The organism is Dehalococcoides sp. UCH007, assembly GCF_001010485.1.
GTDB classification, from domain to species: Bacteria; Chloroflexota; Dehalococcoidia; order Dehalococcoidales; family Dehalococcoidaceae; genus Dehalococcoides; species Dehalococcoides mccartyi_A.
On sequence record NZ_AP014722.1, the window covers coordinates 1,027,544 to 1,082,326 of the forward strand.

Annotated in this window: 69 protein-coding genes and 1 tRNA gene (1 of these 70 running past the window's edge); 36 read left to right on the forward strand and 34 right to left on the reverse strand. The window is 47.0% G+C overall.

The genetic code is table 11. The annotated features are described in order from the left end of the window. On the reverse strand, positions 1-849 hold the full coding sequence (locus tag UCH007_RS05400) for a S1C family serine protease (protein WP_023652602.1): 849 nt from the start codon (positions 847-849) through the stop codon (positions 1-3). Positions 850-1,035: 186 nt separating this feature from the next. Continuing rightward, on the reverse strand, positions 1,036-1,806 hold the full coding sequence (locus tag UCH007_RS05405; RefSeq protein WP_052753402.1) for a MerR family transcriptional regulator: 771 nt from the start codon (positions 1,804-1,806) through the stop codon (positions 1,036-1,038). A gap of 105 nt (positions 1,807-1,911) precedes the next feature. Between UCH007_RS05405 and UCH007_RS05410 the strand changes: the two genes are divergently transcribed. Continuing rightward, positions 1,912-3,186, forward strand: coding sequence for a glutamate-5-semialdehyde dehydrogenase (locus UCH007_RS05410; RefSeq protein WP_046961266.1), 1,275 nt, complete (start codon positions 1,912-1,914; stop codon positions 3,184-3,186). Positions 3,187-3,271: 85 nt separating this feature from the next. Here the strand turns inward: UCH007_RS05410 and rph are convergent, their stop codons facing one another. The 3 genes from rph to UCH007_RS05425 all read right to left on the reverse strand — a co-directional run bounded on the left by rph (position 3,272) and on the right by UCH007_RS05425 (position 4,984). Continuing rightward, complete coding sequence (gene rph, locus UCH007_RS05415) at positions 3,272-3,991, reverse strand: ribonuclease PH (protein WP_046961267.1); 720 nt, start codon at positions 3,989-3,991, stop codon at positions 3,272-3,274. A gap of 77 nt (positions 3,992-4,068) precedes the next feature. Beyond that, positions 4,069-4,482, reverse strand: coding sequence for an NUDIX domain-containing protein (locus UCH007_RS05420; protein ID WP_046961268.1), 414 nt, complete (start codon positions 4,480-4,482; stop codon positions 4,069-4,071). Next, positions 4,475-4,984: a CinA family protein gene (locus tag UCH007_RS05425; RefSeq protein ID WP_046961269.1), complete on the reverse strand. Its 510-nt coding sequence runs from the start codon at positions 4,982-4,984 to the stop codon at positions 4,475-4,477. Before UCH007_RS05425 ends, UCH007_RS05420 begins: the two co-directional genes overlap by 8 nt. 32 nt (positions 4,985-5,016) lie before the next feature. Here UCH007_RS05425 and UCH007_RS05430 point away from each other — a divergent pair, with 32 nt between their 5' ends. After that, entirely contained in the window at positions 5,017-5,310 is a 294-nt protein-coding gene (locus UCH007_RS05430; protein ID WP_023652608.1) for a DUF167 domain-containing protein, read from the forward strand. Here UCH007_RS05430 and UCH007_RS05435 read toward each other — a convergent pair. The 3 genes from UCH007_RS05435 to UCH007_RS05445 all read right to left on the reverse strand — a co-directional run bounded on the left by UCH007_RS05435 (position 5,258) and on the right by UCH007_RS05445 (position 7,536). After that, positions 5,258-6,445: a two-component system sensor histidine kinase NtrB gene (locus UCH007_RS05435; protein WP_231854684.1), complete on the reverse strand. Its 1,188-nt coding sequence runs from the start codon at positions 6,443-6,445 to the stop codon at positions 5,258-5,260. The two genes, UCH007_RS05430 and UCH007_RS05435, sit on opposite strands and share 53 nt — an antisense overlap. Continuing rightward, positions 6,442-6,843, reverse strand: a complete 402-nt coding sequence (locus UCH007_RS05440) for a hypothetical protein (RefSeq protein WP_041331230.1) — start codon at positions 6,841-6,843, stop codon at positions 6,442-6,444. The genes UCH007_RS05435 and UCH007_RS05440 overlap by 4 nt, the downstream gene beginning before the upstream one ends. Before the next feature lie 150 nt (positions 6,844-6,993). Further along, positions 6,994-7,536 (reverse strand): response regulator, encoded by a 543-nt coding sequence (locus tag UCH007_RS05445; protein WP_012882343.1) that lies wholly within the window; start codon positions 7,534-7,536, stop codon positions 6,994-6,996. Positions 7,537-7,911: 375 nt separating this feature from the next. On the opposite strand from UCH007_RS05445, the gene UCH007_RS05450 reads away from it, so the two are divergent. Next, positions 7,912-9,021: an alpha/beta hydrolase family protein gene (locus tag UCH007_RS05450; RefSeq protein ID WP_046961270.1), complete on the forward strand. Its 1,110-nt coding sequence runs from the start codon at positions 7,912-7,914 to the stop codon at positions 9,019-9,021. Positions 9,022-9,118: 97 nt separating this feature from the next. On the opposite strand, the gene UCH007_RS05455 is transcribed toward UCH007_RS05450, so the two are convergent. Next, positions 9,119-9,436, reverse strand: coding sequence for a zinc-ribbon domain containing protein (locus UCH007_RS05455; protein ID WP_010936985.1), 318 nt, complete (start codon positions 9,434-9,436; stop codon positions 9,119-9,121). 361 nt (positions 9,437-9,797) lie between these two features. Here UCH007_RS05455 and typA point away from each other — a divergent pair, with 361 nt between their 5' ends. Continuing rightward, a complete protein-coding gene (gene typA / locus UCH007_RS05460; RefSeq protein WP_046961271.1) occupies positions 9,798-11,627 on the forward strand; it encodes a translational GTPase TypA in 1,830 nt (609 codons plus the stop codon). A 216-nt stretch (positions 11,628-11,843) separates the two neighbouring features. On the opposite strand, the gene UCH007_RS05465 is transcribed toward typA, so the two are convergent. From UCH007_RS05465 to UCH007_RS05480, 4 genes are all read right to left on the reverse strand, one after another. Beyond that, entirely contained in the window at positions 11,844-13,250 is a 1,407-nt protein-coding gene (locus UCH007_RS05465) for an MFS transporter (RefSeq protein WP_012882346.1), read from the reverse strand. A 68-nt stretch (positions 13,251-13,318) separates the two neighbouring features. After that, on the reverse strand, positions 13,319-13,756 hold the full coding sequence (locus tag UCH007_RS05470; protein WP_012882347.1) for a universal stress protein: 438 nt from the start codon (positions 13,754-13,756) through the stop codon (positions 13,319-13,321). 509 nt (positions 13,757-14,265) lie between these two features. Further along, positions 14,266-14,913, reverse strand: a complete 648-nt coding sequence (locus tag UCH007_RS05475) for a DUF502 domain-containing protein (protein ID WP_046961272.1) — start codon at positions 14,911-14,913, stop codon at positions 14,266-14,268. 161 nt (positions 14,914-15,074) lie between these two features. Further along, the gene (locus tag UCH007_RS05480; RefSeq protein WP_046961273.1) at positions 15,075-15,479 is read right to left on the reverse strand and encodes a fasciclin domain-containing protein; all 405 of its coding nucleotides are present in this window, start codon (positions 15,477-15,479) and stop codon (positions 15,075-15,077) included. 197 nt (positions 15,480-15,676) lie between these two features. Between UCH007_RS05480 and UCH007_RS05485 the strand changes: the two genes are divergently transcribed. Then, positions 15,677-16,270 carry a glycosyltransferase gene (locus UCH007_RS05485; protein WP_231854685.1) on the forward strand — a complete coding sequence of 198 codons (594 nt, stop codon included), beginning with the start codon at positions 15,677-15,679 and terminating at the stop codon, positions 16,268-16,270. Between the two features lie 67 nt (positions 16,271-16,337). Here the strand turns inward: UCH007_RS05485 and UCH007_RS05490 are convergent, their stop codons facing one another. Next, the gene (locus UCH007_RS05490) at positions 16,338-16,685 is read right to left on the reverse strand and encodes a hypothetical protein (RefSeq protein WP_012882351.1); all 348 of its coding nucleotides are present in this window, start codon (positions 16,683-16,685) and stop codon (positions 16,338-16,340) included. A gap of 194 nt (positions 16,686-16,879) precedes the next feature. Between UCH007_RS05490 and UCH007_RS05495 the strand changes: the two genes are divergently transcribed. Both UCH007_RS05495 and UCH007_RS05500 read left to right on the forward strand, forming a co-directional pair. Continuing rightward, on the forward strand, positions 16,880-17,335 hold the full coding sequence (locus tag UCH007_RS05495; protein ID WP_046961274.1) for a hypothetical protein: 456 nt from the start codon (positions 16,880-16,882) through the stop codon (positions 17,333-17,335). A 158-nt stretch (positions 17,336-17,493) separates the two neighbouring features. After that, positions 17,494-17,679, forward strand: coding sequence for a YegP family protein (locus UCH007_RS05500; protein ID WP_012882353.1), 186 nt, complete (start codon positions 17,494-17,496; stop codon positions 17,677-17,679). A 97-nt stretch (positions 17,680-17,776) separates the two neighbouring features. Here UCH007_RS05500 and UCH007_RS05505 read toward each other — a convergent pair whose 3' ends face one another. From UCH007_RS05505 to UCH007_RS05535, 7 genes are all read right to left on the reverse strand, one after another. Further along, the gene (locus UCH007_RS05505; RefSeq protein ID WP_046961275.1) at positions 17,777-18,604 is read right to left on the reverse strand and encodes an alpha/beta fold hydrolase; all 828 of its coding nucleotides are present in this window, start codon (positions 18,602-18,604) and stop codon (positions 17,777-17,779) included. Continuing rightward, positions 18,594-19,967, reverse strand: a complete 1,374-nt coding sequence (locus UCH007_RS05510) for a replication-associated recombination protein A (RefSeq protein ID WP_046961276.1) — start codon at positions 19,965-19,967, stop codon at positions 18,594-18,596. The genes UCH007_RS05505 and UCH007_RS05510 overlap by 11 nt, the downstream gene beginning before the upstream one ends. Then, positions 19,939-20,487, reverse strand: a complete 549-nt coding sequence (locus tag UCH007_RS05515) for a hypothetical protein (RefSeq protein WP_012882356.1) — start codon at positions 20,485-20,487, stop codon at positions 19,939-19,941. Before UCH007_RS05515 ends, UCH007_RS05510 begins: the two co-directional genes overlap by 29 nt. 13 nt (positions 20,488-20,500) lie before the next feature. After that, a complete protein-coding gene (locus tag UCH007_RS05520; protein ID WP_046961277.1) occupies positions 20,501-20,776 on the reverse strand; it encodes a hypothetical protein in 276 nt (91 codons plus the stop codon). Positions 20,777-20,892: 116 nt separating this feature from the next. Then, complete coding sequence (gene amrB, locus UCH007_RS05525) at positions 20,893-22,209, reverse strand: AmmeMemoRadiSam system protein B (RefSeq protein WP_046961278.1); 1,317 nt, start codon at positions 22,207-22,209, stop codon at positions 20,893-20,895. Then, positions 22,209-23,246, reverse strand: coding sequence for an AmmeMemoRadiSam system radical SAM enzyme (gene amrS / locus UCH007_RS05530; protein ID WP_046961279.1), 1,038 nt, complete (start codon positions 23,244-23,246; stop codon positions 22,209-22,211). The genes amrB and amrS overlap by 1 nt, the downstream gene beginning before the upstream one ends. Positions 23,247-23,318: 72 nt before the next feature. Beyond that, on the reverse strand, positions 23,319-24,227 hold the full coding sequence (locus tag UCH007_RS05535; protein ID WP_023652628.1) for a DMT family transporter: 909 nt from the start codon (positions 24,225-24,227) through the stop codon (positions 23,319-23,321). Between the two features lie 223 nt (positions 24,228-24,450). Here UCH007_RS05535 and UCH007_RS05540 point away from each other — a divergent pair. After that, a tRNA-Met gene (locus UCH007_RS05540) sits at positions 24,451-24,525 on the forward strand. Positions 24,526-24,587: 62 nt separating this feature from the next. Then, on the forward strand, positions 24,588-24,812 hold the full coding sequence (locus tag UCH007_RS05545) for a hypothetical protein (RefSeq protein WP_023652629.1): 225 nt from the start codon (positions 24,588-24,590) through the stop codon (positions 24,810-24,812). Positions 24,813-24,901: 89 nt separating this feature from the next. Here the strand turns inward: UCH007_RS05545 and UCH007_RS05550 are convergent, their stop codons facing one another. Further along, on the reverse strand, positions 24,902-25,393 hold the full coding sequence (locus UCH007_RS05550) for a YajQ family cyclic di-GMP-binding protein (RefSeq protein ID WP_023652630.1): 492 nt from the start codon (positions 25,391-25,393) through the stop codon (positions 24,902-24,904). A gap of 159 nt (positions 25,394-25,552) precedes the next feature. On the opposite strand from UCH007_RS05550, the gene UCH007_RS05555 reads away from it, so the two are divergent. Further along, positions 25,553-26,008: a YcxB family protein gene (locus UCH007_RS05555; RefSeq protein ID WP_023652631.1), complete on the forward strand. Its 456-nt coding sequence runs from the start codon at positions 25,553-25,555 to the stop codon at positions 26,006-26,008. 408 nt (positions 26,009-26,416) lie between these two features. Here UCH007_RS05555 and UCH007_RS05560 read toward each other — a convergent pair whose 3' ends face one another. Continuing rightward, on the reverse strand, positions 26,417-27,133 hold the full coding sequence (locus UCH007_RS05560) for an AAA family ATPase (protein WP_012882363.1): 717 nt from the start codon (positions 27,131-27,133) through the stop codon (positions 26,417-26,419). Between the two features lie 146 nt (positions 27,134-27,279). On the opposite strand from UCH007_RS05560, the gene UCH007_RS05565 reads away from it, so the two are divergent. Continuing rightward, positions 27,280-27,828: a flavodoxin family protein gene (locus UCH007_RS05565; RefSeq protein ID WP_041331245.1), complete on the forward strand. Its 549-nt coding sequence runs from the start codon at positions 27,280-27,282 to the stop codon at positions 27,826-27,828. Here UCH007_RS05565 and UCH007_RS05570 read toward each other — a convergent pair. Both UCH007_RS05570 and UCH007_RS05575 read right to left on the reverse strand, forming a co-directional pair. Next, a complete protein-coding gene (locus UCH007_RS05570) occupies positions 27,819-28,622 on the reverse strand; it encodes a GNAT family N-acetyltransferase (RefSeq protein ID WP_046961280.1) in 804 nt (267 codons plus the stop codon). The genes UCH007_RS05565 and UCH007_RS05570 overlap by 10 nt on opposite strands. A 409-nt stretch (positions 28,623-29,031) precedes the next feature. Further along, positions 29,032-29,253, reverse strand: coding sequence for a hypothetical protein (locus tag UCH007_RS05575; protein ID WP_023652636.1), 222 nt, complete (start codon positions 29,251-29,253; stop codon positions 29,032-29,034). A 254-nt stretch (positions 29,254-29,507) separates the two neighbouring features. Between UCH007_RS05575 and coaE the strand changes: the two genes are divergently transcribed. After that, positions 29,508-30,104 (forward strand): dephospho-CoA kinase, encoded by a 597-nt coding sequence (coaE, locus tag UCH007_RS05580; protein ID WP_023652638.1) that lies wholly within the window; start codon positions 29,508-29,510, stop codon positions 30,102-30,104. Here coaE and UCH007_RS05585 read toward each other — a convergent pair. Further along, entirely contained in the window at positions 30,079-30,987 is a 909-nt protein-coding gene (locus UCH007_RS05585; protein ID WP_023652639.1) for a complex I NDUFA9 subunit family protein, read from the reverse strand. The genes coaE and UCH007_RS05585 overlap by 26 nt on opposite strands. Before the next feature lie 230 nt (positions 30,988-31,217). On the opposite strand from UCH007_RS05585, the gene rplU reads away from it, so the two are divergent. The 4 genes from rplU to UCH007_RS05605 all read left to right on the forward strand — a co-directional run bounded on the left by rplU (position 31,218) and on the right by UCH007_RS05605 (position 33,076). Then, positions 31,218-31,616, forward strand: coding sequence for a 50S ribosomal protein L21 (gene rplU / locus UCH007_RS05590; protein WP_171973454.1), 399 nt, complete (start codon positions 31,218-31,220; stop codon positions 31,614-31,616). Then, on the forward strand, positions 31,606-31,860 hold the full coding sequence (gene rpmA, locus UCH007_RS05595; RefSeq protein ID WP_046961281.1) for a 50S ribosomal protein L27: 255 nt from the start codon (positions 31,606-31,608) through the stop codon (positions 31,858-31,860). Before rplU ends, rpmA begins: the two co-directional genes overlap by 11 nt. Before the next feature lie 6 nt (positions 31,861-31,866). Continuing rightward, a complete protein-coding gene (rpmE, locus tag UCH007_RS05600) occupies positions 31,867-32,073 on the forward strand; it encodes a 50S ribosomal protein L31 (RefSeq protein WP_010937015.1) in 207 nt (68 codons plus the stop codon). A gap of 79 nt (positions 32,074-32,152) precedes the next feature. After that, entirely contained in the window at positions 32,153-33,076 is a 924-nt protein-coding gene (locus UCH007_RS05605) for a DUF1385 domain-containing protein (RefSeq protein WP_046961282.1), read from the forward strand. Here the strand turns inward: UCH007_RS05605 and hisI are convergent. Then, the gene (hisI, locus tag UCH007_RS05610; RefSeq protein ID WP_010937017.1) at positions 33,069-33,383 is read right to left on the reverse strand and encodes a phosphoribosyl-AMP cyclohydrolase; all 315 of its coding nucleotides are present in this window, start codon (positions 33,381-33,383) and stop codon (positions 33,069-33,071) included. The two genes, UCH007_RS05605 and hisI, sit on opposite strands and share 8 nt — an antisense overlap. A gap of 131 nt (positions 33,384-33,514) precedes the next feature. On the opposite strand from hisI, the gene UCH007_RS05615 reads away from it, so the two are divergent. Then, positions 33,515-33,973 (forward strand): GNAT family N-acetyltransferase, encoded by a 459-nt coding sequence (locus UCH007_RS05615; RefSeq protein WP_046961283.1) that lies wholly within the window; start codon positions 33,515-33,517, stop codon positions 33,971-33,973. Between the two features lie 6 nt (positions 33,974-33,979). Here the strand turns inward: UCH007_RS05615 and hisA are convergent, their stop codons facing one another. The 3 genes from hisA to UCH007_RS05630 form a co-directional block, all read right to left on the reverse strand. Next, a complete protein-coding gene (gene hisA, locus UCH007_RS05620; RefSeq protein WP_046961564.1) occupies positions 33,980-34,756 on the reverse strand; it encodes a 1-(5-phosphoribosyl)-5-[(5-phosphoribosylamino)methylideneamino]imidazole-4-carboxamide isomerase in 777 nt (258 codons plus the stop codon). Next, a complete protein-coding gene (locus UCH007_RS07920) occupies positions 34,720-34,962 on the reverse strand; it encodes a DUF2769 domain-containing protein (RefSeq protein ID WP_023652645.1) in 243 nt (80 codons plus the stop codon). The genes hisA and UCH007_RS07920 overlap by 37 nt, the downstream gene beginning before the upstream one ends. Before the next feature lie 80 nt (positions 34,963-35,042). Then, positions 35,043-35,423 carry an NfeD family protein gene (locus tag UCH007_RS05630; protein WP_023652646.1) on the reverse strand — a complete coding sequence of 127 codons (381 nt, stop codon included), beginning with the start codon at positions 35,421-35,423 and terminating at the stop codon, positions 35,043-35,045. Between the two features lie 109 nt (positions 35,424-35,532). Here UCH007_RS05630 and gatC point away from each other — a divergent pair, with 109 nt between their 5' ends. The 9 genes from gatC (at position 35,533) to UCH007_RS05675 (ending at position 41,923) form a co-directional block, all read left to right on the forward strand. Then, positions 35,533-35,820, forward strand: coding sequence for an Asp-tRNA(Asn)/Glu-tRNA(Gln) amidotransferase subunit GatC (gene gatC / locus UCH007_RS05635; protein ID WP_023652647.1), 288 nt, complete (start codon positions 35,533-35,535; stop codon positions 35,818-35,820). Beyond that, a complete protein-coding gene (gene gatA, locus UCH007_RS05640) occupies positions 35,820-37,280 on the forward strand; it encodes an Asp-tRNA(Asn)/Glu-tRNA(Gln) amidotransferase subunit GatA (protein ID WP_046961284.1) in 1,461 nt (486 codons plus the stop codon). Before gatC ends, gatA begins: the two co-directional genes overlap by 1 nt. Positions 37,281-37,296: 16 nt before the next feature. After that, on the forward strand, positions 37,297-37,761 hold the full coding sequence (locus tag UCH007_RS05645) for a glycine zipper family protein (protein ID WP_046961285.1): 465 nt from the start codon (positions 37,297-37,299) through the stop codon (positions 37,759-37,761). A 120-nt stretch (positions 37,762-37,881) separates the two neighbouring features. After that, positions 37,882-38,256, forward strand: coding sequence for a DUF2178 domain-containing protein (locus tag UCH007_RS05650; RefSeq protein ID WP_023652650.1), 375 nt, complete (start codon positions 37,882-37,884; stop codon positions 38,254-38,256). Between the two features lie 5 nt (positions 38,257-38,261). After that, positions 38,262-38,471, forward strand: a complete 210-nt coding sequence (locus UCH007_RS05655) for a helix-turn-helix transcriptional regulator (protein WP_012882380.1) — start codon at positions 38,262-38,264, stop codon at positions 38,469-38,471. Further along, a complete protein-coding gene (locus UCH007_RS05660) occupies positions 38,468-39,388 on the forward strand; it encodes an ABC transporter ATP-binding protein (protein ID WP_046961286.1) in 921 nt (306 codons plus the stop codon). Before UCH007_RS05655 ends, UCH007_RS05660 begins: the two co-directional genes overlap by 4 nt. Continuing rightward, positions 39,388-40,083 (forward strand): ABC transporter permease, encoded by a 696-nt coding sequence (locus UCH007_RS05665; protein ID WP_046961287.1) that lies wholly within the window; start codon positions 39,388-39,390, stop codon positions 40,081-40,083. Before UCH007_RS05660 ends, UCH007_RS05665 begins: the two co-directional genes overlap by 1 nt. 138 nt (positions 40,084-40,221) lie before the next feature. Further along, positions 40,222-40,704, forward strand: a complete 483-nt coding sequence (locus UCH007_RS05670) for an Lrp/AsnC family transcriptional regulator (protein ID WP_023652655.1) — start codon at positions 40,222-40,224, stop codon at positions 40,702-40,704. A gap of 22 nt (positions 40,705-40,726) precedes the next feature. Continuing rightward, positions 40,727-41,923, forward strand: coding sequence for an aminotransferase class I/II-fold pyridoxal phosphate-dependent enzyme (locus UCH007_RS05675; protein WP_046961288.1), 1,197 nt, complete (start codon positions 40,727-40,729; stop codon positions 41,921-41,923). A gap of 81 nt (positions 41,924-42,004) precedes the next feature. Here UCH007_RS05675 and trpS read toward each other — a convergent pair whose 3' ends face one another. Both trpS and ispH read right to left on the reverse strand, forming a co-directional pair. Further along, complete coding sequence (gene trpS, locus UCH007_RS05680; protein WP_046961289.1) at positions 42,005-42,976, reverse strand: tryptophan--tRNA ligase; 972 nt, start codon at positions 42,974-42,976, stop codon at positions 42,005-42,007. 54 nt (positions 42,977-43,030) lie between these two features. After that, the gene (gene ispH / locus UCH007_RS05685) at positions 43,031-43,885 is read right to left on the reverse strand and encodes a 4-hydroxy-3-methylbut-2-enyl diphosphate reductase (protein ID WP_012882386.1); all 855 of its coding nucleotides are present in this window, start codon (positions 43,883-43,885) and stop codon (positions 43,031-43,033) included. An 85-nt stretch (positions 43,886-43,970) separates the two neighbouring features. On the opposite strand from ispH, the gene UCH007_RS05690 reads away from it, so the two are divergent. Together UCH007_RS05690 and pfkB are read left to right on the forward strand one after the other, a co-directional pair. Then, positions 43,971-44,981 (forward strand): tagatose 1,6-diphosphate aldolase, encoded by a 1,011-nt coding sequence (locus tag UCH007_RS05690; protein WP_046961290.1) that lies wholly within the window; start codon positions 43,971-43,973, stop codon positions 44,979-44,981. Continuing rightward, complete coding sequence (gene pfkB, locus UCH007_RS05695; protein ID WP_046961291.1) at positions 44,978-45,910, forward strand: 1-phosphofructokinase; 933 nt, start codon at positions 44,978-44,980, stop codon at positions 45,908-45,910. The genes UCH007_RS05690 and pfkB overlap by 4 nt, the downstream gene beginning before the upstream one ends. 3 nt (positions 45,911-45,913) lie before the next feature. Here pfkB and UCH007_RS05700 read toward each other — a convergent pair whose 3' ends face one another. Together UCH007_RS05700 and UCH007_RS05705 are read right to left on the reverse strand one after the other, a co-directional pair. Next, entirely contained in the window at positions 45,914-46,771 is an 858-nt protein-coding gene (locus tag UCH007_RS05700; RefSeq protein WP_046961292.1) for a DUF5667 domain-containing protein, read from the reverse strand. A gap of 5 nt (positions 46,772-46,776) precedes the next feature. Further along, entirely contained in the window at positions 46,777-47,316 is a 540-nt protein-coding gene (locus UCH007_RS05705) for an ECF subfamily RNA polymerase sigma factor, BldN family (RefSeq protein WP_023652661.1), read from the reverse strand. Between the two features lie 365 nt (positions 47,317-47,681). Here UCH007_RS05705 and UCH007_RS05710 point away from each other — a divergent pair, with 365 nt between their 5' ends. The 8 genes from UCH007_RS05710 to UCH007_RS05745 form a co-directional block, all read left to right on the forward strand. Continuing rightward, positions 47,682-47,894, forward strand: a complete 213-nt coding sequence (locus UCH007_RS05710) for a helix-turn-helix domain-containing protein (protein WP_012882391.1) — start codon at positions 47,682-47,684, stop codon at positions 47,892-47,894. Positions 47,895-47,920: 26 nt separating this feature from the next. Beyond that, complete coding sequence (locus UCH007_RS05715) at positions 47,921-48,598, forward strand: LuxR C-terminal-related transcriptional regulator (protein ID WP_012882392.1); 678 nt, start codon at positions 47,921-47,923, stop codon at positions 48,596-48,598. Between the two features lie 105 nt (positions 48,599-48,703). Next, positions 48,704-51,040: a GspE/PulE family protein gene (locus UCH007_RS05720; RefSeq protein ID WP_041331270.1), complete on the forward strand. Its 2,337-nt coding sequence runs from the start codon at positions 48,704-48,706 to the stop codon at positions 51,038-51,040. 9 nt (positions 51,041-51,049) lie between these two features. Continuing rightward, complete coding sequence (locus UCH007_RS05725; protein ID WP_046961293.1) at positions 51,050-52,255, forward strand: type II secretion system F family protein; 1,206 nt, start codon at positions 51,050-51,052, stop codon at positions 52,253-52,255. Between the two features lie 11 nt (positions 52,256-52,266). Continuing rightward, positions 52,267-52,722: a type IV pilus modification PilV family protein gene (locus UCH007_RS05730; protein ID WP_046961294.1), complete on the forward strand. Its 456-nt coding sequence runs from the start codon at positions 52,267-52,269 to the stop codon at positions 52,720-52,722. After that, positions 52,719-53,279 carry a prepilin-type N-terminal cleavage/methylation domain-containing protein gene (locus UCH007_RS05735; RefSeq protein WP_046961295.1) on the forward strand — a complete coding sequence of 187 codons (561 nt, stop codon included), beginning with the start codon at positions 52,719-52,721 and terminating at the stop codon, positions 53,277-53,279. The genes UCH007_RS05730 and UCH007_RS05735 overlap by 4 nt, the downstream gene beginning before the upstream one ends. Positions 53,280-53,309: 30 nt before the next feature. Beyond that, positions 53,310-54,437, forward strand: coding sequence for a pilus assembly PilX family protein (locus UCH007_RS05740; RefSeq protein ID WP_046961296.1), 1,128 nt, complete (start codon positions 53,310-53,312; stop codon positions 54,435-54,437). A 113-nt stretch (positions 54,438-54,550) separates the two neighbouring features. After that, positions 54,551-54,783, forward strand: the 5' portion of a protein-coding gene (locus UCH007_RS05745; RefSeq protein WP_046961297.1) for a DUF7305 domain-containing protein. The gene runs 1,111 nt beyond the window's last position; the window shows 233 of its 1,344 coding nt (coding positions 1-233); it begins with the start codon at positions 54,551-54,553; the stop codon falls past the right edge of the window.

The following is a 54,783-nucleotide window of genomic DNA, read 5'->3' on the forward strand; positions in this document are numbered from 1 at the left end:
TCAACCCGGCAGATACAAGGCAAGAAAACTTAGAATATCATCTACCGGTATAACCAGATTTATATCTTCTATATCCTCACCATAAGGTACTATCCCGGCAGAGGGTATACCTATCATAAGCCCAGCCATATTCACCATGCAACCGCCCGAATTGCCGGGGTTTATGGCGGCATCTGTCTGCACATACAGATAACCTTCATAGGTGCGCATAGCCGAAACTATACCCTTGGTAAATGTGGCCGGACCAGTCAGGTCAGTCCCCAGAGGAAACCCTGCTGCCACCACATCCATACCCACCTTTATATCAGCCATGGTTGCCAGAGTAACGGCAGGAAATTCCTGCCCGCCGGTAGCACTCATCCGCAGCAAAGCTATATCCCGGCCCACGTCACTGCCTACCACATTGGCTGAGTATATAGCCCCTTCCATCAGGGTTACCCTGATAGTAGTTGCCCCTTCAATAACATGGTAATTGGTCAGTATAAAGCCCCGTTTATCAATAATAGTGCCGGAACCGGAAGCACTGAAATTGCGCCCGCTCACGTCTACCCGCACTATTGACGGTTCAATCAGGCTGACCAAATCCGCAACCGCACACTCATGGCAGGTAAGATCTGTATTTACCTGCTGAAGCTGGCTTTGCAGGTCAGAGAAATCCTGCTGCAGGCTGGAAATCTCTCCGCCCAGGTTATTTAACGAAGCGAAACTCTGGGTCAGAGAATTAATTTGAGTTTCAGCTTGATTAAGCTGGTCTGATTTTTGAAAAAGCATCAGGGTATTAAACCCGGTAACCACCACCAGAAGGGCAATAACTGAAATACTTACCCAGCGAAATCTGGCACTTTCCACAGCTGCCTCCGTTAATATAAATTCAAACCGGATACTCTATAATAACTCTTTCAAATGCCGAAATGTTAAAACGCCGGAAAATATTTCCACCCGGCAGTCCAGCCCCGTTAAAATACACTTCTTTAAAAATCACAGGGGATAAAGACTAATCTTCATCCCCCGGTTTTCCATCATATCCCTATGGTATCAAGCGGTTTTCTTGAAATACACCTCAACCGCATCCGCAATAAAAGCGGCCAATCCAGGATGTATCTTGTCAAAAAATGCCTTGAACTCAGGGTCATCCCGATAGCCTCTGGAAAGGCCCAGCAAACCTTCATCAGTATACTGAGCAAAGTTTTCCAGCCATTCCCGCCACTTAGCTATCAGTGCCTGCGAAAGAGAGTGGGCAGGTCCGTTGGGTATATTCTCAGCCAGTCCTTCAAATATAGACTGCCCCTGTGCCTGAAGCTCTGCCATTTTGGTTTTACCCATTTTTACTACCACCTCTTCGGAACGCCGCACTGTTTCCTCACCATACCGGCGGCGGGCTTCACGACGATAATAATCAATTTTTTCCTGGGGAAGTCCCTGGTAATATTCGTTTATTTCCATTTCTATTTTCCCTTCCAGACTGGATATAGTTTTCTGAATAGTCTTCTGCAAATCTGCAAGCTTCTTTCCCCTATCCTTGAGCAAACTGCTCTGACGGCGCAGATTTTCAAGGATGCTCGCATTTTTATCGTCAACCAGTAGTTTTATCCCTTCCAATGGAAACCCCAGCTCACGGTAAAAGAGTATCTGCTGAAGGCGCAAAGCCTCATCCCGGCCATACTGCCTATATCCGGCAGCAGTATAACTGCGGGGTTTCAGCAGTCCGTGCACATCGTAAAAGCGCAGAGTGCGTATACTCACTCCGGCCATTTTAGCAAGTTCGCCCACTGTCAGCAGTTTTTCCATAACCTTATCATAAAGCATTACCTAAGGTAATGGTCAAGAGCCAAGGCTAGTCTAACTTTAACCTTGCCATTTTCCGGCCCAGAGTTTAATATTTGTGTATTACCACAGCTTAAAGGAGAAATGATGGAAAAAGCACTGCTGGAAATAGAAGAAAAAGCCCGCTTAGCCAGAGCCGCTTCCCGCCCTTTAAGTTATACTTCATCGGCCCAAAAAGATGCCGCCCTTAAAAATATTGCCACCTGCCTGCTGGATAACGCTGCGGCCATACTGGAAGCTAATTTGAAAGACCAGACTGAAGCCAAAGCGTCAGGTATGCCCTCTGCTATGCTGGACCGTCTGATAATCAACCAGAGCCGTCTGGAGGGTATCGCCAAAGATACTCTGGCTATTGCAGCCCTGCCTGACCCGGTGGGTGAAATATTTGATATGGGCACAATGCCAAACGGCCTGGTTATAGGTAAAAAACGGGTACCGCTGGGTGTTATTGCGGCTATTTATGAAAGCCGCCCCAATGTCACAGTGGATATTGCCGCTTTGTGCCTGAAAGCTGGAAATGCGGTTATTCTGCGCGGCGGCAAGGAAACTATCCATTCAAATACCATCTTGGCAGAGCTTATACGGCAGGCTGTTGCAGATGCAGGTCTGCCCAAAGAAGCTATCCAGTTTATAGAAAATACTGACCGCAGTCTGGTAAACCACCTGCTCAGGCTCTCAGAACAAATCGATTTAGTCATACCCAGAGGCGGTGCCGGACTAATTAGTTATGTTAAACAAAACTCATTTATACCGGTGGTTGCCGGAGGCATAGGGGTAGTACATGTATACGTAGATGCTGATGCCAAAATAGCTGATGCGGTAAACATAGCTTATAATTCCAAAGTACAACGCCCCACCGTCTGCAACGCCATGGACACCCTGCTGGTACACAAAGATATAGCCTCCACTTTTCTGCCGACTGTTGCCACCGAATGGAGCAAAGCCGGAGTGGAAATACGGGCAGATGAAAGAGCCCTGAAAATACTGGAGAACACTTTCGGCTGCAAGCTGATACCCGCCACTGCAGATGACTGGGGCAAAGAATTTCTGGCACTGGTTGCAGCCGTAAAAGTAGTAGACAGCTTGGACGAAGCACTTTCGCATATTGCCAAATACGGCTCAGGGCATACCGAAAGCATAGTAACCCAGAACTATACCTCTTCCCAACGCTTTCTGAACGAAGTGGATGCGGCTGCTGTTATGGTAAATGCCTCCACCCGTTTTACAGACGGCTCGCAGTTCGGGCTGGGAGCGGAACTGGGCATAAGCACCCAGAAGATGCACGCCCGCGGCCCCATGGGGCTTAAGGAGATAACCAGCTACAAATGGATAGTCTACGGGAACGGCCAGATACGGGGATAGCTTATTACTCTACTTCCGTAACTGAATATAATCTAAGGGGGGCTTAAGCCCCCCTTTTAAATATCTGCCACACGGCTGACTAAAGCTACGGCCGGGTAATACTATTCTGAATATCAAAAAGCTGTTTGATACCGGCTTCACCCAGTTTAAGTACCTGGTCAAGGGTATCACGGGAAAAGGTTTTGCCCTCAGCCGTACCCTGTATTTCCACAAACTCAGCCCGGTCATTCATAACCAGGTTAAAATCCACTTCGGCCTGAAAATCCTCATCGTAACAGGGGTCAAGCACAATATTGCCTTTAAAAATACTGACGCTGACCGCCGCCACCTGAGAAGTAAAAGGCATTTTGGAGAGAATACCCATATCTACCATCTTCTTAAATGCCAGATACAAGGCTATATATGAACCGGTTATGGAAGCGGTGCGGGTACCGGCATCTGCCTGAATAACATCACAGTCTATAATAAAAGACCGCTCGCCCAGAGCCGCTAAATCCACGCAGGAACGCAGGGAGCGGCCTATAAGACGCTGAATTTCCTGGCTTCGGCCGGATATCTTGCCAGCAGATGAATCCCTCTGGGTGCGGGTAACAGTAGAACGGGGCAGCATGGAATACTCAGCCGTAACCCAGCCGGTACCGCTGTTTCGCAGAAACTGGGGGACTTTATCTTCCATACTGACCGAGCAGATTACCCGGGTCTTACCCTGCTCTATCAAAACCGAACCCTCGGCAAAGCTCTGGAAACCGGGAGTAATTGTTATCGGCCTTAGCTGGTTGAAGTTGCGGCCATCACCTCTTTGCATGAATACAGACTCCATTTCTAAACTAGTTTATACCCGCAAGTATAACACCCTGAAGTAAACGGGGACAACGCAGCCGTTTATCCGCTCAGGCTTTCAAATGCCTCTTTAAGCAGGGGAACAGTAACAATGGAAGCTATTTCAGCAGGCAAAACCCAGCAAAAATCAGTATGCTCCCAGTCTATCTTAGGCGGCCTGTCAATTTTCAGGTGAAAAAGGAAGGGGTGTATCTGCCAGAGGATACCCAGCGCAGTATCATGGTACTCAAATACCTGTCCTTCTTTGAGCAGCACCAGTTCTTCGGGATTGTAACCGGTTTCCTCAGCTATTTCAGTGTAAACCTGTTCAAGGGATGTGGTATCCATATGGCCGGATATAGCTGCCCAAAACCCCCTGTAGCTTCCCACCCGCTGGCTGCGTTTAAATAAAAGCACTTTGCCATTTTTTATAAGAAAAGCGGTCACCACCGGCTGTAAACGGGGCAATTTATCCACCCGAAATACCTTTCAGGTATTCCTTCAATATCTCCAGAACAGCAATAGCCGCCTGATATTTTATTTCTTCACGGCTGCCCGTAAAACGGCGTTCAAATGCTTTGACATCCTTCGGGGCGGCTAAACCCAGATAAAATAACCCAACCGGCTTAGACGGAGTCTCACCATCCGGGCCGGCGATGCCGGTATCAGACAGGCAAATATCGGCACCCAGAAGTTGCCTGCCCCCCGAAGCCATCTGGCAGGCAGTTTCCATACTGACTGCACCTTGGGTGTCCAGTATTCGGGCGGATACACCCAGAAGTTTTTGTTTAATATGGTTAGAATAGCTGGTAACCGAACCCAGATAATAAGCCGAGCAGCCGGGAATATTGGTAATAGCGTGTGAAACCAGCCCGCCGGTTGCAGATTCTGTCACTCCCAGACTAAGCTTATGCTTATTAAGCAGCTGCCCTATTTCCCCTGCCAGAGCAGTTAGTTTATAATCTAGGTTATCAATCATAATAGTATTATATTACCTTTAGAAGGGTTAATATGCCAGCCAAAGAAAGCCCGTTTAGAGTAAATCTAAAAATATTCCCTTCCTCGCAGCGAAATGAACTGTCAGGATACGAGAATGGTTTGCTCAAACTCAGGATAGCCGCTCAACCAGAGAAAGGCAAAGCCAATAAGGAACTGATAGACTACCTGAGTGAGTTGCTTGATACACCTAAAGCCGAAATTGAAATATGCCACGGACATACAGGGCGGAATAAAGTACTGGCGTTTTACTGCCTTAGTCAGGCGGATTTTGAGGCAAAGATTTCGGCGATTTTGCACGGGTCTTAGCGTTCACTTTTACTACAACCACCTTGGTAGACTTCTTTCTGGGCAACCTGCTGTTTTTTATCGGCAGGTCTATGATAAACCTGGTTCCCTGCCCCAGCTTGCTTTCCAGTTGTACTTTGCCGTCATGCTCCATAATAATACCGTAGCATACACTCAACCCCAACCCCGTGCCCCGGCTATCTTCCTTGGTGGTGAAAAAGGGGTCAAATACCCTTTCAGCAATCTCAGGTGCAATACCCGGGCCATTATCTTCTATTATCATGCGGATATAGTTGCCCATATCCTGGGTTTTTATAAGAAGCCTGCCCCGTCCGTGAGCCTGATACATGGCTTGTTCGGCATTAAGAATCATATTAATCAGCACTTGCTGTATCTTGTAAAAATCCATCAGGGTAGACGGCAGATTTTCTGCCAATTCCAATTCCACAACTATATTCTGAACAACCAGCTCATATTCACGCAGTTCCACAGACTTTCGTATAACATCATTAAGCCCGCACAGTTTCTTTTCCTGCTCATAGCTACGGGCAAAGGTACGCAGATTATCTACCACCTTGGCCGCCCGCAAGGCTTCTGTATGAATACGCTCGATATCACGGTGCTGTTCTTCACTGGTACATTTTCGGGCTAATCTCTCTGAAAAACCCAGTATGCTGGTCAGGGGGCTGTTTATTTCATGAGCCACTCCAGCCGTAAGTGCACCTACCGAAGCCAGCCGGCTGGAAAGATTAAGGTCTTTTTCCAATCTCCGCTGGTTTTCTTCAGCTTTTTTACGTTCTGAAATATCCCTGATTGTTAAAAATATCAGATTCCTGCCATCCAGCTGGAAGAAATGATAATGTATCTCTATGGGTACGGATACATTATCTTTGGTCTTATATACGTATTCATTCAAAAGATAGCGGACTTCCAGCAGTTCCTGCCACAAGGCTGGAGTAATATTAAAACATTCAAAACGAATATCAGCAGGCTGCATTCTCAAAAATTCTTCATGGGTATAACCAATATAGCGGCACATTTGCTCATTGGCCTCCATGAATTTCAGCGGTTTTCCTTCCTGTGACACTTCGTAGACCGCCACTGCATCCAACATATTATCTAAAAATAAATGAAAAAGTTCTTCTTGTTTCATCATCTATTCCCGTATATCTTGTACCCGAACATAGCCCGCAGCGTGTTTTGACAGGTATCCTTATTGCACATAGGTTTTACCCTGTATTCAATTCGGGAAAATACTCCGCTATCCATGCCATTTACTGCAGGGAATCGGCAAAGCTTATCCACCGGTATGTATCTGACGGCATCCGGTATAGATGGCATAATAAAACAACTGTGTGCATTCCCGGCTCCGTAACGGAAATGCACAGACGGTTTGTTAGTTCTAGAATTTACCCGCCCGGCATATCCCCGGGGATAACTGAAATCAATAGTAACAAAGGTATTCTCAAATATTGCCGAATACCCAATACCTGTTTTCTGGGATTCCGGACTGATATTATTTATCATATCAACACCCGAATTTTCTGCTTCCACCTGATTTTCTTCGGATATCTTCTTCCCCGCTATTCAAATTATTACATCCTTTATTATACATGTTTAAAAATGCCTAATAAAGTACAGGATTGAAAATAAAAAGACCAACCTGAGGTTGGTCTTCTTTTAGAAAGCTAAAATTAAACTGTTTTAGGCTTCAGGGGAAATACGCAGGAAATTCTTGGTAGCGTTGATGATATCTATCTCACCGAAGGGTTTATTCATAACGCCGAAAGGGCCTTGGGCAAGCACTTTGGTCATGGTATCACTATCCGGATAGCCGGTTATGATGGTAACGGGGAGTTTGGGTTTAATTGCCCGAATTTTCTGGTAAAGCTCCGCTCCGTTCAAACCGGGCATTTTGAGGTCAAGAAATACCAGGTCAAAATCCTTGCTTTGAAGCTGTTCCAAGGCTTCTTCACCATTCTTAGCCATGCAGACTACATGACCTTGCTCTTCCAGCGTTTCTTTAAACAGACTGCGAACGGTGATTTCATCATCAATCACCAGTACGTTTGCCCTTACACCGACTGCACTCTTGCGCAGCCACTCGTCAATAGATGACTTGTCAAAACGCCAACTGTGGCTTACCTTCAACGCAGGTATGGCATTACGCTGGAGAAGACGGTAAATTGTTTTCTGGGTTACTCTGAGATATTCGGCTACTTCGCGAACAGTCATTAAATCAGCCATGATATTCTCCTAATCCTCTATAACAATATATTTAAACTCTTACAAGATACCTTTTATATTATAGCAATTCACTATACAAAGGACAAATAGGGACAAAATCTTGAACATTTTATATATACACTATAATAACCTAATTACTGTATCTTTCAGGCCTATACACATCCCCCAATCGTATAAAACTCCAACTGTTTGGTTATATTTTTAGTTTGAAATCAGCCGCCAGTATACCAAAAACACATAGCCCCATACCCAAACCAAAGCTGGCGTTACGTTTTTTAACGGCATGTGTTATTATTGTAACATAGCAAGGTATTGTAAAATAATACCCATATTAGATACAAGTTAAGTACACTGATATATCGAGGTTGTAATATATTGATTCGCAATATTACGATAAGTCAGACGTCAAAAACTATTTTCCGCTGGGGGATGGTGCTGGCCGGGATTGCTTTGCTGGGATTGCCTATGATTATCAGTGCTGCCATAGTACCTTATGTAGATTCGAGTCTGGTAGCTAAGTATCAGGTGGGCAATACCCAGGGGCAGATAACCTGCTATCAGGCAGGTAAAGACCCTGAAGTGCTGGAGATATCAATTTGGTATCCGACAAGCGGCGAAGGCAATTTTTCTTATGAGGGATTCAGCGGTACGCTGGCAGATTTCAGTGGCGGGCCGTATCCGCTTGTTATTTTCAACCACGGGTTAAATGCCAATGATATTGACCCTCTTTACCTTAAAGAAAGCCTGGTTGGACAGGGATATGTGGTAGCTTCTGTCCAGTTTAATGATATGTCTTCAATCAGTTTTTCAGATTATCTTTCCACTACTCCCAGAACAGACTGGGATAACCGCACAGATAACCTCTTTTCTGCAGTAGACAATTTTTTCCGTGATAATTATCTGAACTATCTGGAAAATTTCCGCATAAACCAGTCACGCAGCAGTCTGGATTACGTACTCAACATGAATAAAAACCCGTCTTCGCCTTTTTACGGGCTGATAGATACGGAAAAAATCGGTATGGCAGGGCATTCACTCGGGGGACTTACCACGCTGGCACTTAGCGGTGCCCACCCTAACCCGGCTGTAGCTGACTCCAGAATAAAAGCCATAATCCTCTTAGCTACTCCGGCTTACCCCTTTGAAAACAATCTGGCAAATGTAACCATACCCGTAATGGTCATGCGGGGAGATTATGACCTGATGATGACCAGTGCCGAAGATAATCTTTGGGTAACTGCCCAAGGGCTTAAGCCGCCTAAATTTTTCCTGGTAGTCAGCCAATCCCATCACTTCACCTTCAGCCAGTCACCTTACGACATTTCCGACTCTTTACCGCATGTAAACCACGATGCACGGCTGGAAGTTATTATGATCTACAGTCTGGCTTTTATGGATTATTACCTGAAGGGTGATGCGAATGCCCTTAATGTACTAGAAAGCCAAGACCCCATGTTGGCTCAATATTATTACGAACTAGGCTAAACCCAACCGAGCCGCTTCTGCCGAAGAAATTTTCAAAGACAAAATAAAAAGCCCTGCTCTCACAAGCAGGGCTTTAATTAGTTTCTTAAACTAGTGACTATCTGCCGCCCTTTACGCGATTGTAGCAATTGCTGCAATACACGGGACGACCCTGACGGGGTTCAAAGGGAACCTCGGTGTCCTGACCGCACTGTGCACAGACAGCCTGGAACATCTGGCGAGCGGGACCTCTGCTCATACCCCCGAAACCACCGGTCGAACCGCCTCTTTCAGCCTTGCGGGCCTGGCGGCAGCTAACGCAGCGCTTGGGATCATTGGTGTAGCCGCGAGAAGCATAAAGCTCCTGCTCGGAAGCTGTAAAGGTGAATGAAGCGCCGCAATCAGCACACTGGATTTCTTTATCCTGGTAAGCCAATTTGGATGACCTCCTCTCTGAAAATAGTTGGCTAGATTTGCGGTCATCCAAAGTGAAGGGTTAACCGATGAGACAACCTGTGTTCTAAACCACCAGAGGTAATTATACAATTGTGTATTACTATTTACAAATACCAATTCGTCTTTTTTGCCATATTTTCCTAAAAAGAGTAAAATATTTTTTCAGATAGTGAATAAAGAAGCAGTAAAAACAAACTTGAATAACATTTTCACCCATATCCCCTACGGCTTACGCCAGCGTTACCGACTGGTCTTTTCCGTTTAACTCCCGCTTTTTCATTTTTTGAGATTTGCAGGGCGAAGTGTGCCCTTGTATCCAGGCTATTTTCAGGAGAAAGATTTTGGAAAACTACCAGAGAACAGATATCCGTAATATTGCCATTATTGCTCACGTAGACCACGGCAAAACCAGCCTGGTGGACGTGATGCTTAAACAAAGCCGTATTTTCCGTGAAAACCAGCATGTTGGCGAACTTATCATGGACCGCAATACTCTGGAACGGGAAAAAGGAATTACTATTCTGGCCAAAAACACCGCCATAACCTACCGCGGAGTAAAGATAAACATTATTGATACTCCCGGACACGCTGACTTTTCGGGTGAGGTTGAGCGGGTACTGAACATGGCAGACGGCTGTCTCTTAGTGATTGACAGTATAGACGGCCCTATGCCCCAAACCCGTTTTGTGCTTAAGGAAGCCATGCAGAAAAAGCTGAAGCCTATTGTAGTTATAAACAAGATAGACCGCGAAAATGCCCGCCCTGAAATAGTGCTGGGGCTGGTACAGGACTTGTTTCTGGAGCTGGCTACCACCGAGGAACAGCTGGACTTCCCGGTAGTTTATACCTCTGCCCGCGAAGGGTATGCCGTAAATACCCCCGGTACAAAAAGCACCGACCTTATCCCCCTGTTTGAGTGCATACTGGATAAAATCCCCCCGCCCAGCATCGCCCAGGGTGAATTCCAAATGCTTATTTCCAACCTGGATTATGATACCCACAAAGGGCGGATAGCTATCGGGCGCATTCAGCGGGGTAAAATATGCTCCCATGACCGGGTAGTTAATATAGATTCCCAAAATAAAGCTCACCCTTTTGAAGTGGGTCAGGTATTTACCTTTATGGGATTGGGCAAACAGGAAGTGGAATGTGCCGAAGCGGGTGAGATAGTGGCCATTACCGGGCTGGAAAACGCCTCTATAGGTGATACCGTCACCAGTCCTCTCCAGCCTGAGGCCCTGCCCCGCATTGAAATAGGCGAACCTACTGTCAGAATGACTTTCGGGGTCAATACCTCACCTTTCGGGGGGCGGGAAGGTAAATTCTGCACCTCACGCCAGCTTCGGGAAAGGCTTTTCCGTGAACTGGAGACCAATATAGGGCTGAGGGTTGAGGAAACTGATTCGCCGGACTCATTCTTGATTTCCGGGCGGGGCGAACTCCACCTGTCCATCCTGGTAGAGACCATGCGCCGCGAAGGGTATGAATTTGAAATATCCAAACCTGAAGCCATCACAAAAGATATAAACGGCAAAGTCTATGAGCCGGTGGAAACGCTGACGATAGATGTCCGCGAGGACTTTGTGGGAGAGGTCACCGAACTTCTGGGTAAACGCCAGGCCCGCATGACTGATATGCACAATGACGGCGAAGGAAACGTAAGGCTGGAATACAATATACCCACCCGTGGTCTTATCGGCTTCCGCAACTCGTTCCTGACAGCTACCAGAGGCACAGGCGTACTGAACAGCCAGTTTCTGGATTTTCAACCCTGGTGCGGTGAAATAGAGCAAAGCCGGACCGGCGCATTGGTGGCAGCCGAAGCAGGCTTATCCTGCACTTACGGGCTTAACAACTCGCAGGAACGGGGCATACTGATGATAGATGCCAATGTACCTGTTTACGAGGGCATGATAGTCGGCCTGCATGCCAGAGGGCTTGACCTGGCGGTAAATGTCTGCAAGCAGAAAAAGATGACCAATATCCGTTCGTCAACCTCGGACATTGCCATAAAACTGGTGCCGCCTATGAAACTCAGTCTTGAGCAATCTATGGACTTTATCGCCGATGACGAACTGGTTGAGGTAACCCCCAAGGGTATCCGCCTGCGGAAAAAGATACTGGATACCGAGATGCGGCTTCGGGCACGCAAACGCACTGAAAACAACTAATCAAAGTCCAGCTAATAGTTCTTACCCAAGGGGGCGATATTAAAGTTGCCCCTTTTGTATGGGCTGAGATAGATTTAAGCGAACTAGACAAATGTTACAGTTCCCTAAGCTCTTTTGCCCATAAAACCGGCCGCCCCTCGTTGTGGAGGGGCGGCTGTCATTTACCCGGCTTGTACTGTCAAATCTTAGAGAGTACTGGCAACTGCATGGAAAGTGTTATCTATCCAGTGCCCTTTTATCAGCCTCGTGTTTAACTGAGATTGAAGTGGAGGCATCAGATATATCCACCCTGTTGGTTTCCTTAATAAACATGAAACCCACTACCAAACATATACCGGCAATAGCCATAGGCCACCACAACCCGGCAAAGTCATTGCCTGTAGCATTGATAAGTATCATACCTATCATAGGAACCAAACCACCGAAGACACCATTACCCAGATGGTAAGGCAGAGACATGGAAGTATAACGTATCTTGGTGGGGAATAACTCTACCAGGAAGGCGGCAATAGGCCCGTAAACCATAGTTACATAAATCACCTGAATAAATACCAGGAGACCCAGCATCACAGGGTTGTAGCCTATATAATCAAACAGGAAATGCTGACCAGGGTCAGTAGGCGCAAACGCTGCCATCAAACCATATATAGGATAGTACGTCAGCACAGCCAGCAGCATACCTGTCAGCATTACCTTCTTCCTGCCTATCCGGTCAGAGAGAGACCCGAAGAAGACAAAGAACGGCATGGCCAATAACAAAGCCGCACCGACTATAAGGTTGGAATCAATGAGCGGGGTTTCAAAGATTTTTTGCAGATAGAATAGAGCATAGAACTGTCCTGTGTACCAGACCACGCCCTGACCCATGGTAGCCCCGAACAGGGCTATCAAAACCCAGCGCAGGTTGTAAGGATTGGCAAAGCTTTCCTTGAGCGGATTTTTCGAAACAGCCTTGGTATCCTTAAGCTGCTGGAACAAAGGAGATTCTTTTAGAGCTCTGCGTATCCAGAGTGACAGTACTACCAGCAATATGGATGCCATGAAAGGCAGACGCCAGCCCCATTCGTTGAAGTCTGCTTCTCCCAGACCTATGCGGGTAAGCAAAATAACACCCAGAGAAATAAGCAAGCCCAGTGTTGCCGTAGTCTGAATCCAACTGGTGTAGAAACCGCGCTTTCCCTGCGGGGCGTGTTCAGCCACAAAGGTAGCCGCACCGCCGTACTGGCCACCCAAAGCCAGACCCTGGAGAATACGCATGGAAATAAGGATTATACCAGCCCAGGGGCCCAGAACATCCTGGGTGGGTAACAAACCGATAAGAAAGGTGCATGAGCCCATGATGGTAATAGTAATAAGGTAAGTAAATTTGCGGCCAACCAGATCACCTATCCGGCCAAAAACTATGGCACCGAACGGGCGAACCAGAAAACCGACAGCAAACGTGCCCAGCCAAGCGATAATATCGCCGATGGGTGTACCGGTATTATAGAATTTGCTGGCAATGGTAGTTGCCAAAGCACCGAAGATATAAAAATCATACCATTCTATAACCGTACCGGCGGAAGAAGCGAATATTACCTTCCATATACCTTTGGGAGTGGGGGGGCTAGATGTTTGCATCATATGTCCCTCCTATAGCTCTCTTTTAATTTATTTGTTAACTCTTTGCTTTGCCGCTGGAATTGTTAAGATTATTCTTCCGAGCGGATAAGCATTATGGGAATATGGGAGTGACGAACAACCCGTTCGGCTACGCTTCCCAGTAACCAGCGGGCGGCACCACTCCGTCCGTGTGTAGACATGGCAATCACGTCCACCTTCTCTTTCTCTGCTACATTCAGTATAACTTCAGCGGCTCCGCCTTCCCTTAACAGAACCCTGACATCATACCCCTCGCCTTTGAGTTTGTTTTCAACACCGGCCATATATTCCTTACCGGTGTCTACCTGTTCATTTACTGAAACAGCGGCAATGGCAGGGTCTGAAAATGCGAACTCCACAGCAGGATTAGACACCACATTTAAAAGCAGAATCTGGCTACCCTCTGAAAAGGCCAAAGCCTTGGCATGAGGTAATACTCCTTCAGCAACCTTTGAACCGTCCAACGGAACCAGGATCTTCTTGTACATTCATTACCTCCTGATAATTACTGGTCTTAACATGTACCTGACGGAAAAGACCTGCTTTTAGCGGTTTCCAAGTCCGATTGTATTTTATATATCACTTGCCGTTTATTTCCGTTTAAACCATAAAATGAGAGAACACTACTCCCCTTCTATTTGTCGGATTTTTCGGCAAACCAGAAATAAAATACAATCAGTCAAGCGCTGTGATTACAGCAGACAGAGGTACCCTGCGTATACTAAAAAGCTATCAGTATCCGCAGAATAGAATAAAAGAAAAGTTGCTCATGCTTTCCGACCTCCTTAAGATTTACTCAGACAGTTAAAGGATAACTATGCCGGGGTAAATTCGGGAACCTCTCCTATTGGAGAACTAGGGAAGCAGAGAAATAAGAAGTGACAACAGAATAACCTAATTCAATAAATAATGTCAAATTCAGCCTTGTAAAAGGCTTTAAAAAGCCATTTCACAGCTAAATTGTCAACAAAGTTGTCACTACAAGGAAGCTTACTGTCTATGAAGAAGGGGTTTCTTCAGGGGCTTTTTTAGCAACAAAACTCTCCGGTGCAACAATACCGCTTGAGATAAGCATTTTTATAGCTACCTCTACCGGTATATCCGTACGCATCAGCTTTTCATCAGGAATCAGCTCCAGATAACCGCTGGTGGGATTGGGGACATTGGGGATAAAAACCAGATTGTATTCCTGTCCGTCTTCATTGTTTACAACCCTGTTGGTTATAAACCCCATAGCCTTCAAACCGGGCTTGGGAAACTCCAGTATAACTACCTCGCGGAAAGATGCTTTCTTCAGGCCGGATATGCTCTCCAGTACCTGTTTAACCCCTTTTTGAATTTGCCCGAAAAGGGGCAGGCGATAAGCCAGATTTTCAAAGGTTTTTACCACCTTGTGCCCTAAATAATTGCTGAGAAGTATGCCGATTATGAGCACCAGCAGTATTGTAAGTACTACCCCCAGCCCCACTATCTCCTGGCCGAATATCCCGGACACGACAGGCTGGAGGATATGATCAATAGACTGAAAAAGCCAAATTAGAACAAGTATTGAAGCACCGACCGGCACAACTATAAGAATACCGGCTAAAAACCGGCTGCGCAGGTATTTCAGTATACGAGTCCAAATATTATTATATTCAAACATTTATTTCTCTCCGCAATAGCTGACTTCCAAACCAAATTATACCATTCCACCCTTTAAATACCGCATAAACAAGGACGGCAGTCACCCCCTCCGGATTAACTGCCGTCCGTTCTACCTCAAACCGGGTTACATATGCACCCGGTAAGGTCCGAACAACTATATTATTTGAGCGGGAATAACACTTTGTCAATAACGTGTATCAAACCATTGGCAGTTTCTATATCTTTGGTGACAATATGAGCGGTATTTATGGCCAGAATTTTACCGGAAATCTGAATCTCCACCGGTTTATCCAAAGCTGTATTAATGGAATACAATTTAGATAGCTCCCCAGCAGTATAACGGCCTGGTATGATGTGATAAAGCATTACAGATTTTAATTCAGATTCATTTTCCATCAGGTAGTCCAGCATACCTTCCGGTATTTTTGCAAAAGCATCATTATCCGGTGCCAATATAGTGAATGGCCCGCCCCTAAGGGTGACGATAAGGCCCACCTGGGTAACTGCTTTGCACAAGATAGAAAGATTTAAGTTTGCCGATGCAGTATCAATCAGATCCAACATAAATCCCTCTCCTCAGGCTATTAAATTTATTAACATCAGTTTAAACACCGGATTACCGAAATGTAAATACCTTTTTTGCTTTAGATATTTTTTTATTATGTAATTAACCGTACCCTTAAATATATTCTATTTAAAGGTACTTTATATCAATTCTGAGTATCACCAGCCTTTATTATTTGGGGCTAAAGTGAGAAAATATGGCGTTTAGAAAAAACTGGAGTAAAAATTTGGATAATAAGACGAAACTGAAACTCTGTCTGCTGGCTAATGCATCTGACGAGTTAAATTTGAAATGGGCAAATTCTTTCGCCAGACGCGGCCACGAGGTACACATATTCAGCTTTGACCAAATAAAAGACGGGGTTGAAATAGCAAAAGAAATCAAATTCCACCATTTAGTGTTTCCGGTTAAATACCCATTTACCTATCTGACTTTTTTTCAAGCTCAGCTTTCCTTGATGTCTCTAAAGCCGGATATTATCCATGCCATAAATATGTCTGACTACGGCATACTAGCCGGACTGGTCTGCCGTATAGGCTGCTTAAAGCCTATTACCCTGACAGCAGTCGGCCCTGATATACTGCATGATGCCCATACCGCCCACGGCTGGGCTATCAAACACGTACTGCCGCTTTCAAAAGTGGTTACCTGCGATACGGATGAAATCGCTCTGGATATGGTAAAACTGGGCATGAAAGAAGACCACATATTCCTTATGTCACGCAGCGGCGAACTGGATCTATCCCGCTTGGAGGCTACCTATCTTGCCATGAGGAAAACCCGCAGCTAATCCCTCCGAACTGCAAAAAGGGGTGGCAGTAATACTGCCACCCCTTTTTAAAATACCCTCAATAGAGTTATTTGACTGAATCCTTGAACTCAAGCCCCAGATGGAAACCCTTGTTCTTTTCTTCATAACCCTTGATGTCCAGCAGTTTCTCAAGCCAGAGCTTAGTTTCTACATAAGTTTCCTGAGCGATTTCGTGGCGGGGCTGGCTGAAAGTGCCGGCTTCTTTCTTTGAAGCATGCATTTCTTTCAGTTTGGTTTCAATCTGAGCCAGCCATTTGGCCTTGTCAGGCGCAGTTTCCGGATTAAATTTTTCTCCGTCTTTCAAACGAAAAGCATCAACGTACATACCAGCCGCTACTTTTGAATAATTCTCATTCAAAACGTAGCGGGTAGCTTCTCCCAATGTAAGTTCCATGTGTCCTCCTAGAAATCTTTGTATTAAATAACAGCCGCCAAACGGCAACTCTATGATACCGCAGAGAAAACATATATAATCTAATAAATGGGCAACCGTCTGGCAGGCAGTTGCCACCTTTTGAACGTTATATTATATGCCATATAACGCAATCTCTCAAGACATAAATTAAATACGCCTTAAGGAATACTGCTATGACTGAAATAATACAACTTATGGCAGATAACGAGACTCTGATAGGGCAGCTTTACCGTCTTTATGCCCAGCGTTTTCCGGCAGAAAAAGCATTTTTTCTTAGCATTGCATCCGAAGAGGACAATCACCATGACTGGATTATAAATATATCCAGGCAAGCTGCCGAACAAAATTCCCCGCTAAAATTAAAAACTTTTACCACTCTAGCCATCAAAGCGTATCAAAACTATATGCTGCAGGAAATGCAGCCGGAGAAAATTAAGAATTTAAACTTCCATCAGGCGCTCAGTATTAGTCTATATATTGAAAAATCCCTGTTGGAAAAGCATTTTCTGGATGTATTTAAGAACGGCGATCCTAAACTTGAAAATATTACCAACTCTCTGGTAGCGGCCACCACTGAACATGCCAAACGGGTACAGGATAAACTGAGCAGCATAACCCAGAGAGATTAAACTGTAAACCCTACAACAGTATTTGCACAAAATATATTTGCTGCTTTTAAGCAGTTACTTAGCCTTAATCAGCCCCAAAATAAGTATTTGCCCTTATTGTATATTCAAATAGATGTTTACCTATAATGGTTTAAATAAATAACTCTGAGGAGGCATTTATGGCGTCCAAATTTGAACTTTTCAAAGACAAAAAAGGCGAATTCCGGTGGAGATTGATAGCCAGCAACGGGCAGACGATTGCTGACTCCGGCGAAGGCTATACCACCCATGCCAATGCAATTAACGGCATTGAATCTGTCAAAAAAAATGCACCTGTTGCCCCAGTGGTAGACCTCAGTCAATAATAACCTGTCAGCTTAACTCTTTAACAAAATCAAGTGGCGGGCTGCAGCCCGCCACTTCTTTTCAATTCTAATACAGAATGGGATTTCAACTATAGAGCTAAAGGCCGTTTTGCCCTAAAAACTCCCGCAGCAGGCTGTTAAACGCCGACGGTTTTTCCAAAGCAGGCAAATGCCCGGCCTGCTTTATTTCCTGGAAAGACGCCCGCGGAATGGACTTAACAAATCTGTCCCCGATGGTATGCATATCAGGAACATCATGTTCACCTACCAGTACCAGCGTAGGTATTTTAAGGCTCAGATAGTCTTCGGCCTCAGGGCGTTTTAACCTTTGTTCCCGTTTACCGCCAACTATTGCCTGATAGTTTTCTTCCAGCATTTTCTTGCACAACCGGTAGACACCCTTGTCTATATCTGCGTCTGTCCGGCTGTTACCGACCAGCCAAATTTGCAGATAAAGCTCTATGGCTTTGGTTTTCTGTCCAAGCGAAATCAGCTCTTCCAGCTGGCGGTCAAGGTCTAAAAATTTTTCATCTGTATTGCGGTAACCGCGCATACACGGGTCTACCAGCACCAGGGCGGAAACCATATCCGGGTGGAGCAGAGCCAAATCCAGAGCATACGTACCTCCCACCGAGTTACCCGCAAGCACCGCTTTATCTATCCGCAAAAGATGAAGCAACTCCAGCACGTCACGGTAGTAGTTAAAAATATCACCGGTAATGACACTCTGACCGTAACCGCGCATATCCGGCGCAATTACATGATAGTCTTTGGCAAATTCGCAGAGCTGGTTATGCCAGGAACGGCTGTCAGTAATGCCGGCGTGCATAAAAACCAGCGCCGGGCCGCTGCCTGCTTCCCGGTAGGATAAATCTACCCCCGGCAAACGGGCTATCTGAGGTGCAAATTCATTTTCAGCTGTCATCCTGTTTTTCTCCTGTAGTTGTATCAGCTTTAGCATTTCCCCACCAGGCACGCAGCCTGTTCACGATATTAAGTTCATAACCCAGTTTACCCGGAAAATAAAAACGGCTGTTCTTGATAGCTTCGGGCAGATTTTGCTGCTTTACAAAGTGGTTTTGATAGTTATGGGCATATTTATAATCTTTGCCGTAACCCAGGTCTTTCATAAGGCCGGTTGGGGCATTGCGAAGGTGGAGAGGCACATCTGCCTGAGGGTTTCGGGCTATTTCCTTCTGGACACTGGAATAAGCCGTATATACGGAATTGCTTTTGGGTGAGGCAGCCAGATAAATAACCGCTTCGGCCAGTGCCAGTTTGCCTTCGGGCATACCCAAGAAGTGGACTGCCTGCTGGGCGGCCATAGCTACCACCAGCCCCTGTGGGTCAGCCAGCCCCACGTCTTCGGTGGCAAAACGGATTACCCGGCGGGCAATATATAAAGGGTCTTCTCCCGCTTCCAGCATCCTGCCCAGCCAGTAAACAGCCGCATCCGGGTCAGAGCCTCTCATAGTTTTGTGCAGGGCTGAAATCAAATCGTAGTGCTGTTCACCGCTTTTATCATACCGCAGGCTTTTCTTCTGGGCGGCATCTTCAACCTGGGGCAAGCCTACCACCCTCCAGCCGTCTTTGTCAGGCAGGGTGGTCATAACCGCCAGTTCCAGTATATTTAAAGCAATACGGGCATCACCCTGAGCAAAACTGCTGATATGCTTTTCGGCCTCCTCAAGCAGTCTGGCATGGTAATTCCCCAAACCGCTTGGGTCTTTCAAAGAACGCTTGAGAATAAGCGATATTTCTTTCTCCGAAAGGGGATTTAAGACATACACCTGAGCGCGGGAAAGCAGGGCGGAATTCACCTCAAACGAGGGGTTTTCAGTAGTAGCACCGATAAGCACCACTGTGCCATCCTCTACATAGGGCAAAATGGCATCCTGCTGGGATTTATTGAAACGGTGGATTTCATCTATAAAAAGGATAGTCCGCCTGCGTTCAAATTTCAGGCGTTCACGGGCTTCCTCTACCACCCGCCGCAAGTCCGCCACCCCGGCTGAAACGGCACTCAGTGCCGAAAAATAGGCATCCAGACGACGGGCAATTATATTCGCCAGAGTAGTTTTGCCTGAACCCGGCGGCCCCCAAAAAATGAGCGAGGGTATTTTGTCACCCTCTATGGCCAGTCTGAGGGCGCGGCCTTCACCTATGAGGTGATCCTGCCCCACAAATTCAGACAGCCCCTCCGGACGCATTCTTGCAGCCAGCGGAGACTGGCTTTTTTTCAGTTTTTCAGCGCCTGCATCAAAAAGATCCATAATTCTTTCCGGCATGTTTACTGGCTATCAAAAGCACCTCATCCGGATGGTTGGTAGAAATAACCAGCTTGCGGTATTTGCTGTTTACCAGGTTTATAGAAACTGTAGGCGTTTTGGGAGTGATACAAACCAGTATCCGCCCCTTTTTATCCCAGGTCATACGCACGCCATAGCCGCCGTAAAAATCACGGTTGCGGCCGTTTATTTCAGCCGATTCCACATCCAGCCAGGGGAAGAAACGCTTGAAATAACCGAAGCGTATATAAATGCCTTCGGTAGAAAGGCTGATAAACATTTTGCGCATATTGTAGACCAGCAGTGTCACGCCCAGCATTACCAGAGCCATAAATATTACCAGCCAGTAAGGCACCTCATCCGCAGGCGTAGGCGGGTTGATGGCTAAATACCCCAGCAAGGATATTATAACCACACCTACAGCCGCCTCAATAATAGCCATAATCTCCATAACCCTGAAACGCAGTTCTTCCGAATATATCTCACTGGCGTAAAAAAGCCGGTTATCTATCTTTGACATAAGTCTCCTATTATCAGGGTATCCAGATATTTTGGGCGGTGATTATATCTGCCATACCGGGCAGCACCAGCGGAGAAGAAGATTTTGTGTAAAAAGCCAGCCCCTTGAAACTGGTAAGGTACTGGTGTCCGGATGCCGGCCAGCCGGATTTGGCGGTAACTATGAGCGGGTCTTTTACCCTGTTAAGCAAAGACAAAAATTCCTGCGGCTCCAGGCGGATTATAACCCCTGAGGCCTTGGTTGCCTGGGCGATGGCTGCATAAGCCCCGGCACCGCTTCCGTATGCCATGTTAGTCTGCCTCCAGCTTATAAGCTAAACCAAGAATAAACCAAAGGGAATTGTACCACAAGGCAGGCAAATTTACTTGTACCCGCCCGGCAAATATCCCCCGCCGTACTAAAATGCTAATGATATCTTTGCACTTCAAAACGATAAAGTTTTACCGGTGCATCTTCAGATATGCCAGCCTTCTGGCGGCAAATGGCTATCTGTTCTGACGGGGTATCCACCCCCTCCAAATCAGGCAGCAGCAGCCCTCTTAGGTGACCGCTTTCCACTATGACCCCGTACTTTTTGGCATCCAGACTGCCCTTATCTTCTATCGGTTGGGGTGAAGCCAGCACATCAACACTGTAACTTAAAAACGACAACTCCCACTCTGACACAGGTTCAAAGCGGGGGTCTTTGCTTGAGGAACTTACGGCATTAGAGACAATCTCGTCTGCAATATTATCAAAGCGGGGTTCAAAAGTGCCTATGCAACCCCGGAGTTCTCCCAGTTTTTTAATGGATACAAATACCCCTGCCTCACCTGAAAGTTCAGCGGATATTTCGGCTGAAGGGGTAATAACCTTTTTCTCTCTGACAAAAGTCTCCACCGCCGCTCTGGCAAGTGTTACCTGGGGGGATTCTTCAGTTTGCTCAACAACCAGACCTGCATACCCTACCACCTGATCCATGTGGTGAGTAATGTCGCCGCTAGTCTGGTAGGCCACCACTCTGGCTCTTTTAGCACCCATCTCTTTTACGGCAGTAAGCATGGCCGCAACCGGGGCATAACCGCACATGGTTATATGGTTTGCCTGTATCCTTTCCAGCATATCTGCGGCATCCAGCTTGACAATGGCATCCAGTGCCATGCTGTCTTTCAAGTGAGCTTCTGCCTGAGGCTCGTAATGGGTCATATCTGACGAGGCAATAATTATCGCTTCCCGCCCTGTTTCCCTGAGGGCACTGGCAATGCCATGCCCGATATCTTCCAGTGTTTCAGTCTTACCGAAAGAGAGCGTTATGGGAACGATTTTTATATCCGGCTTAAAGTACTGGAGTATAGGTATCTGCACTTCTATAGAGTGTTCATACTGGTGGGCAGACGGGTCTGCCTTTATATGGCGGCAGTATTTCATGATAGAGTGGGCCAGCGGAGAGTCTATTTCCACCTCTCCCATAGGTGTCTGCCAGATACCCGAAGCCATTATGGCATATTCCGCCCCGATACCGGTATGGCTAGGGCCAAGTATGATAACTGTCTCAGGCAAGTCTAAACGGGAAGCTACCGCCATGGCTACTCCTCCCGAATACGGGTAACCGGCATGAGGCATAACCGCACCTAAATACCGCTCCTTAGTCACCCCTTGTATTTCCAATGGGGTAATAACTGAACGAATTTTTTCTTTGCTGGCCGGATAATAACGTCCCGCCGCAGACGCTGGTCTTAACATTATTCACCTTCCGCCGGGGAAGAGAGCCGGATATAAAGCTTTGACTTACAACGCCGGCAGCAGTCATTTTCCAGCCCGCATATTTCACTGTCATAACCTTTGCGGCGGATAAGTACCTGCCCGCATTCAGAACAGATGGTAGTCTCGCTTTTATTTCCGGGCACATTCCCCATATATATATATTTCAGCCCTTCACCCTTACCTATCTCAACCGCTGTTTCCAGCGTCTCAATAGGTGTCGGGTGGATATCCTTCATATCCCGGCAGGGATAAAAACGGGTGACATGCCAGGGAGTAAGCTCCCCCAGACGGGTTTTTATCCAGCGGGCTATACCGGTAAGTTGTTCAGGGTCATCATTATACGTGGGAATAATATTTGTTACCACTTCCACATGCATGCCCCACTGAGTTTTTGCTCTTTCAGTAATAGCCAGTATCTTTTCCCAATGCTGTATTTTAGATAACTTTTTATAAGTATCCGCTGTAAAACCCTTTATATCCACCCGAAAAGCATCAAGATACGGGCCGATAGTATCCAATGCATCTGCGGTCATATAGCCATTGGTCACATATACGGTATATAAACCGCTGTTTTTGGCCAGACGGGCACAATCCAGCGTATATTCAAACCAGACCGTAGGTTCGTTATAGGTAAAGGCCATACCTTGACAATGGTATTCTTTTGCCATGTTAACAGCCTGTTCGGGCAAAAGGGTGCGGGAGCTGAAAAGCCTTTCATAGGTATCCGGACAGGCAATCTCCCAGTTCTGGCAGCCGGTACAGTGAAAGTTGCACCCCCAGCTGCCCAGCGAAAACACCTGACTGCCGGGATAAAAATGATAGAGCGGCTTCTTTTCTATGGGGTCTACCGCTACCGAAGAAGTACGCCCGTAATTAAGGCTGAACAGAGAGCCGCTTATGTTTTGGTAGACCTGACAAACGCCCAAATGATTGGGATTTATACGGCAATTCCACTGGCAGGTATGACAGCGGGTTACTCCGTTTGGCATCTTTTGGTAGAGCAGGGCTTCGTGCATAATCGTTCCTTCGAGTAAATTATAACACCACACCCTGATAAAAAACACGGCTTCAAGCCGGTCTGCAAAGCGTCAACTGAAAAGGTTCATCACAGCAATACCGCTTACAGTTAAAACCACCCCGCATATCTGGAATATCCGCAGTCTTCTGCCCGCAGGCCATTCCAAAAGGAAACCCGGTATCAGCCGCATTAACAGGAAAGCGTATACCAGCACAAACAGGGGACGGGCACTGGAGATTGCCGAAACCAGCGAAATAGGGCCATGCTGTATAGACCAGAGAAGGAGCAGCATACCCCCGAACAGAAAAAGTTCATCTAAAACTATCAGGGAGTAACAAAGCACCGGCTTTGTAAGACCCTTCAGTTCAGCAAAAACACTTCTGCGGAGAGCTACTGCCAGCAGAAACAGGGCAAGGCATATACTGCTAACCCAGTAACTGTTCCAGAAGGTAATCACATCAAGCACGTGTTTATTGATAATGTCAGACCCGGATATAAGCAGCCCCGCTAGTATCAGCAAAACCGTAGTCTTACTGAGGCGGAACGGCCCGCTATTGCCGTTTTTCCGGGCAGATACCAGTATAACTCCCCCCACTACCGCCAATATAGCCAACCACCTGAGCAAACCTATGCTTTCGCCCAGTAACGGCACTGCCATAAGGCTTACAAAAATGGGGTAAGAGTAATATATGGGTATAACCCGCGAAACTTCTTCAGTCTTCAAAGCAAACAGCATTATGTAAACAGAACAGGCACGCAGGATACCGGCTGTAACCGCCAGCAAAATGATATCCGGGGGAGTACCCTCTGCAAAAGGAAATGCAAAAGCCAGCGGAATGTTGTAGATTACCATAAGGAGCCCTACCGGCAGGATAAAGGCTTTTAGACTGGGAAATCTTTTTTGGAGAAGATGCCCGTCCAGAATATTCACCATGCTCAAAAGAGCAGTGGCCAGTAGAGCCGTAAAAAACCAAGACATATCTAAACGACTTAGTCTACACTATAATGGCATATTTTTAAATGCCTAAGTACCTGTCTCTTTCATAGTGTCAATATCACCTGTTTGCAGCTAAATACCACCCTGATTTTACCCGCCGCAATATATCCGATAAGTGGCCGTCAGGCATTTATCCAAGATGCCGTATCCTTTTACTGCGTTTGACTTTGGCAAGTATTGTCACTATACTATCAGAGCATATTGACGCGGGGTGGAGCAGTGGTAGCTCGTCGGGCTCATAACCCGAAGGCCATAGGTTCGAATCCTATCCCCGCTACCAATTCTAAAGCTAAAAAGCCTTCCGGAAGAATACCGGGGGGCTTTTTCTATAGGAGGGAAAAAATGCTTAAAATCAGCGGCACCAAAAAAGAAGTGGCATACCTTACCATTAACTACAAGGACGGCACCAGAGAAACTCTGGATGACTATGCCCTGGTGGGATTAAGCGGTGAAACATGGTTCAGCCTGCTCCATGCCGAATTATCTGCGGATGATATGGTGGAGCTGAATAACCATATAGCTGACCTTACCTATAAAATACGGGATTTTCTGGATAAGAAAAAGTAAGCTTCCAGCTTAAATATCTTCTGGAATACTTCTTATAACAATAAAGCCCGCCTTAAAAGCGGGCTTTTCTTGGTTCCTGGTATAAAAGCCTAGCGTTTCATATTTACATATTGCAAGGGTACGTCAAAATCCTGCTGGCTGAGAAGACGCATTATCTCCTGCAGGTCATCTATCTGCTTGCCTGTTATGCGTATCTGCTCGCCTTGAATGGCAGAATCCAGCTTGAGCTTGGTAGATTTGATAAACTTGGTTATTCTGGAAGCGGTCTCTTTGGTTAGGCCGTCTTTTATTTTTATCTCGGTTTTGGCAGCACCCAGCGAAACGGTATGGGCATCCGCAATATCAAGACACTTGCTGTCCAGCTTGAAGCGGACGCACTGCTGAATCAGCGTTTCAATAATAGCCTTCAGCTTGAATTCATCTTCGGCAACAATCTCTATTTTCTTGTCTTTGCGGTTCAGTTCCAGTTCATATTTGGCATTTTTAAAATCATAACGGTTGCCAAGGTCACGCTTGGCATTATTCACGGCATTGTCCATGGCTTGCATGTCTACCGTGCTTACCACATCTAGAGACGGCATATATCCTCCCCTTCCAGCTTGTCCAATATTACTTCATTTTAGCACGTACAGGATTAAAATTCCGCAAATAAAAGCTGCAATAGATATTGTTATTTCGGCATACAAGGGCAATAATATACCAATATATACCCGTCCAAATAGCTAAGGAGTATAAAAACCTTGATTCAGATTGAATACACTATGAACAAAAAACACCTCCGCATGTATATGATTGAAAGGCTTAAAGGTTGGGGCATATATATTTTGTGTGTGGGACTGCTGGGTATAGGGGTGGGTATCTGGGCAGAAGATCCGGATAATATAGCACTTATACTGGGTATGCTGGTTTTCTTAGTTGTTATTGCATATTGCGGGTATGCTTTTCTAGTTAGAATAATAGCAAAAAATTCAAGCCCCACTGATAAGTGGGCTTTTAACGAAGACGGGATCCATCATGCTACCGCGACTGGTACAGGAATAATATACTGGACAGCTTTTAAGAAATGGCAAAAGAAAAAACATTTCTATTATCTGAAACGGAATATGCTAATCAGCCTGAATTTCCCTGTAGAAAGCATACCTGCCGAAAAACGCTTTGAATTTGAAGACTTGCTCAAGCGGAAAATAGGTAAATAAAAGCGGCTTTAAATATTCTTGTTGCTATACTGGTTTTGGGATGGTTAAGTAAAACCCAAAGGCAAAGAATAACAGCTGCAAAAGACCTCTTAAAACAAAAAAGAGGCCTTCAAACCTCTTAAAAAATAAGCTGGTCCTGCCGCTAGCCCGATTACGCTCAGGGCTCCGCCCACGGGAGGGGACCTGGATGATAATTAAGCCGCTCGGCGCCTCAACCGACAGCACCCTGATTTCCCCCGGCAGGACCAACAATGTCTATCAACTTTTTAATATTCAGGAAGTTTAGCCTAACCTGAACTGGTGATGCTAAATTATGACAGAATTATTCTGTTTTGGCAATACCATTTAACCGTCAAATATGCCTGATTCTTAAATTTAATAAACCCAAGCACCAGACGCCACTATATGCTACTTCTCAATAAATGACTCCGGCTCATTCAAAAAATCACGGTAGACCCGGTAATACTGGGTATCGTAATAGCCTATACTGGAGACAGGTGCAGTATCAAACGTGTATATAGAAGCACCGGGACATGCCAGCAATATAGGCGAATGGCTGACAATAATAAATTGATTATGGTCTGAGGCGGATGCCTGACTCAGAAGGTTCAGCAGCATGATTTGGCTTTTGGGTGACAGAGCTGTCTCAGGTTCATCCATAAAATACAATCCCTTTACCTTATAGCGTGATTCAAAGTATTTCATCAGCGATTGCCCGTGGGAACGGTTGGTAAGGGAGTCCCCGCCGAAGTATTTTAAAATATCCGGGGAAGCCGCCGCCCATTCATCCAGAAAACGGGTAAAGTCCTGAAAGGTGCGTGAATCAAAAAATGAGCCTTTTACCCCGCCCTTAGGCAAACCAAGCTCCAGATAGTCTGACAAACTATCCGCATAGGGGTTATTATCCAGCGTCAGGCGGCTGGTATCCTCCCAGATATGCACACCAGCCTTACGGCAAATAGCCCGAAGCAGGGTGGACTTACCGCTGCCGTTTTCGCCAATGAAAAAGGTAACCGGTCTGTCTAATACTATCTGAGGTGTCTTATGCAGTACATCCAGATTAAAGGGATAAACGCTATTATCCGGAAATCTGTCCGACCTGATTTTCACATTATCCAGAAACATGGGGCATGCCTCATTTCCCAAAACTATATCTTGCCATTGTATGACTGCGGAATAAAGCTGTCAACGCATAAAGTGCAATAATACTGGACAGGCAGTTATCCGGCATGGTATTAAATAGCATATTTAAACCCCTAATGTGAGACGGTATGAATACAAAACTGAAAATAGTTTTAATAAGCGGATCACCCCGAAAAGGCAATACAGAGTACATACTGGGAAATCTGGACAAGCTGCTTAAAAAAGAGGGGGCGGATACCAGCTGTATATTGCTCAGGAAATACAACATCTGCGCCTGTACGGGCTGTCTGGCCTGCGAAACAGGTCTGCAAAACCAAAGGGGCAACTGCAAACAGAAAGATGACATGCCCGAACTGCTGGAACAACTGAAACAGGCGGATATATTAGTTCTGGGTACGCCCGTCTATTTTGAGATGCTGAGCGGGTTGATGAAAAACTTTATAGACCGCACCTGTCCCGTCTGGCCAAGCCTGCAGGGTAAAAAAATGGGTGGAGTAGCAGTGGCCGAAGAGGGTATAGGCCAAGCTCTGCTGAATTTGAAACAATACGCAGATGTCTGCCGTATGAAATACCTGGGCAGTCTGGAACTGCTGGCCAAAACACCTAAAGAAGCCAGCCATGACAGCTCTCTGCCTGAAAAAATAAAGGGCTTCGCTGATTTGCTGCTTCAGGGCTGAAGCAGCAGTGTTCGGCTGTAGGCCATTTCAAAACCCGCCCTGCGGGCATTACGTTCGGATGAATTGCCCGGTGCGGATACAAATACCATCTGGCGGACACCCATTTTACGGGCTATTTTCATGCGGTGCCGGATAAGAGCAGTCTGAACCCCATGACGTCTAAAATCCGGTAAAGTAGCATCCCCTCCCAGTTCAGCCATATTTCCCCTGACATATAAAACCCCGCCCCCGGCCGGTTTGCCATCAAGATAGGCCAGATAGGCTAAAGAGTTACGGCAGTGATAATTCGGCTCGCAGATGGTCTGCATAGCCGCAAGGTCTGAATCAGTACAGGAAAAACCATGGCTGACCACATCCAGCCAGGTAAGGTAATTATTCTTATTAACCGGCCAAATAACAATGCCCTGAGACTCTTTCATTTCAAGGTGAGAGCTGCTGACTTCGTGTACCAGTACACTGTCAAACTGATAAACTGTATAACCCCGTTTTCCCAGCATATAGACCATATTTTCTTCTACCAGCGGGCATACGTCCAGCATGGCTTTAAGACCATGGCTGTTATAAAATTCCTCTATGCCAGGCAAATCTTCTTCAAGCAGGGTTTCTTTTAGACCAAGACACATCACCCTGTTTATAGGTGATTCAGCTCCGTCATAGATGAGGAATGCCCCTTTGAACTCACGGACACAACTGTCTGCATCAGGGTGCAAACGCACTCTGGCTGCAACATAATCAACCCTGCGGTGAGCCTGAAGCTCCTCCAGCGAAGCGGCTAAAGGCAAAGTCAGATTCATATACCTAATACTTTACCCGCTCTGTCCTGTTTCCACAATAACCATACCAAAATATTGCCGTTACTTTTGTTATCAGTTATACAGACATACAGGTGAAGGCACAGACCGGAATACCGCCCTATAATATGCTGGCCCATTGACCAGTGTTTTCACGGAGGAGATAGTCCTAAAGCGTCCATAGGCGTATTTATGACTGCCAATCCAGTTACAATAACAGCTTTTCCCCCTGAATTTACACAAACGGCATTGCGTCAGACAGGAAATCAAATCTGTCTTCAACACACTGCACCCCCTGCCTGAAAAGGATTCATCCCCATTCAGGCAGGTCATGGTTCGGGCTGAATCAAGCCGAAAACAGCCAGCTATACCTGCAGTTTACAGAAAGCAGTACCGGCAGATTTATATCCTGTCAGGAGGCCTTATTGGCCAGGGGCAACTCGGGCTTATCTTCGATAACGGCAGCCTCCAATTTACGAAGGATGCCGAATAAAATCTTTTCCCTGGCATGCAAGGCTTTTTTATAAGTATCTGTTTCGGTATGGATTATCTCCACACGGAGCTCGCCAATGTAATTTTTGAGTATCCCCGCCAGCAGCTCCCTTTCAGGCATGGTTAAACTTTTAGTCTTCATAAATCACCTCCCGGCGGCAATTTCGCCATCTGTTTAGGAAGTGCCAACCTATATTTCCACTATCCCACAAGGGCATCAACCCCACAATTAGTAGGCATACGTATTTAAATATAAAGAGTGTCTTAGTTTTGTCAGGCATATACTTAGACAAGAATACACCCGCTTTGAAAATGGAAACTGAGATTTCTGGTATACAGAAACATCTTTGCGCAAATTTACTTGACCTGATTTTTTTAAAAGACTAGACTAATTCAATGAAAATTGTAGGCATTACCGGTGGTATCGGCAGTGGCAAGACTACCGTATGCCGTTATTTAAAGGAACTCGGAGTCAATATCATTGATGCCGACGAGATTGGCCACCGTGTACTCCAGAATAAAGGTATCCGCACCAGGATAACAGATGTATTCGGCAGCGAAGTGATGAACCCTGACGGGAGTATCAACCGCAAGATACTGGGGGAACTGGTTTTCGGTTATCCCGAAAGACTGGAACGCTTGAATAAAATCACCCACCCCCTGATAGAACAGGCCATTTCCTCCCTGCTTGAAGAATACCGTGAAAAGGGCATAAAATCAGTAGCCATTGAAGCCCCTCTGCTGGTGGAAGCAGGTTGGCTGAAGCTGGTAAATGAAGTCTGGCTTATCACCGCTCCCAAAGAGAGCATCTTCAAACGGCTGCACAACCGCATGGGGCTAAGCCGTGAACAGGCTCTGGCCCGTATCCAGTCCCAAGCAACCGATAATGAACGCCTCAAATACGCAAACCTGGTGATAAACAACAACTGCCGTTTTGAAGACTTGAAGACCTGCGTTCAGCTGCTGGCTAAGGAACGGCTGGAGCTGTCTTAAGGTAATCAAGCCCTTCCGAAAGAGGCCTGGGGTCAAAACCAAACTCTCTCTTTATAGCATTTTCTGCAGTTATGTTGTCTACTGACAAAGCTTTAAGCTCTGGCAGAGTAATAGGCGGATTGGAACTGGTGCGTTCCATCAGCCAAACCAGCGGATGCATCAAACTCACAGGTACATGCATCCGGGGCTTTTTTACCCCCATAGCCTGCATCACCGCCGAAAGAACCTCATCATAAGTAAATATTTGGGGTCCGCCAATCTGTACGCTCTGATGTATCTTTTCACCGTCCAGCATTTTCAGCAGGCAGCTGACCACGTCCTCCACCCAGACAGGCTGAAGGCGGGTTTTCCCGTTTCCGGCAACTGGGGCAAGTAAGGGATAGGGCTTAAATGAACGGATAAGGGCATTTATAAACCCGGCTCCCTGTCCGAACATGACCGAAGGCTTTAAAATACTGTAATCCAGACCTGATTTGCTGACCGCTTCTTCAGCCAGATACTTGGAATGGAGGTAGGTAAAACGGGGGTCCGCGCTGGCACCCAGTATCCCCATATGGATAAACCTTTTTACCCCGTTTTCGGCAGCGGCCTCCAGCATATTCTTTGTGCCTTCTATATTTACCTTCTCAAAGGTAGCATTTTTATTTTCACGCAGTATGGCCACCAGATGTATGACGGCAAAAATACCCTTCACACTCTCCATAAGCACCGACAGGTCATTAACCGTACCGTACACAAACTCCACTCCGGGGGTTTTTACCCGCTTGGCCTCGGTTTCATTCATAACCAGCAGACGGATTTTAAATCCGTTTTCAGCCAATCTGGGCAGCAAATGCCCGCCCACAAACCCGCTGCCGCCAGTGACAAATACTCTGTTAGTCATTTTGCCCCTCCTTCACCTGATACTTTGAGTATAACTCCACATGCCCGCCGAGATGTATATCCCCCAAAAGAATATTTTGCTAATTTGGCGGTTTTAGGCTAAATTATAGGGACAAGTTTTGCAGAGGTTCTTGACAAGCGTCTCTGAACATATTATTTTTAGAAGGTTTTGTTTAAAAGCCAGGTGGCTTTGCGTTTTAATATATTCTACTGTATAATATTGCTTTGCTTTTGGGAGGTGTCAACATTTACGCCATAATTGAATCCGGTGGAAAACAATACAAGGTAACACCCGGCCAGCTGGTTGAAGTGGATTTGCTTGACCTGGCTGAGGGTGACAGCATTGAACTGGACAAGGTTCTGATGCTTAATGACGGTGAGACCGTTACTATAGGCTCCCCCACTGTTCCGGGTGCCAAGGTAACTGCCACTGTTGCCGGCCATATCAAGGGTGACAAGGTCTTTGCTTACCGTTTCAAGGCTAAATCCCGCAATCACAAGAAAACGGGACATCGCCAGCTGTACACTGTACTGACTATAGGTGAGATTCTGACCGGCGGGGCTGCCGAAAAGCCTGCCCGCAAGCCCAGAGCCAAGAAAACTAACGAGGTAACTACAGATGGCGCATAAAAAAGGTGCGGGTTCTACAAAGAACGGACGTGATAGCAAGCCCAAAATGCTGGGCGTAAAACGTTTTGCCGGTGAAAAAGTGCACTCAGGGACAATTATTGTCCGCCAGAGAGGCACCCGCATTCACCCCGGTGAAAATGTGGGTCTGGGGCGTGACTATACCATCTTCGCCACCTGCGAAGGTGTGGTAAGGTTTGAGCCCACCACTAATGACAGGAGGAAAGTCAGCGTAGTTGCTGACTAAGGCCATATGAAGGAAAAAATACACCCTAAATATAATACCGCCACCAACGTAAGCTGTGCCTGCGGCAACACTTTTACAGTGGGTTCTACCAAGGACAGCATCAAGGTAGAGCTTTGTGCCCAGTGCCACCCCTTCTACACCGGTGAGAAAAGAATGGTTGACACCGCCGGACGGGTGGAGAAATTCCGCCAGCGTTACGGCAACAAAACCTAAGCATTTACCATTTAAAAATGCGATAATAAAAGGAGCGGTACTAAAAGCCGCTCCTTTTTGTTTATGACGGAGTGGGATATTGGCAGAAAAATTTTATTACGGCGGACAGGCGGTACTTGAAGGGGTAATGATGCGCGGCCAGAAAAACCTGGTCACTGCGGTACGCAACCCCGGCGGTGAAATCACCACCGAAGTAAGACCCCTGCATTCGCTTTATACCAGCAAATGGCGCAAAATGCCCATTATACGGGGGGCTATTGTACTTATTGAGAGCATGATTCTGGGTATTCAGAGCCTTATATATTCGGCCAATATAGCCCTGAAGGAAGAGGAAGAAGAACTTTCGGGCGGGCTTTTGTGGCTGATGCTTTTGGTGTCACTGGGTTCCAGCGTAGCCCTTTTCTTTCTGGCGCCCTTGTTCATCACTAACCTTATGAGTTCATTTCTGGAATCAGCCGTTTTGTTTAACCTGATTGAGGGTATAGTAAGGCTGGTAATATTTGTCATTTATATAAAACTGGTTACCCTGACACCGGACATCAAACGGGTATTCGGCTACCACGGGGCGGAACACGCCACCATAAACGCCTTTGAGGCCGGTGTGCCGCTTGAACTGGAAAGGGCTGCCGAAATAAAAACCTACTCTACCGCCCACCTCCGCTGCGGCACCAGCTTTCTGCTGGCGGTGATGGTAATAGCCATACTGGTATTCAGCCTGATAGGCAAGCCTGCCTTTGCGGTTATGTTTGCTTCCCGGATAATACTGGTGCCGGTAATTGCAGCCCTAAGTTATGAATTTACCCGTTTCAGCGCCGGACACTGCCACAACCCGGTAGTCCGCTTTTTGATTAAACCGGGCCTGGCCTTGCAGTCACTGACTACCCGCCAGCCGGATATAAAACAAATCGAGGTTGCCATCACTGCCCTTAAAAAGACAGTAGAGATGGACAACCCCGATTATATTCCCCAAAAAGCCTGCCCTGAGTGCGAAGCGGCTACTTAAGCTCTACCGGTGTGAAAAAGCAGCTGCGGTTGCCGGTGTGGCAGGTGGGACCCATAGGTTCAGCCTTTACCAGCACAGCATCCTTGTCACAATCAATATACATTTCCTTGACAATAAGCTTGTTGCCGGAGGTAGCGCCTTTGTTCCAGAGCTCCTGACGGCTGCGGCTGTAAAACCAGACACTGCCGGTTTCCTGAGTGAGCTTGAAGGATTCGGGGTTCATATAGCCCAGCATCAGCACCGTGCCATCCTTCACATCCTGTACTATGGCGGCTATAAGCCCTTTGTCGTCCAGTTTGAGTTCCATTTGAATACATTATCTCCCGTTTTTATTTTTGCGTAGAAAATGTTATTTTATCAGGAATTGGTTTAAAGTGCATCTTGTAAGTGATATTAAACGTACAAGATAAGTATACATCAAAACACAGGGGGTAAATTTTGGAGGAAACACTTTGCATCCGCCGGGCAGACAGCCGTGATACAAATACGATTGCCGGTTTTAATGCATCTATGGCCCTGGAAACTGAAAACAAGGCACTGGATAAAGACGCTACTATGAAAGGGGCAGCCTATCTTTTTGAAAACCCCGGATACGGCTTTTACCTGATAGCCGAGTGTAACGGGGAAACCGCCGGTTCGCTTATGGTTACCTACGAATGGAGTGACTGGCGGAATAAATTTTACTGGTGGATTCAGAGTGTATATATAAAGCCCGAATTCCGCCGCCAGGGCATCTTCCGGGCTATGTATGAAAATCTGACTAAGCAGGCTAAAGAAGCAGGCAATGTCTGCGGACTGCGTTTATATGTAGAGAAAGAAAACAAACGCGCCCAAGCCACCTATGCCGAACTGGGCATGACCCCCAGCCATTACCTGATGTATGAAGCAGATTTCTAAGCTAATCTAGGACAACTCTTCAAAGGCCCGTTTAAGGTTCAGGTCACCGGTATAAATGGCCTTGCCCACAATAGCCCCCTCCGCACCGATATCTTTCAAAAGGCGCAAATGGCTCAGGCTGGAAACACCCCCTGAAGCTATAACCGGCATATTTATAGCCGAAATAAGGTCTCGTATAGCCGCAAAGTTAGGCTCACTCAGAGTGCCGTCACGGCTGATATCAGTGTAAATAAAACGCTTCACACCCAGTTTTTTCATACTGCGGGCCAGATCCAATGCATCTACTTCGGTACTGTTTACCCAGCCGCGAGTGGCCACCTTGCCGTTCCTGGCGTCTATACTGACGGCTACCGAGTCAGCGTATCTGGCACATATTTCCCTGACCAGCTCCGGGTTTTCTACCGCCGCCGTACCCAGTATTACACGGTCAACCCCGGCCGTAAGCAGTTTCTTTACCGTATCCATACTGCGGATACCGCCGCCCACTTCCACCGGTATAAGGGCGGAATTGGCTATTTCCCTTATAAGCTCAAAGTTAACACTTTCCCCGTCGGCAGCACCGTCCAAATCCACCACGTGCAAACGGGGAGCGCCCAGAGACTGCCAGCGCATAGCCGTACCCACCGGGTCTGGCGAATATACTGTTTCCTGGGCATAATCACCCTGAAGAAGACGGACACACCTGCCGCCTAAAATATCTATTGCCGGTATTATTTCTATTTTGACACCTCTCTTGAAACTACCGCTTAAATACGGGATAACGGAGCCGCACCGCTGCTGCAGTAATATGTCTCCGCAAAATGGTTCAGCTTCCATACCCGGCACTGGGGGCAAAGACAGCTTGTTTTGCTGATTACATACGGGCTTTTTGCCCTCTCACAGTAGACCACTTTATCCTTATGACCGGGGTAACTGGGGCATTTTTTACACAGACAGAGCTTACTGTTAAACCCCAGTATCAGCCTTTTAACCGGATTATTGTTATTCACGCTTAAGCCCCCTTTTACCGAGACCTGCCTGAGATTGCCGCCATTATAACATCTTGGCGGTTTTTAGCGAAAGAACGGCTCTATTTGGGTTTTACTCTAAGACGCATTTTATCCCGCCCTATTACCACCACTTCCTGCCCGCTGGATATGCCTGCTTCAGAAGTGACTGCTTCCCAAAGCTCTCCATCCAGCCGTACCATACCCCGAGGATTTAAGTTTTCTACCACTACCGCACTGCTGCCGATAATAGTTTCCGCACCGGTACGGGGTTTTTGGTCTAAGGTAACCGTACCCACATGGTAAAAATACACTGACAATACCAGCAGCATCCCCTCAGCAAGCAGTACCACCCAAAGCGGCAAATGAAAACCCGCCTTCGGCAGCAGCCACAAACCCAGCAGGGCAATGCCTGCCCCTTCTAAAAGCGTAGTAAATACAGTCCAGACCAGGCGGATATTCATACCGCTATTATAGCAATAACACCTTTCCCTTAATACAGCTAAAAGCGGGCTTTGTTGCCCGTATTTAGCGGCGGTGTTATAATCTGGGGACTTGTAAACGGGGGATATTATGAAGCTAAACCGCGAAGATGTACTCCACATTGCCCGCCTGGCTAAACTGGGGCTGGAGGAAGATGAAATAAACCGCTTGAGTAAAGAGCTTTCGGCCCTGCTGGAGCATTTTGAGGTACTGCAGCAGGTGGATACCACCGGCGTAGAGCCGACCGCCCAGTCCACCCCGGTTAAAAGCGTACTTAAAGAGGATATTATAAAGCCCTCTTATGACCGTGAGGAGATACTTTCAAATGCCCCCAAACGCGAGGGTGATTACGTGCGGATACGGGCGGTGATGGAATAATGACAGATTTAATCAAGCTGACCATTGCCCAGTCCCATAAACTGCTGAAAGAACGAAAGCTATCTTCCGCCGAGCTTACCCAAGCCCATCTGGACAGGATAGAAAAACTTGAGCCTGAGATAAAGGCTTTTATGACTGTCTGCCCTGAGAGTGCTTTAGCCCAGGCTAAAGCGGCTGACGAAACTATAAAACAGGGGCATATCCGCCCGCTGACCGGTATCCCCATGGCCCTTAAAGATGTATTATGCACCAAAGGTATCCGCACCACCTGTTCCTCCAAGATGCTGGAAAACTTTGTGCCCCCGTATAATGCCCACGTGGTGGATAAACTGGCCGAAGAAGGGGCGGTGCTGCTGGGTAAAACCAACATGGACGAGTTTGCCATGGGTTCTTCCACCGAAAACTCGGCCTTCTTTACCACCCGAAACCCTTGGAATACCGCCAAAGTTCCCGGCGGCTCTTCCGGAGGTTCGGCTGCCTGCGTGGCTGCTTCGGAAGCGGTCTTTTCACTGGGTTCGGATACCGGCGGGTCTATCCGCCAGCCGGCCAGCTTCTGCAGTGTTACCGGACTGAAACCAAGCTACGGCATGGTAAGCCGCTATGGGCTGGTAGCCTTTGCCAGTTCGCTTGACCAGATAGGCCCTTTTACCAAAGATGTTTTGGACTGTGCTCTGGTAATGAATGCTATTGCCGGCTTTGATGACCGTGACTCCACCTCCGTCCCCCAGACAGTGCCGGATTTCAGCAGCTGCCTTGACGGGGATATAAAGGGGTTTAAACTGGGTGTACCCAAAGAATATTTCAGCCAGAATATGAGGGCGGATATAGCCGAGAAGATAAATGACGCGCTGGGAGTCCTTTCGGGTCTGGGTGCAAGCGTAGACCGGGAGGTATCCCTGCCCCATACCCCTTATGCACTGGCGGTTTATTACATACTGGCACCCTCCGAAGCTTCGGCCAATTTGTCACGATATGACGGGGTAAAATACGGTTATTCTTACAACCAGACCGAAAACATGTGGGAAGCTATGGAAAAGACCCGCGCCAAAGGATTCGGACCTGAAGTAAAACGCCGTATTATGATAGGCACTTATGCCCTTTCTGCCGGCTATTATGACGCCTGGTATGTCAAAGCCCAGAAGGTACGCACACTTATAAGTCAGGAATTTAACAATGCCTTTGAAAAATATGACGCCCTGATAACCCCTACTACCCCCAACCTGCCTTTCAGTGTCGGTGAAAAGCTGAATGACCCCTTTGAGATGTACATGTGTGATACCTGTACTATCCCCATAAATATTGCCGGATTGCCCGCCATAAGCATACCGGCTGGTTTCGTAGATGGTTTACCGGTGGGTTTACAAATTATAGGCAAGCCCTTTGCTGACCAGACTATCATGCGCATAGCCCATGCCTTCCAGTGCGCCACCGCCTGGCACAAGGAAACGCCCAGGTTATAGAGAGGTTGGGAAATCCATGATTAAGCAACCAAGCGAATGGTACCAAACCAGCAGTGAGACTGTTTCCGAACTGGAAGCAAATTTAAGCCAAAAGGAAGCGAAAAAATACCGACTTAAATGGCTTAAAACAGTCCTTTACCAGATGGACAATTTCGGACAAAACTGTGAAGATTGCAGCATGTTCCGCCATGCACTGACTGCCTGCCTGAAAACTCTGAAGAATAAACCTGTTGCCAAAGGTGATGAAGAATCCTATTTCAACACCTTAAACGGGATTGTTATTCACCTGCAGAGTAAGCACAAGCTGACACCCCCCGGTGAAAACATGGGCATCTGGCTGGCGTTGGGGCTGGCCATAGGTGCAGGGCTGGGATATGTGCTGAACAATATGGCTACCGGGGTTACTATAGGACTGGTTACCGGGTTGGTTATAGGCGGGATTCTGGATATCGCCGCCCGCAAACAGGGGCGCGGTATTTAAAAACGGTTGGTTAGTATATATAATCAGGCGGCTGGAAACAGCCGCTTTCTGTTTATTTCTTAAATTTAGAATGTACAGCATCATTGACATTTTGTATATATCGTTTTACAATACAAACCTATGAGTATTAAAGCTTACCGGTATATAGTCATTTCACTATCAGTAGCCATAGGTAGCATTGTAGGGTGGGCTGCGATTAACGAATGGTATCTGGTAGGGCTGCTGGCAGTGCCTCTGCTTATAGGCATGAGTATATTTCTGAGAAGCCAAGTACGGGGTGTATTGGCAGACGAACGCCAGTACCGTATTCAGGAAAAGGCGGCCAGCTTTACTATCCGTATTTTCGGCCCGGTAGTCGGCATAGCACCCCTGATTTACCTGATGATAAATGAAAACGCCGCTTCTTCTCCCGAATATTGGCTGCTTGTCGGAATGGCAATATTTTTCATTCTGCTGTATGACTTGGCAAATCTTTACTACCGCAGCAAAATGTAGATACCATGCAAAACAAACTCAAGGTTTTAAGAGCCATAAATAACCTTACTCAGGAAGAACTGGCGGACAAACTGGGTATAACCCGCCAGACTGTTATATCTATAGAGCGGGGGAAATACTCCCCTTCTCTGGAACTGGCTTTTAAGATAGCTGCCCTTTTTAAAACAACTATAGAAGAAGTATTTACATATAATACTGAACAGGAAGGACAATGATAGAAGTAAGCAATCTCAGCAAAATCTTCAAGGGCAAAACGGTGCTGGATAATATCACATTTAATGTCGCCCCGGGGGAAATATTCGGTTTTCTGGGGCCAAACGGCGCCGGAAAAACCACCACCATGAGAATTATTTTAGGACTTTTAAACCCCAGCAGTGGCCAGGCAACCTTGAATGGCAAAAATCTGGCTAGAGATGATGCCGCCAGAAGCAAAGTGGGAGTGCTGCTGGAGGTGGACGGCATTTATGACCGCCTGAGCGCCTATGAAAACCTGCGGTATTTTGCAGATATCTACCGGATACCTAACCGCGAAGCTCGGATAAATGAACTGCTGGAATTTTTTGACCTGAACGGACGGCGGAATGACCCGGCAGGCAAATTTTCAAAGGGCATGAAACGTAAATTGGCTCTGGCAAAAGCTATTATGCACAAACCGGAGGTTCTCTTTCTGGACGAGCCGGCCTCAGGGCTTGACCCCGAAGCTCAGAAAAACTTCCGTGACCTTATCCTGTCCCTCTCACGCGAGGGGAATATGACTATTTTCCTGAATTCGCATGACCTGGACGAAGTCCAGCGTATCTGCAATAAAGTGGCCATTATCAAAGGCGGCAAACTGCTGGCCTGGGATAGTCTGACCAATTTGGATAGGAAAAACCGCCAGCCCGGCATGGAACTTTCCTTTGGCAACACAAATGATATTGAGCAAGCTGAAAAACTGCTCACCACCACCAAACTGGCGGTTGATATCCACCGCACCCAGGAGGGCCTAACCCTGACCCCGGCTGAAGGGGTAGATACCCCGAAGATAATCAGCCATCTGGCTAGTCATAATATCAGGCTGGAAGAAGTACGCAAACTCAAACGGTCTCTGGAAGAGATATATCTGGAGACTATGAAACAGGAGACCAAATAATGCAAAATATACTAACCGTAGCTAAAAAAGAAATGCGGGATAATTTCAGCAACAGGGGTATGCTTATTCAGGCACTTATCATGCCCTTGTTGTTTGGTTTCCTTTATTCCAACAACCTGTCAAATCAGCCGGGCTTGGGTTTATCCATTAACGGAGTGGTTTTTTACCTGTCTATCATGATAAGTGCCTTTATGTCTTATATGTTTCTCAGCCAGGCATTCGTAATGGAAAAATACACCCGCACTATTGAAAGCCTGATGTGCACCCCGCTCAGCCTGCGGGATATTCTGCTGGGCAAAGTGCTGGGGGTAAGCGCCTCCACCTACCCTTTTGTCCTGCTGGCAGTTTTGATACCCGTTATCCGTACCGGACTTGAAAACGGGGAGTTTATACTGCCCTCGCTGGCTATATTTGTGCAGGTGCTGTTTGTGACACCGCTGGTTATTCTGGGTTTTGTAAACCTGATGGGCTTTTTAAACCTGTATGTGGGGCTGAAAGAGTACCGCATTTTAAACCTTATAGTTTTTGTGCCCATGTTCGGGCTGATGGGTGCGGGTATAGGTCTGGCCAGCAATATTGATGCCCAATGGACTTTGGTGGGCATAGTAGCCGGAGCGGCAATATTGATTCTGGGTATTTCTACTTACCTGACCCGTTTCCTCAGCCGGGAAAGGATAGTAACCACCCTGCCTTAAAATATTTTTATCAGCCTGTTTGCCCCCTGTGTATTATGTACACAGGGGGCATTTTTTTGACAGCGGTAAGTAAAGAGGAGTATTTTTTAGATTTAAATATATCTGTTATAATAGCTCTACCACAAACAGGAGAAAATAATGCTTAGTGACATTTTAAAAATCCTGGAAAATGACTCCCGCATTACACCTGACAGACTGGCCTGCATGACCGGCCTTCCCGAAGGGGATATCAGCCGCGAGATAAAGCAGGCCGAAGCTGACAAGACCATCCTCAAATACAAAACCGTTGTCAATTGGGAAAAACTGGGCAACGAGCAGGTTTTCGCCTTGATTGAGGTTAAGGTCAGCCCCCAGAGAGATGTGGGTTTTGATGCCATTGCCGAAAGGATTTACCGCTACCCGGAGGTGCGTTCCTGCTACCTGCTTTCAGGCACATATGACCTGCTGGTAATGGTAGGCGGCAAGACTATGCAGCTGGTTGCCAATTTCGTAGCCCAAAAACTGGCTCCTATTGAAGGCGTGCAGGGAGCGGTTACCCATTTCCTGCTGAAACGCTACAAAGAAGATGGTGAAATAATTGACGGCAACGATGATATCAAACGCGAGCCGGTAGTTCTTTAATAAACATTCAGAGGTTTGAGCTATGACATCACTGGTGGGAACGGACAAAGGTTTTATCTCGGACAGAGCCAAAGAGCTCAAGCCTTCCGGCATACGCAAATTTTTTGACCTGGCCGCCAAGATGGGCAGCGGAGCTATCTCTCTGGGTGTGGGTGAACCTGACTTTACAACCCCGTGGCATATCCGCGAATCTGCCATTTACGCTCTGGAAAAGGGCTATACCATGTACACCTCAAACGCCGGGCTTCTGGAACTCCGTCAGGAAATATCCAAATACCTGTACCAAACCTACAAACTGGAGTACAACCCCGAAACCGAAATCTTAATAACCGTGGGCTCAAGCGAGGCTCTGGACCTGGTTATGCGGGCCACCCTGAACCCCGGTGACGAAGTACTTATGACTGACCCAGCCTATGTGGCTTATCCTTCCTGTGTCTTTATGTCATACGGCAACCCGGTACAGATACCCACTTTTGAAGCTAACAATTTTGAAATAAGTGCGGCAGATATAGCCCCCAGAATTACCCCCAAGACCCGTTCAATTTTGCTGGGGTATCCTTCAAACCCCACCGGGGCGGTTATGCCCAAGGCCAAACTGGCCGAGATTGCCAAGCTAGCCTGCGAGAAGAACCTGCTGGTGGTATCTGACGAGATATATGACAAGATTATCTACTCCGGTTTTGAACATACCTGCTTTGCCACTTTGCCGGGTATGCGCGAACGGAGTGTGATTATAAACGGCTTTTCCAAAACTTATGCCATGACCGGCTGGCGGATTGGCTATGCAGCCGGTCCAGCTGATATTATCCAGGCTATGACTAAGATACACCAGCATACCATGCTGTGCGCTCCTATTGCCGCCCAGAAAGCCGCCCTGGAAGCCCTGAGGAACGGGCAGGATGACGTGCGGCTGATGGTAGAGGAATATGACCGCAGACGCCGCTTTATAGTAAAAAGCTTCAACGACATGGGGCTGTCCTGCTTTGAGCCCAAAGGCGCTTTTTACACCTTTCCTTCAGTCAAAAAAACCGGACTGAGTTCAGCCGAATTTGCCGAAAAGCTGCTCCTGGAAGAAAAGGTGGCCGCCGTACCCGGCACTGCCTTTGGTGACAGCGGCGAGGGTTACCTGCGCTGCTGTTACGCTACCTCCATGAAAGATATAGAAGAGGCTATGAAGCGTTTCCGCCACTTTTTAAAGCACAACTGCCCCGGTATGTAATCCGCTTATTTATCCTGTAAAACTAAAGCCCCGCCAAAAGCGGGGCTTATTTTATAACCTTAAATTTGCTAGGGATTGGAATCAGCGGAGATTCATTTTCCGGCGGACTTCGTCAATAGTCTCCCGGGCTATCGCCCCTGCCCGTTCCGCCCCGTCTGCCATAATACGGTAAATCTCATCAGGGTTTTCAGCCAGCTTGCTTCTTTTTGCCCGGATAGGGCGCAAGTAGACGTTGATAGCTTCGGCCAGAGCCCGTTTGCACTGAACACAGCCTATGCGAGCGTTCCGGCAGTCATCTGCAATCCGGGTAACCTCCTGCGGGCTAAAATAGTTATGCAGCTTGTACACGTTGCAGATATCAGGGTGTCCGGGGTCAGTCTTGAACTGGCGGGCGGGGTCAGTAACCGCACTCATTACTTTTTTGGCAGTCTCTTCCTCTGACAGAGCCAGCTCAATATGATTGTTGAGCGACTTGCTCATTTTGTCCTTGCCGTCCAGACCAACCACTGTGGGGAAATTGGTCAGGCGTGCCTGCGCCTCAGGGAAGGTATCCCCGAATTTTTCATTGAACCGGCGGACTATTTCACGGGTAAGCTCCAGATGAGGCAGCTGGTCAACCCCCACCGGCACTAAATCAGCCTTGTAAAGGGATATATCTGCCGCCTGAAGCACCGGATAGCCTACCAGACCATAGTTAACATTGTCAGGGTGCATCCTGACCTTTTCCTTGAAGGTGGGCACCCGAAGCAGCCAGCTTAGAGGGGTAATCATGCCGAACAGGGTAAAGAGTTCGTTTATTTCCGGCACCTGAGACTGAACAAACAGGATACACTTTTTGGGGTCCAGACCCGATGCCAGCAAATCCAGCATCATTTCATATATATTTTCTTTTAAGGCATCCGTTTCTTCCAAAGTGGTCAGAGCGTGAATGTCTACTACGCAGTAAATACATTCGTAATCATCTTGCAAGGCCACATAGTTTTTAACCGCTCCAAGGTAGTTGCCCAGATGGAGACGGCCTGTGGGACGGACACCGGAAAAAACCCGTTTCATTTGCTCCTCCTAAATAACAGGTGGATTGTAACATAAGCTAAAGCTAATTTAAAGCTAAGTTCCGGCTGAAAGGCTGCCCAGATACGAACAGACTTCGGATATGGTGGTTTCGTCAGTGGAAGCCCCGGAGGTAATGCCGATACGGTTTACCCCCCTAAGCCATCCGGTTTGCAGTTCCGAAGCAGTTTCTATCAGATAAGTGTTGGACACAGTCTTGCACAAATCCAGCAAATGGCGGGTATTGGCGCTGTTATGCCCGCCGATAACCAGCATCAGGTCTACCCTGCCTGCCAGTTCCAAAGCGGCCGCCTGCCGCTCCCGGATATCGTGGCAGAGAGTATCCGCAATGCGGATTTCAGCATCTTTCACCAGAGCCTGATCTATCACATTTTTTACAAACGAAGTGAAACCGGTGGGTATCTGGGTGGTCTGGGAAAGCACCCCTATATATCGGGATACATCAGGCACGTCAACCAGTCCCTGCGGATTAAGAGTAGCCAGCCCGTCCCCGCCTGCCCAACCCATAATGCCCTTAACCTCAGGGTGGTTTACATCACCGTAAATTACGGTAAAAAAACCGGCATCATGAAAGCGTTTGGCAGCTACCTGAGCCCTTTTTACAAACGGACAGGTAGTATCCACTACCTCCAGCCCCTTAGATTTCAGCTCATCTAAAACTAAAGGCCCCACCCCGTGGGAGGAAATGGCTACCGTCCGGCCGGAAATGTCATCTATATTCTTTACTACCCGGACACCCATGCCCGAAAGGCGGTTTAAGACCTGCTGGTTATGCACCAAGGCACCCAGCGTCTCCACCCCGCCCTTTTCAGCGGCTGTTTTTTCCAGTATGTTTATGGCACGCCGCACGCCAAAACAAAAACCGATATTAGATGCGCATTCCACTTTCATAGCTAAAAGCCATTATATCCCGTATATCCTGCCAAAACAAATAGTTCTTGATTTAGATGCTTTAATGCTACATAATGGCTCTAAGATGACTATCAGCGCGGGTAAACTGCTTAACCTGACTGCTCTGGCCAGCCAGAAAGGCTTATTTGAGATTGCGGCTATGGATCACCGCGGCTCAATAAAAAAGCACCTCTGCCCGAAAACCACCGAAGAAGAATGCTACCACAGCCTGGCTGATTTCAAACTGAGCCTTTGCCGGGCTTTTTCAGGACAGGCCAGTGCTGTACTCCTTGACCCCATTTACGGGCTGCCTGAGTGCCTGGCCCAAAACGCCATTGCACCCGGCTGCGGCTTGCTTGTCAGCCTGGAATCAAGCGGTTACGGCGGAGAGGCCGAGTACCGGACTACCGAACTCCTTAAAAACTGGGGGGTAAACAAGATAAAACTGCTGGGGGCAAACGCCGTCAAGCTGCTGCTGTACTACCGCCCGGATATAAAAGATTTAGCCAAGACCCAGCAGCTTCTGGTAAAAACCGTGGCTGACGAATGCCGCAAACTGGATATCCCCTTTGTGCTTGAGCCTGTTACCTACCCCACCGGGCAGGAACTGAAAAATGCCGGGCTTTTTGCCAAGAACAAACCTGGTTTAGTCCTTTCCACCGTAGAAGATTTGGCAGGACTGGGTATAGACATACTCAAGGTGGAGTTCCCCGCCGACCTCCGCTTCAGCCTGACCGAAGATGAGGCCTTTATATCCGCCCGAAAACTGGACTCCATCTGTCCCGTACCCTGGGCTATACTCTCCGCCGGGGCGGATTTTAACCTGTACGTGCGTGAACTGGAGATAGCCTGCCAGTGCGGGGCATCCGGTTTTCTGGCCGGAAGAGCCGTCTGGCAGGAAGCTTTGGATATAACCAACCCGGTAAACCGCCAGGACTTTATAAACCGCGTGGCCGCCGAAAGGTTTAAACGCCTGTGTCAGATAGCTGAAAATACGGGACGCCCCTGGCATGAAAAACTGGGACTGAAAGCGGGTAATTTTATAAACCCCGACCCCACCTGGTATGCCAACTACCAGCAGGGAGAAAACCCATGATTACCACCGTTACCCTAAACCCCTGCCTGGATAAACATATAGACGTGCATGGTCTGGTACTGTACGAAACTAACCGCTGGCATCTTATGTCCAAATATGCCGGCGGTAAAGGCATAGATGTGTCACGGGCTATACATGAAATGGGAGATGCTACCATTGCCTGCGGTTTTCTAGGCGGTGAAGAGGGACGGGAAATTGAAACCCTGCTCACAATACAAGGACTAAGCTACTGTTTTACTCCCATAAGCCATCCTACCCGCAGCTGTTTTATAATATACGACACTAAAACCCGCCGCCAGACTAACCTTAACGCCCCCGGCCCGCGGATAACGCCGTCTGAACTGAAACTTTTTCACGAAGACCTGCAAAGGGAGAGCGCTTCGTCAAACCTTATTGTTATGTCAGGCAGCGTACCGCCGGGTATACCTTCAAGCGTCTATTTCACTCTTATCAAGAATGCCCATAAACTGGGCAAGCAAACCATACTGGATGCCACCGGCAAATACCTGCGGGCAGGGCTTAAGGCTAAACCCTGTCTGGTAAAACCCAATATCCGCGAAGCGGAAGAGCTGCTGGGCAGGAAACTGGAAACCGAGGCTGAAATAATACTGGGGGTTAAGGAAATAGTCCAAATGGGAGCGGGCATAGCGGTAATCTCCATGGGCAAAAAGGGACTGATAGCCAGTGACGGCAAGCAGGTGATAAAAGCCCGCTCTCCCTATGTACGGGTAAAAAGCGCGGTGGGGGCGGGTGATTCAACGGTGGCCGGCTTGGCCATATCCCTTTGCCGTGAATATAGTCTGGAAGAAGCCTGCCGTTTAGGTGTAGCTATGGGGACAGCCGCCGTAATAACCCCCGGTACCGAACTCTGCCACCGTGAAGACGTTCAGTACTGGTTACCCCGTATTAAAATCCGCCGTCTGGCTTAGCTTTCAGGGAATATTCATTGCGTTTAATATCCTTTGGTAAGCCGCAATAGCATTGGCAATCACCCAGGCCATATCCTCACGCACATCATCGGAAGCCCTTTCCAAAGCCAGATTAAGGGCATTCTGGTTGGCAATAGCTGAAAGTATAATATCATTTTGAGTAATATTGACACTACTGCCAGAACTTTCAGTCAACCCAAAGCTTTTATCCGGCAAATTGGCGGCAGGCGCAGTTAGGATAGTATCGTCTCTGCCCTGAGAGTTGGCAGCCGACATCACACTATCTTCAGCCCCTATCAGATTAGCCATAGCAGACAACGCCAAGTTCAGCTTATCGTTAGTTTGCCTTAGCAGACTAACCTGATTCGTATCCGCCAGATAAATTATCTCGGCAACTCTTCTATCGGCAATCTTGTTCATGGCATTTATTTTACCCTCTTCGCCAAAGGAAAAACTCAGCCAGAGCTCTTCGGTTGCCAGCTTTACACTGTAGAGGGGATTATCAGGCATACTGCCGGAAGCAGCTACTGCCACCCCTCCGCCCGAAACAAAAAGAAGCATAATGGCACTGACAAGCCCGGTTGCCCAGTTAAGACGCCACCGGAAAAAGCCTTTCTTGTGCTTGCTTTCATTCAGGGCAGACATAAATTCGTAACGGGCTTTGGCTTTGAACGACTCCGAAGGCTTGCAGCCTGAGGCAAGAGCATCAATACCGGTAGCGGTTTTGAGCAAAGGAGCAAGCTCTACCGCCTGGTCAGGGTACAGACGCAGGCAGCTTTCCAAATCCTGCCCGTTTATAAGTATACGGTCTAAGCATTCGTTTAGGATATTATCAAATTCGGGATTATTTTTTACATTCATTTTATTCACGCTCCAGAGAGCATTCGACGGAGTGATGACACTGCACTGTGCTGCAGCGCCTTGACCGCACCCGGAGTTTTATTCATTATTTTGGCCACCTCGGTAATCGGCAAATCCGAGGAAAAACGCAGGGAAATAACCTCCTGCTGGGCGGGTGTAAGTTTACCGGATACCTCCACAAACTTTTCATAGTCTATATTCACTTCGGTAGTTTCCACCGGGTCATCAGAGCAGGCCAGCGGAGTCACCAGTTCTATATCCACCGTGGGCTGGCGGTTTTTTTTCCTCAGATAGTCTACAATTTGATTATGGGCAATACGGTACAACCAGGCAGAGAACGGGGTATTATCTTGCCACTTGAAGGAAGATATAGACCGGAGCATGTTCATAAAGACCTGCTGGGTCAAATCTTCGGCCTCCATCTTATTGCCGATCTTCAAGGCAATATAACGATAAATCTTATCGAAATATTCCTCGTACAATCTGGCAAAAGCCTGCTCGTCTTTTTGTTGAGCAAGCTCAACCAGGTGTCTCTCTGTTTGCACCAGTAAGATCCCCTTCTTGGCCGGCCTCTATCTGAGGACTCCCGGCCGGTCAAACCCGGTTATTTACCCGTGCACAAATTATAACGAAGCAGTTTTTAAAAAGATAGCAACTGGGAAATATTATAAAAAGATACTCGCATAAATATTTTTTCCTTTAAAATCTATCTTTCCGTAAACGAGGGGGTTGAAATCCAGACTAGTTTCCGTCATTATAGGAAATGTATACCTTTTGGCTTCTATAAGTTATCTTAACTTATATTACTATTTTCCTATACAGCTTAGTACGTTCGGGGGATTGGATAGTAGAGTTTATATCATGTATAGTTCTGAATAGTTAGGTTAAGATACTTTAAGAAAGGACTGACATGGCAAATCATGAAGATAATACAGTCTCGCCCATGCTGACTACCAGCGAAGTAGCCCACATGCTGAATGTGCATATAAACACCGTACGTCGCTGGAGTAATCAGATGGTGCTTAAATCCTATCGGATTGGGGCCAGAGGTGACCGCCGCTTCCGCAAGGAAGATGTGGAACAGTTTTTGGAACGGGAAGGCAAAACCAAGCTCCTGAAATAAACTTGGAGTAAAAGAAGGGACAAGCAATGGAAGACAACAGCAAAATCAGGGTAATGGTCATAGATGAGCAACCCTTTTTCAGAGCGGGTGTTGCCCAGGCCTTATCCGACAATAATTTTGAGATACTCCCAACCGATACTCGCAAAGACCCCCTGGAACAGGTTGAAAGCAAGATGCCGGATGTAGTACTGCTGGGTTCAGACCTGATAGCTTACAGCGGGCTTGATTTGGGCAGACGGATTGTGCGCACCTTTCCTAATACCAAGGTTATCATCCTTTCGCCAAACCCCAATGATACCGAATTGTTCGAATGCATCCGGACAGCAGCTGTGGCCTGTCTTAAGAAAAGCAGTACCGCAGAAGAGCTTGTTGAGACTATCCGCCGGGCTAACCGGGGCGAATATCCTATTAATGAAAGCTTAATGAGCAGCCCCAATCTTGCCAAACAGGTACTGGCCCAGTTTCAAGATGTTTCCATGCTGGGTAAGGATGCTTCCAATTTTGTTACCCCTTTGACCAACCGCGAAAAACAGATATTAACACTGATTGCCAATGGCAATACCAACAAACAGATTGCCAATAGTTTGGAAATAAGCGAACAAACCATAAAAAACCATGTCAGCGCTATTTTACGCAAGTTAAACGCCAATGACAGGGCGCATGCGGTGGTTGTAGCTATACGCTGCGGCCTTATAAATATTTAAATTTGGCTTATTTTTGACAAATAGTTGCACCTTTATGTGAATTATGCGTAAGATGTTATAATAAAATGGATAAAAGCCAATAAACAAGCTGGAATATAGTTAGAAATGTTACAAAATAAAGTGAAAGACACAGAACTCCGCAAACTGGTTAGTAAAAGGGTGGCTGATTATTTGTCCAGCCACAATTACCAGGTGGAAAGTGATGTTAAAATAACCGGGCAATCCGGTGTAGAGCATGTCTTTGACATAGTGGCCCGCCGGAATGATGGCTTTACCACCAGAACTATGGCGGTCTGCATAATTCTGGGTTCAAACCAGGAAGAAGAAAGCGGCGCTATTTTCAATTTTGCCAACAAAGCCTTTGATACAGGCATAAATGAACGTATCCTTATTGCCATACCCAAACTTACCCCCGAAACCCGAAATCTTGCTGAAAAACAACGGATTAAGGTTTTTGACGAAGACCGGCTGGAAGACCTGCTGGTTACCAGTTCCAAACGGCCTAATCGTTTGGAGGGTATAAACAATATCTTCTCCCGCGAAGACCTTATCAAGGCGCTTACCGAGCTGGGCTATACCATAAGAGAGAATGCCCGTATCAAAGGGCGTTCCGGTATCTCACACGTATTTGACATAGTGGCCAGCGATATAAATACAGACAACTACACTCTGGGTATAGATATTATTAAAAAACAGCCTTCCATGGAACTTCAGGACGTGGCTCTCTTTGATGCCAAAGCCTTTGACTGCGGTATATCTGACAAGATTATGGCTACCACAGCCAAAATAACTCCTGATGCCCAGCAGTTTGCCGATGCCCAAAAAGTGAAACTTATAAAATTTAAACCCATTTCTACAGCTACCGAGGAGAGTGCCGCTGTAACTACAGCTGAAGAGGTACTAAAAACTTCGGCCAAAACAGATTCTAAAAACAGCAAAACCGGGGTAACTGACCTGCGCCAGTCGCCCCGCCCCGAAGCCCTCAAGCTTATCCCTGAGGTGCTTGCCCGGCGTTATACTGCCATACCTTTGAATATAGTGGGTAATACCTTAGAAATGGCTATGGCAGACCCGTCTGACATACTGGCACTTGAGGCCTTTTCTGCTCACTCCAAACGCCGCATAAAGCCCATACCGGCAGATGCCCGCGAGATACGCGAATCTATAGACTTTAACTATAAAGGCTACGGGGATATTGAAAAATACCTCTCCCGCATGTCTATTCCCAGTGAGGTCACAGATGACCGTCTGGCTATAGATGCGGCTATTGACGCGCCGTTAGCCCAAGCCCTTAATCTTATCATTGAAGAAGCGGTAAAAGCCCGCTCATCAGACGTACATATTGAACCCAACGAAGACCGCCTGCGGGTGCGTTTCCGTATTGACGGCACTCTGCAGGACATGATGTCTCTGCCTATTACCGCCCACCGGGCTATTATTTCCAGAATCAAAATTCTGGGTGATATGAATATTGCAGACCATTTCCACGCACTTGACGGCCAGTTTACGGTAAATGCCGGCGGACGCGAAATAGATATCCGGGCGGCAACCGCCCCAACTGTAAACGGGGAAATGTCTGTACTGCGATTGCTTGATAAAAGCCGGGCCACTATAGAACTTTCGCAGCTAGGTTTTTTGCCTGAAGGGCTGGAAAAATATAACAAGATGCTCAAAGTGCCTTATGGTATGATACTTATCAGCGGTCCTACCGGTGCGGGTAAAACCACTACCCTCTACGCATCTATAAACTCGCTGGATATCATGCGGCAGAATATTATTACCATAGAAGACCCGGCGGAATACCGTTTTAAAGATATTAACCAGATACAGGTAAATGTGCAGGCAGGTATTACCTTTGCCAGCGGCCTTAGGTCTATACTCCGCCTTGACCCTGATGTAATACTGGTAGGTGAAATACGTGATTCGGAAACAGCCAATATAGCCGTTCAGGCAGCCCTTACCGGCCACCTTATGCTTTCATCTATCCATGCCAATGATACTACCGGTGTTCTCTACCGCCTGATAGACCTTGGGGTAGAACCCTTCCTGATTGCTTCAGCTGTGGTAGGGGTAGTAGCTCAACGCATGGTCAGGCGTATTTGCCCGTACTGCCAGCACACTATTGAAGCACCGGTAATTGAGCAGCTGGCTTATGAACGTGAGATAGGGGAAAAGCGGACTAAATTTGTATACGGCAGCGGCTGTAAATCATGTGCCTTTACCGGCTATCTGGGACGGGTGGGCCTGTTTGAAATAATGACTATAAGCGATGAAGTCAGACGACTCATGCTGAGCGGGGCTTCCCCCTCGGAGATACATGCCCAATCCATTAAAGACGGCATGACTACCATGATGAAAGACGGTATGCTGAAAGTAAAGGATAATATAACAACTCCCTCCGAAGTACTACGCAGTGCTTATTCTCCGGAGGAGCAGTATTGAGGTAAGTAAATGGATTTTAATTATGTAGCTTACGGGCAGGATAAGAGGCTTGTAAAGGGGAAAATCCCGGCTACTTCACTGGAGGCAGCCCAGAGACTGCTGAGCCATAGCGGTTACCAGATTTTAAGCATCAAACCCATTACGCCCTTCTTCAGCACCACCAGTTCATTTAACTTCTCAACGGTAAAACCCAGAGAAGTTATTCTGTTTTCCCGCCAATTGGCTTTGCTGCTTGAATCCGGTACGGATATTGTAACTTCACTGGAATTACTTCAGGAACAGACTACCAATAAACTTTTCCGGGATATTATCGGCGAAATTGTAAATGATATACGCGGAGGGAGTTCGCTGTCTCTAGCAATGAGTAAGCACCCCAAGGCTTTCCCGCCTTTGTATCACCGGGTCATTGCGGCCGGTGAACAGGGAGGCAGCCTTGAGATAGTGCTCCGTAATCTGGCCAACTTTGTCCAGCGGAATGTAGAAACCGAAAAGAAAATTAAAAGCGCCCTAACCTATCCCGGTGTAGTTGCGGTGGTAGGTATTCTGGTGCTGTTGCTTATGGTTACATTCGTACTACCTGCATTTACCAGTTTATACTCCCAAATGGGCACTGAACTGCCCACCCCGACTAAAATACTTATAGGCCTGAGTGATTTCTTTGAGGCATGGGGTATGTATGTAACAGGGGCTTTCGTAATAGCGATAGCTGCGCTGGTGATTTATATGCGGACACCAATGGGGAGATACCATAGAGACCGCATAGCCCTTAAACTACCTGTAATCGGGCGTATTCTGCTCCTTTCAGAGCTTTCACGCGCCTGCCAGACCATGTCATTGCTGTTTAAGGCCGGCCTGCCGTTGCCTGAAATTATGAACCAAGCCACCACTGCGGCAAACAACAAACTTATCAGCAACGCACTGGCCGAAGTACAGCATGATCTGATAAGGGGCGAAGGGCTTTCCCGTCCCATGACTAAAAACCCGCTCTTTCTGCCTATGATGGTTCAAATGGTAAGCGTGGGTGAGGAAACCGGTAAACTTGACGACACATTATCTACCGTATCAGCTACCTATGATACCGAAGCTGACGACCGGATAAGTGCTGCCATAGGCATGATACAACCCATTATGACTATAGGTATCGGTTTGGTAGTAGGCTTTATTGCCGTTGCCCTGGTATCTTCCATGTACTCCTTATACGGGCAGATCGGCTAAGGATAAATAAAATGCGAAGAAAGCTGCTGAGTCACCAAAAGGGTTTTTCCCTGATTGAGGTGCTGATTGCCCTGGCTATTATAGGGCTGATAGGTGTGGCTTTCCTGACAGCCCTCAATACAGCGGTTAAAGCGGTATCCCTAGCTAACGTACGCACTACTTCTGAAAGTTATGCCAAGAGTACCATGGAGCAGCTGAAGAGCTTTTCATACCTGTCTGCAGCAGATGGCTCAGTAGCGGATTATACATTCCTGAGTCCGTCTGATAACTCTTTTATTATATGCACTTATAACCGTGACGGAAACCTGATACAAAATAAAATTTACGGTATACCCTGGGATGTGGTTACCAATAACCAAAGCACTACAGATAAAGGCATCCAGAAGATAACTATAGTTATCCAGCACAATGAGGGCGGGATAAACAAGATTATTTTTACCCTTATAGACTATGTGACACAGAGATGAAAATAAAGCTGCTGAAATACCGCCAAAAACAGGGCGGCTTTACTCTGGTAGAGCTGCTGGTTGCCCTGGCTATTACCGGTCTTATAATGGCAGGTTTGACTACCAGTGTCTTCCAGCTGTTTAACATTACCCAGCGAAGCAGTGACCATATGACTATTATCCGCCATCTGGATATTACCAGCAGCTGGCTGTCTAACGATATCCAAATGGCCAATGAACAGCCCGCATGGGATTCGGGTACCCATACTTTGACTATTAACCAGACACGCGGAGATACCGAGTACCAGTCTGACCCAACCAACCCTGTGACCGATTACATAGTTACCTACACCTATAATACGGCTACCGGCACACTTACCAGAACCGAATTGCGGCTGTTTGACAATTCTACTCAAATCAGCCTCATAGCCGAGTATGTTAGTGGTATACTATTTGAAGATGAGCTGACATCAGATGAAAGACTGCCCAGTGCAGTTGATATCAAAATAACCATAACCTTACATACCCAGACTGAAGAAAGAATATTGCACATTAAACCCAGGATAAGCAGCACCTAACACATCCGGTCTGGCCGGGGAGGTGTGGAGATGAGAAACTTAATAACTATAAGCAAGAGGCTTAGAAGCCAGCAGGGTCAAGCGCTGGTTATCGCCCTTATATTTCTGGCCATAGGAGCCCTAACCCTGCCCCCGCTGATGATGCTGATGGGTTCAGCCCTGGTACAGGGTACTACCTTTGAAAACCGGACTGCCGGACTGTATGCCGCAGATGCCGGTATAGAGCAAGCTATCTGGTATCTGGATCCGGCAAACAGCCCCTTGATATCCGGTGGTTTGCCCATGCATACAGGAGAAAGCCGAACTCTGCCCGGCATGTCCATAGACGGGCGGACTGTGAGCGTAACTTTAGCCTACCTTGCAGAGGATACCTACCAGATTATGTCCACCTCTGTCAGTTCCACTGAAACCATCAGCATAACTGCAGTGGTAAGCGACACCTATAATAACTACACAGACATCATGAACCATGTCATTACCTGTCAAGGTCAAATAACAATTAAAAGTGGACATCCCCTTGTAATTTACCCTTCTGAAGAAAATGCCCCTATTGAGTATTATACCGGTCCATGGCCGGGTGCCAATGAATTGTCGGCCTTTTATTATGTAAATACCACCCCGTATGCTTCAGATACCCTGAATCTGGCAAATTACCCGGCTGGCATTCTGGAAATACTGCGGTTGGGTACACTGAACATCGTAGCTACTTCAACCTCCACCTATACTCTAACCGGTGATGTCTACATAACTGGTGACACCCTAATAGGTAAAACAGGACATGACTTCACTTTGGATCTGAATGGTCACTCCACATATGTACAGAGTAATACCGCTGGAAACCAATATGCCTTGGAAATTGGCGGAAAATGCTTCCTTACGGGCTCAGGAAGCATCATTGCCGAAGGTAATATTTTCTTTTACCCCAATATGGAATCAAGTGAGGATGATTATATATTTGTCCTTTCGGTGAACGGTAAAACCTTAATGCAACCAGGAGGAGAATTCTTTGGCACACTGGCTGGAGCTACTGAAGTTGAACTCAAAAACGGTTCTATAACATATGCAAGCCCGTTTGACGAATACGGGAACTACAAGATTGACTTCCCCGGCAGCGGTCTCAGCCACTTCTGGGGGATAATAAGCTGGAGCATAAGCTGACATATGTCCAAAAATATTGCCTGCGGGTTGAATATATATACACATACCTGATAGTATAGTAAGATATAGTCCATATTTGGCAATTTCATACGTGAAATTTAGGAGAAAACACCATGTTTAGCATAAAAAAACTCGTCCGGAGGGAAAAAGGGGCTTCACTGGCCATAGCCCTTATCTTTCTGGCAATAGGTGCCATCATGTTGCCTCCCCTGCTGATGCTGATAGGTTCCGGACTTCAACAGGGTACAGCTATTGAGGAACGTACTGCAGGGATTTATGATTCGGATGCCGGAGTGGAATGGGCTATAAATCTTATCAAAACCGGCGGCGTTGGTCTGCCAAACGC

Coding starts and splice junctions, on each gene's coding strand:
- UCH007_RS05405 (WP_052753402.1), bottom strand. CDS start 1,806: ATGCTTTATGATAAGGTTATGGAAAAACTGCTGACAGTGGGCGAACTT.
- UCH007_RS05410 (WP_046961266.1), top strand. CDS start 1,912: ATGGAAAAAGCACTGCTGGAAATAGAAGAAAAAGCCCGCTTAGCCAGA.
- rph (WP_046961267.1), bottom strand. CDS start 3,991: ATGCAAAGAGGTGATGGCCGCAACTTCAACCAGCTAAGGCCGATAACA.
- UCH007_RS05425 (WP_046961269.1), bottom strand. CDS start 4,984: ATGATTGATAACCTAGATTATAAACTAACTGCTCTGGCAGGGGAAATA.
- UCH007_RS05430 (WP_023652608.1), top strand. CDS start 5,017: ATGCCAGCCAAAGAAAGCCCGTTTAGAGTAAATCTAAAAATATTCCCT.
- UCH007_RS05435 (WP_231854684.1), bottom strand. CDS start 6,445: ATGATGAAACAAGAAGAACTTTTTCATTTATTTTTAGATAATATGTTG.
- UCH007_RS05445 (WP_012882343.1), bottom strand. CDS start 7,536: ATGGCTGATTTAATGACTGTTCGCGAAGTAGCCGAATATCTCAGAGTA.
- UCH007_RS05465 (WP_012882346.1), bottom strand. CDS start 13,250: ATGATGCAAACATCTAGCCCCCCCACTCCCAAAGGTATATGGAAGGTA.
- UCH007_RS05470 (WP_012882347.1), bottom strand. CDS start 13,756: ATGTACAAGAAGATCCTGGTTCCGTTGGACGGTTCAAAGGTTGCTGAA.
- UCH007_RS05475 (WP_046961272.1), bottom strand. CDS start 14,913: ATGTTTGAATATAATAATATTTGGACTCGTATACTGAAATACCTGCGC.
- UCH007_RS05480 (WP_046961273.1), bottom strand. CDS start 15,479: ATGTTGGATCTGATTGATACTGCATCGGCAAACTTAAATCTTTCTATC.
- UCH007_RS05485 (WP_231854685.1), top strand. CDS start 15,677: ATGGCGTTTAGAAAAAACTGGAGTAAAAATTTGGATAATAAGACGAAA.
- UCH007_RS05490 (WP_012882351.1), bottom strand. CDS start 16,685: ATGGAACTTACATTGGGAGAAGCTACCCGCTACGTTTTGAATGAGAAT.
- UCH007_RS05495 (WP_046961274.1), top strand. CDS start 16,880: ATGACTGAAATAATACAACTTATGGCAGATAACGAGACTCTGATAGGG.
- UCH007_RS05500 (WP_012882353.1), top strand. CDS start 17,494: ATGGCGTCCAAATTTGAACTTTTCAAAGACAAAAAAGGCGAATTCCGG.
- UCH007_RS05505 (WP_046961275.1), bottom strand. CDS start 18,604: ATGACAGCTGAAAATGAATTTGCACCTCAGATAGCCCGTTTGCCGGGG.
- UCH007_RS05510 (WP_046961276.1), bottom strand. CDS start 19,967: ATGCCGGAAAGAATTATGGATCTTTTTGATGCAGGCGCTGAAAAACTG.
- UCH007_RS05515 (WP_012882356.1), bottom strand. CDS start 20,487: ATGTCAAAGATAGATAACCGGCTTTTTTACGCCAGTGAGATATATTCG.
- UCH007_RS05520 (WP_046961277.1), bottom strand. CDS start 20,776: ATGGCATACGGAAGCGGTGCCGGGGCTTATGCAGCCATCGCCCAGGCA.
- amrB (WP_046961278.1), bottom strand. CDS start 22,209: ATGTTAAGACCAGCGTCTGCGGCGGGACGTTATTATCCGGCCAGCAAA.
- amrS (WP_046961279.1), bottom strand. CDS start 23,246: ATGCACGAAGCCCTGCTCTACCAAAAGATGCCAAACGGAGTAACCCGC.
- UCH007_RS05535 (WP_023652628.1), bottom strand. CDS start 24,227: ATGTCTTGGTTTTTTACGGCTCTACTGGCCACTGCTCTTTTGAGCATG.
- UCH007_RS05545 (WP_023652629.1), top strand. CDS start 24,588: ATGCTTAAAATCAGCGGCACCAAAAAAGAAGTGGCATACCTTACCATT.
- UCH007_RS05550 (WP_023652630.1), bottom strand. CDS start 25,393: ATGCCGTCTCTAGATGTGGTAAGCACGGTAGACATGCAAGCCATGGAC.
- UCH007_RS05560 (WP_012882363.1), bottom strand. CDS start 27,133: ATGTTTCTGGATAATGTGAAAATCAGGTCGGACAGATTTCCGGATAAT.
- UCH007_RS05565 (WP_041331245.1), top strand. CDS start 27,280: ATGAATACAAAACTGAAAATAGTTTTAATAAGCGGATCACCCCGAAAA.
- UCH007_RS05570 (WP_046961280.1), bottom strand. CDS start 28,622: ATGAATCTGACTTTGCCTTTAGCCGCTTCGCTGGAGGAGCTTCAGGCT.
- UCH007_RS05575 (WP_023652636.1), bottom strand. CDS start 29,253: ATGAAGACTAAAAGTTTAACCATGCCTGAAAGGGAGCTGCTGGCGGGG.
- coaE (WP_023652638.1), top strand. CDS start 29,508: ATGAAAATTGTAGGCATTACCGGTGGTATCGGCAGTGGCAAGACTACC.
- UCH007_RS05585 (WP_023652639.1), bottom strand. CDS start 30,987: ATGACTAACAGAGTATTTGTCACTGGCGGCAGCGGGTTTGTGGGCGGG.
- rpmA (WP_046961281.1), top strand. CDS start 31,606: ATGGCGCATAAAAAAGGTGCGGGTTCTACAAAGAACGGACGTGATAGC.
- rpmE (WP_010937015.1), top strand. CDS start 31,867: ATGAAGGAAAAAATACACCCTAAATATAATACCGCCACCAACGTAAGC.
- hisI (WP_010937017.1), bottom strand. CDS start 33,383: ATGGAACTCAAACTGGACGACAAAGGGCTTATAGCCGCCATAGTACAG.
- UCH007_RS05630 (WP_023652646.1), bottom strand. CDS start 35,423: ATGAATATCCGCCTGGTCTGGACTGTATTTACTACGCTTTTAGAAGGG.
- gatC (WP_023652647.1), top strand. CDS start 35,533: ATGAAGCTAAACCGCGAAGATGTACTCCACATTGCCCGCCTGGCTAAA.
- gatA (WP_046961284.1), top strand. CDS start 35,820: ATGACAGATTTAATCAAGCTGACCATTGCCCAGTCCCATAAACTGCTG.
- UCH007_RS05645 (WP_046961285.1), top strand. CDS start 37,297: ATGATTAAGCAACCAAGCGAATGGTACCAAACCAGCAGTGAGACTGTT.
- UCH007_RS05650 (WP_023652650.1), top strand. CDS start 37,882: ATGAGTATTAAAGCTTACCGGTATATAGTCATTTCACTATCAGTAGCC.
- UCH007_RS05655 (WP_012882380.1), top strand. CDS start 38,262: ATGCAAAACAAACTCAAGGTTTTAAGAGCCATAAATAACCTTACTCAG.
- UCH007_RS05660 (WP_046961286.1), top strand. CDS start 38,468: ATGATAGAAGTAAGCAATCTCAGCAAAATCTTCAAGGGCAAAACGGTG.
- UCH007_RS05665 (WP_046961287.1), top strand. CDS start 39,388: ATGCAAAATATACTAACCGTAGCTAAAAAAGAAATGCGGGATAATTTC.
- UCH007_RS05670 (WP_023652655.1), top strand. CDS start 40,222: ATGCTTAGTGACATTTTAAAAATCCTGGAAAATGACTCCCGCATTACA.
- UCH007_RS05675 (WP_046961288.1), top strand. CDS start 40,727: ATGACATCACTGGTGGGAACGGACAAAGGTTTTATCTCGGACAGAGCC.
- trpS (WP_046961289.1), bottom strand. CDS start 42,976: ATGAAACGGGTTTTTTCCGGTGTCCGTCCCACAGGCCGTCTCCATCTG.
- ispH (WP_012882386.1), bottom strand. CDS start 43,885: ATGAAAGTGGAATGCGCATCTAATATCGGTTTTTGTTTTGGCGTGCGG.
- UCH007_RS05690 (WP_046961290.1), top strand. CDS start 43,971: ATGACTATCAGCGCGGGTAAACTGCTTAACCTGACTGCTCTGGCCAGC.
- pfkB (WP_046961291.1), top strand. CDS start 44,978: ATGATTACCACCGTTACCCTAAACCCCTGCCTGGATAAACATATAGAC.
- UCH007_RS05700 (WP_046961292.1), bottom strand. CDS start 46,771: ATGAATGTAAAAAATAATCCCGAATTTGATAATATCCTAAACGAATGC.
- UCH007_RS05710 (WP_012882391.1), top strand. CDS start 47,682: ATGGCAAATCATGAAGATAATACAGTCTCGCCCATGCTGACTACCAGC.
- UCH007_RS05715 (WP_012882392.1), top strand. CDS start 47,921: ATGGAAGACAACAGCAAAATCAGGGTAATGGTCATAGATGAGCAACCC.
- UCH007_RS05720 (WP_041331270.1), top strand. CDS start 48,704: ATGTTACAAAATAAAGTGAAAGACACAGAACTCCGCAAACTGGTTAGT.
- UCH007_RS05725 (WP_046961293.1), top strand. CDS start 51,050: ATGGATTTTAATTATGTAGCTTACGGGCAGGATAAGAGGCTTGTAAAG.
- UCH007_RS05730 (WP_046961294.1), top strand. CDS start 52,267: ATGCGAAGAAAGCTGCTGAGTCACCAAAAGGGTTTTTCCCTGATTGAG.
- UCH007_RS05735 (WP_046961295.1), top strand. CDS start 52,719: ATGAAAATAAAGCTGCTGAAATACCGCCAAAAACAGGGCGGCTTTACT.
- UCH007_RS05740 (WP_046961296.1), top strand. CDS start 53,310: ATGAGAAACTTAATAACTATAAGCAAGAGGCTTAGAAGCCAGCAGGGT.